The organism is Streptomyces glomeratus (genome assembly GCF_021462825.1).
GTDB classification, from domain to species: Bacteria; Actinomycetota; Actinomycetes; order Streptomycetales; family Streptomycetaceae; genus Streptomyces; species Streptomyces glomeratus.
Genome location: NZ_JAKEEB010000037.1, coordinates 1 through 57,671, shown reverse-complemented (window position 1 = coordinate 57,671; position 57,671 = coordinate 1). Strand labels below are relative to the sequence as shown.

50 protein-coding genes and 1 pseudogene are annotated in these 57,671 nt (G+C 70.6%); 16 read left to right on the top strand and 35 right to left on the bottom strand.

Annotated features, from left to right (window positions below; translation table 11 throughout):
• Window positions 1-53 precede the first annotated feature (53 nt).
• Complete coding sequence (locus LZ604_RS29900) at window positions 54-743, top strand: gamma-glutamyl-gamma-aminobutyrate hydrolase family protein (protein WP_234518929.1); 690 nt, start codon at window positions 54-56, stop codon at window positions 741-743.
• A gap of 55 nt (window positions 744-798) precedes the next feature.
• On the opposite strand, the gene LZ604_RS29895 is transcribed toward LZ604_RS29900, so the two are convergent.
• Window positions 799-1,722: a LysR family transcriptional regulator gene (locus LZ604_RS29895; RefSeq protein WP_234518927.1), complete on the bottom strand. Its 924-nt coding sequence runs from the start codon at window positions 1,720-1,722 to the stop codon at window positions 799-801.
• Window positions 1,723-1,792: 70 nt separating this feature from the next.
• On the opposite strand from LZ604_RS29895, the gene LZ604_RS29890 reads away from it, so the two are divergent.
• Window positions 1,793-2,956, top strand: a complete 1,164-nt coding sequence (locus LZ604_RS29890) for a TDT family transporter (RefSeq protein ID WP_234518926.1) — start codon at window positions 1,793-1,795, stop codon at window positions 2,954-2,956.
• On the opposite strand, the gene LZ604_RS29885 is transcribed toward LZ604_RS29890, so the two are convergent.
• Window positions 2,883-3,602 (bottom strand): helical backbone metal receptor, encoded by a 720-nt coding sequence (locus LZ604_RS29885; protein WP_234518925.1) that lies wholly within the window; start codon window positions 3,600-3,602, stop codon window positions 2,883-2,885. The two genes, LZ604_RS29890 and LZ604_RS29885, sit on opposite strands and share 74 nt — an antisense overlap.
• A gap of 45 nt (window positions 3,603-3,647) precedes the next feature.
• A complete protein-coding gene (locus LZ604_RS29880) occupies window positions 3,648-4,226 on the bottom strand; it encodes a helix-turn-helix domain-containing protein (RefSeq protein WP_234518924.1) in 579 nt (192 codons plus the stop codon).
• A gap of 509 nt (window positions 4,227-4,735) precedes the next feature.
• On the opposite strand from LZ604_RS29880, the gene LZ604_RS29875 reads away from it, so the two are divergent.
• Together LZ604_RS29875 and LZ604_RS29870 are read left to right on the top strand one after the other, a co-directional pair.
• The gene (locus tag LZ604_RS29875) at window positions 4,736-5,665 is read left to right on the top strand and encodes a 5'-3' exonuclease (protein WP_234518943.1); all 930 of its coding nucleotides are present in this window, start codon (window positions 4,736-4,738) and stop codon (window positions 5,663-5,665) included.
• A 108-nt stretch (window positions 5,666-5,773) separates the two neighbouring features.
• Window positions 5,774-6,616, top strand: a complete 843-nt coding sequence (locus tag LZ604_RS29870) for a siderophore-interacting protein (protein WP_234518923.1) — start codon at window positions 5,774-5,776, stop codon at window positions 6,614-6,616.
• Window positions 6,617-6,714: 98 nt separating this feature from the next.
• Here the strand turns inward: LZ604_RS29870 and LZ604_RS29865 are convergent, their stop codons facing one another.
• The 3 genes from LZ604_RS29865 to LZ604_RS29855 all read right to left on the bottom strand — a co-directional run bounded on the left by LZ604_RS29865 (window position 6,715) and on the right by LZ604_RS29855 (window position 9,363).
• Entirely contained in the window at window positions 6,715-7,491 is a 777-nt protein-coding gene (locus LZ604_RS29865; RefSeq protein ID WP_234518922.1) for an ABC transporter permease, read from the bottom strand.
• Window positions 7,488-8,501 carry an ATP-binding cassette domain-containing protein gene (locus LZ604_RS29860; RefSeq protein WP_234518920.1) on the bottom strand — a complete coding sequence of 338 codons (1,014 nt, stop codon included), beginning with the start codon at window positions 8,499-8,501 and terminating at the stop codon, window positions 7,488-7,490. Before LZ604_RS29860 ends, LZ604_RS29865 begins: the two co-directional genes overlap by 4 nt.
• A 211-nt stretch (window positions 8,502-8,712) precedes the next feature.
• The gene (locus LZ604_RS29855) at window positions 8,713-9,363 is read right to left on the bottom strand and encodes a PadR family transcriptional regulator (RefSeq protein WP_234518918.1); all 651 of its coding nucleotides are present in this window, start codon (window positions 9,361-9,363) and stop codon (window positions 8,713-8,715) included.
• A 227-nt stretch (window positions 9,364-9,590) separates the two neighbouring features.
• Here LZ604_RS29855 and LZ604_RS29850 point away from each other — a divergent pair, with 227 nt between their 5' ends.
• A complete protein-coding gene (locus tag LZ604_RS29850; protein WP_234518917.1) occupies window positions 9,591-10,532 on the top strand; it encodes an RluA family pseudouridine synthase in 942 nt (313 codons plus the stop codon).
• Between the two features lie 3 nt (window positions 10,533-10,535).
• Here the strand turns inward: LZ604_RS29850 and LZ604_RS29845 are convergent, their stop codons facing one another.
• From LZ604_RS29845 to LZ604_RS29770, 16 genes are all read right to left on the bottom strand, one after another.
• Window positions 10,536-12,068 (bottom strand): cytochrome P450, encoded by a 1,533-nt coding sequence (locus LZ604_RS29845; protein ID WP_372482227.1) that lies wholly within the window; start codon window positions 12,066-12,068, stop codon window positions 10,536-10,538.
• A gap of 71 nt (window positions 12,069-12,139) precedes the next feature.
• On the bottom strand, window positions 12,140-12,760 hold the full coding sequence (locus tag LZ604_RS29840) for a GTP-binding protein (RefSeq protein WP_234518916.1): 621 nt from the start codon (window positions 12,758-12,760) through the stop codon (window positions 12,140-12,142).
• Entirely contained in the window at window positions 12,741-13,157 is a 417-nt protein-coding gene (locus tag LZ604_RS29835; RefSeq protein ID WP_234518915.1) for a DUF742 domain-containing protein, read from the bottom strand. The genes LZ604_RS29840 and LZ604_RS29835 overlap by 20 nt, the downstream gene beginning before the upstream one ends.
• On the bottom strand, window positions 13,154-13,561 hold the full coding sequence (locus tag LZ604_RS29830) for a roadblock/LC7 domain-containing protein (RefSeq protein WP_234518914.1): 408 nt from the start codon (window positions 13,559-13,561) through the stop codon (window positions 13,154-13,156). The genes LZ604_RS29835 and LZ604_RS29830 overlap by 4 nt, the downstream gene beginning before the upstream one ends.
• Entirely contained in the window at window positions 13,558-15,180 is a 1,623-nt protein-coding gene (locus LZ604_RS29825) for an ATP-binding protein (RefSeq protein WP_234518913.1), read from the bottom strand. Before LZ604_RS29825 ends, LZ604_RS29830 begins: the two co-directional genes overlap by 4 nt.
• Window positions 15,181-15,794: 614 nt before the next feature.
• On the bottom strand, window positions 15,795-18,647 hold the full coding sequence (locus LZ604_RS29820; protein ID WP_234518912.1) for a DEAD/DEAH box helicase: 2,853 nt from the start codon (window positions 18,645-18,647) through the stop codon (window positions 15,795-15,797).
• 86 nt (window positions 18,648-18,733) lie between these two features.
• Window positions 18,734-19,684, bottom strand: coding sequence for a twin-arginine translocase subunit TatC (gene tatC, locus LZ604_RS29815; RefSeq protein WP_234518911.1), 951 nt, complete (start codon window positions 19,682-19,684; stop codon window positions 18,734-18,736).
• A 48-nt stretch (window positions 19,685-19,732) separates the two neighbouring features.
• Window positions 19,733-20,014 carry a Sec-independent protein translocase subunit TatA gene (gene tatA / locus LZ604_RS29810; protein WP_234518910.1) on the bottom strand — a complete coding sequence of 94 codons (282 nt, stop codon included), beginning with the start codon at window positions 20,012-20,014 and terminating at the stop codon, window positions 19,733-19,735.
• A gap of 232 nt (window positions 20,015-20,246) precedes the next feature.
• Entirely contained in the window at window positions 20,247-20,441 is a 195-nt protein-coding gene (locus tag LZ604_RS29805) for a hypothetical protein (RefSeq protein WP_234518909.1), read from the bottom strand.
• A 10-nt stretch (window positions 20,442-20,451) separates the two neighbouring features.
• Entirely contained in the window at window positions 20,452-20,778 is a 327-nt protein-coding gene (locus tag LZ604_RS29800; RefSeq protein WP_234518907.1) for a CpXC domain-containing protein, read from the bottom strand.
• Window positions 20,779-20,789: 11 nt separating this feature from the next.
• Entirely contained in the window at window positions 20,790-21,818 is a 1,029-nt protein-coding gene (locus LZ604_RS29795; protein ID WP_234518906.1) for a helix-turn-helix transcriptional regulator, read from the bottom strand.
• Between the two features lie 17 nt (window positions 21,819-21,835).
• Window positions 21,836-22,789 carry a helix-turn-helix transcriptional regulator gene (locus LZ604_RS29790; RefSeq protein WP_234518904.1) on the bottom strand — a complete coding sequence of 318 codons (954 nt, stop codon included), beginning with the start codon at window positions 22,787-22,789 and terminating at the stop codon, window positions 21,836-21,838.
• A gap of 201 nt (window positions 22,790-22,990) precedes the next feature.
• Window positions 22,991-23,362, bottom strand: coding sequence for an FKBP-type peptidyl-prolyl cis-trans isomerase (locus LZ604_RS29785; protein ID WP_234518903.1), 372 nt, complete (start codon window positions 23,360-23,362; stop codon window positions 22,991-22,993).
• 71 nt (window positions 23,363-23,433) lie between these two features.
• Window positions 23,434-24,438: an FKBP-type peptidyl-prolyl cis-trans isomerase gene (locus tag LZ604_RS29780; protein ID WP_234518902.1), complete on the bottom strand. Its 1,005-nt coding sequence runs from the start codon at window positions 24,436-24,438 to the stop codon at window positions 23,434-23,436.
• A 129-nt stretch (window positions 24,439-24,567) separates the two neighbouring features.
• Window positions 24,568-25,929 carry a Pup--protein ligase gene (gene pafA, locus LZ604_RS29775; protein WP_019754142.1) on the bottom strand — a complete coding sequence of 454 codons (1,362 nt, stop codon included), beginning with the start codon at window positions 25,927-25,929 and terminating at the stop codon, window positions 24,568-24,570.
• A 9-nt stretch (window positions 25,930-25,938) separates the two neighbouring features.
• Window positions 25,939-27,198, bottom strand: a complete 1,260-nt coding sequence (locus LZ604_RS29770; RefSeq protein WP_234518941.1) for an MFS transporter — start codon at window positions 27,196-27,198, stop codon at window positions 25,939-25,941.
• A gap of 128 nt (window positions 27,199-27,326) precedes the next feature.
• Here LZ604_RS29770 and LZ604_RS29765 point away from each other — a divergent pair, with 128 nt between their 5' ends.
• Window positions 27,327-28,340 (top strand): LacI family DNA-binding transcriptional regulator, encoded by a 1,014-nt coding sequence (locus tag LZ604_RS29765; RefSeq protein WP_234518901.1) that lies wholly within the window; start codon window positions 27,327-27,329, stop codon window positions 28,338-28,340.
• 143 nt (window positions 28,341-28,483) lie between these two features.
• Here LZ604_RS29765 and prcA read toward each other — a convergent pair whose 3' ends face one another.
• From prcA to arc, 6 genes are all read right to left on the bottom strand, one after another.
• Window positions 28,484-29,242, bottom strand: a complete 759-nt coding sequence (gene prcA, locus LZ604_RS29760) for a proteasome subunit alpha (RefSeq protein WP_234518900.1) — start codon at window positions 29,240-29,242, stop codon at window positions 28,484-28,486.
• 61 nt (window positions 29,243-29,303) lie between these two features.
• Window positions 29,304-30,149, bottom strand: a complete 846-nt coding sequence (gene prcB, locus LZ604_RS29755; protein WP_234518899.1) for a proteasome subunit beta — start codon at window positions 30,147-30,149, stop codon at window positions 29,304-29,306.
• Window positions 30,101-30,547 carry an endonuclease domain-containing protein gene (locus tag LZ604_RS35850; RefSeq protein WP_308283685.1) on the bottom strand — a complete coding sequence of 149 codons (447 nt, stop codon included), beginning with the start codon at window positions 30,545-30,547 and terminating at the stop codon, window positions 30,101-30,103. The genes prcB and LZ604_RS35850 overlap by 49 nt, the downstream gene beginning before the upstream one ends.
• Window positions 30,548-30,611: 64 nt before the next feature.
• Complete coding sequence (locus tag LZ604_RS29745; protein ID WP_234518940.1) at window positions 30,612-30,830, bottom strand: ubiquitin-like protein Pup; 219 nt, start codon at window positions 30,828-30,830, stop codon at window positions 30,612-30,614.
• Window positions 30,831-31,010: 180 nt separating this feature from the next.
• Window positions 31,011-32,522 (bottom strand): depupylase/deamidase Dop, encoded by a 1,512-nt coding sequence (gene dop / locus LZ604_RS29740; protein WP_344411833.1) that lies wholly within the window; start codon window positions 32,520-32,522, stop codon window positions 31,011-31,013.
• Between the two features lie 233 nt (window positions 32,523-32,755).
• Entirely contained in the window at window positions 32,756-34,522 is a 1,767-nt protein-coding gene (gene arc, locus LZ604_RS29735) for a proteasome ATPase (RefSeq protein ID WP_234518897.1), read from the bottom strand.
• Window positions 34,523-34,768: 246 nt separating this feature from the next.
• Here arc and LZ604_RS29730 point away from each other — a divergent pair, with 246 nt between their 5' ends.
• On the top strand, window positions 34,769-35,071 hold the full coding sequence (locus tag LZ604_RS29730) for a ferredoxin (RefSeq protein ID WP_234518896.1): 303 nt from the start codon (window positions 34,769-34,771) through the stop codon (window positions 35,069-35,071).
• A gap of 115 nt (window positions 35,072-35,186) precedes the next feature.
• On the opposite strand, the gene LZ604_RS29725 is transcribed toward LZ604_RS29730, so the two are convergent.
• From LZ604_RS29725 to LZ604_RS29715, 3 genes are all read right to left on the bottom strand, one after another.
• The gene (locus LZ604_RS29725; protein WP_234518895.1) at window positions 35,187-35,762 is read right to left on the bottom strand and encodes a hypothetical protein; all 576 of its coding nucleotides are present in this window, start codon (window positions 35,760-35,762) and stop codon (window positions 35,187-35,189) included.
• 212 nt (window positions 35,763-35,974) lie between these two features.
• Entirely contained in the window at window positions 35,975-36,880 is a 906-nt protein-coding gene (locus tag LZ604_RS29720; RefSeq protein ID WP_234518893.1) for a tRNA (adenine-N1)-methyltransferase, read from the bottom strand.
• Between the two features lie 56 nt (window positions 36,881-36,936).
• Window positions 36,937-38,451 carry a site-2 protease family protein gene (locus LZ604_RS29715; protein ID WP_234518891.1) on the bottom strand — a complete coding sequence of 505 codons (1,515 nt, stop codon included), beginning with the start codon at window positions 38,449-38,451 and terminating at the stop codon, window positions 36,937-36,939.
• A gap of 209 nt (window positions 38,452-38,660) precedes the next feature.
• Here LZ604_RS29715 and LZ604_RS29710 point away from each other — a divergent pair, with 209 nt between their 5' ends.
• Both LZ604_RS29710 and LZ604_RS29705 read left to right on the top strand, forming a co-directional pair.
• Complete coding sequence (locus tag LZ604_RS29710; protein WP_234518889.1) at window positions 38,661-39,605, top strand: RecB family exonuclease; 945 nt, start codon at window positions 38,661-38,663, stop codon at window positions 39,603-39,605.
• A 14-nt stretch (window positions 39,606-39,619) separates the two neighbouring features.
• Window positions 39,620-40,291 carry a response regulator gene (locus LZ604_RS29705; RefSeq protein WP_234518887.1) on the top strand — a complete coding sequence of 224 codons (672 nt, stop codon included), beginning with the start codon at window positions 39,620-39,622 and terminating at the stop codon, window positions 40,289-40,291.
• Window positions 40,292-40,334: 43 nt separating this feature from the next.
• Here LZ604_RS29705 and LZ604_RS29700 read toward each other — a convergent pair whose 3' ends face one another.
• The 4 genes from LZ604_RS29700 to metH form a co-directional block, all read right to left on the bottom strand.
• A complete protein-coding gene (locus LZ604_RS29700; RefSeq protein WP_234518938.1) occupies window positions 40,335-41,918 on the bottom strand; it encodes an ABC transporter substrate-binding protein in 1,584 nt (527 codons plus the stop codon).
• Window positions 41,919-42,053: 135 nt separating this feature from the next.
• Window positions 42,054-43,658: an ABC transporter substrate-binding protein gene (locus LZ604_RS29695; protein WP_234518885.1), complete on the bottom strand. Its 1,605-nt coding sequence runs from the start codon at window positions 43,656-43,658 to the stop codon at window positions 42,054-42,056.
• A 419-nt stretch (window positions 43,659-44,077) separates the two neighbouring features.
• Window positions 44,078-44,779, bottom strand: a complete 702-nt coding sequence (locus tag LZ604_RS29690; protein ID WP_234518883.1) for an HAD family hydrolase — start codon at window positions 44,777-44,779, stop codon at window positions 44,078-44,080.
• A 454-nt stretch (window positions 44,780-45,233) separates the two neighbouring features.
• Window positions 45,234-48,755, bottom strand: a complete 3,522-nt coding sequence (gene metH / locus LZ604_RS29685) for a methionine synthase (RefSeq protein ID WP_234518881.1) — start codon at window positions 48,753-48,755, stop codon at window positions 45,234-45,236.
• A gap of 267 nt (window positions 48,756-49,022) precedes the next feature.
• Here metH and LZ604_RS29680 point away from each other — a divergent pair, with 267 nt between their 5' ends.
• From LZ604_RS29680 to LZ604_RS29650, 7 genes and pseudogenes are all read left to right on the top strand, one after another.
• Window positions 49,023-49,787, top strand: coding sequence for an IclR family transcriptional regulator (locus LZ604_RS29680; RefSeq protein ID WP_234518880.1), 765 nt, complete (start codon window positions 49,023-49,025; stop codon window positions 49,785-49,787).
• Between the two features lie 503 nt (window positions 49,788-50,290).
• Window positions 50,291-51,079: an MIP/aquaporin family protein gene (locus LZ604_RS29675; RefSeq protein WP_234518879.1), complete on the top strand. Its 789-nt coding sequence runs from the start codon at window positions 50,291-50,293 to the stop codon at window positions 51,077-51,079.
• Window positions 51,080-51,169: 90 nt separating this feature from the next.
• A complete protein-coding gene (glpK, locus tag LZ604_RS29670) occupies window positions 51,170-52,708 on the top strand; it encodes a glycerol kinase GlpK (protein ID WP_234518878.1) in 1,539 nt (512 codons plus the stop codon).
• A gap of 6 nt (window positions 52,709-52,714) precedes the next feature.
• The gene (locus LZ604_RS29665; RefSeq protein WP_234518877.1) at window positions 52,715-54,322 is read left to right on the top strand and encodes a glycerol-3-phosphate dehydrogenase/oxidase; all 1,608 of its coding nucleotides are present in this window, start codon (window positions 52,715-52,717) and stop codon (window positions 54,320-54,322) included.
• A 236-nt stretch (window positions 54,323-54,558) separates the two neighbouring features.
• Entirely contained in the window at window positions 54,559-55,335 is a 777-nt protein-coding gene (locus LZ604_RS29660) for a nucleoside phosphorylase (protein ID WP_234518876.1), read from the top strand.
• Between the two features lie 92 nt (window positions 55,336-55,427).
• Window positions 55,428-56,358: pseudogene (locus LZ604_RS29655) on the top strand (amidohydrolase family protein); the annotation flags it as partial.
• 226 nt (window positions 56,359-56,584) lie between these two features.
• A complete protein-coding gene (locus LZ604_RS29650) occupies window positions 56,585-57,556 on the top strand; it encodes a PAC2 family protein (RefSeq protein ID WP_234518875.1) in 972 nt (323 codons plus the stop codon).
• Window positions 57,557-57,671: the final 115 nt, after the last annotated feature.

Sequence of the window (57,671 nt, the reverse complement as noted above, 5' to 3'; positions counted from 1 at the left end):
GCAGTTCTTCGTAAAGGTATGAATTCACTCCATTGAATCCCGGGGAGGCCCATGTGACCGGACGACCGCTGATCGGTGTGAGCACGTATCTGGAGGCCGGCACCCGCTGGGGCCTATGGGAGCTGGACGCGGCGCTGCTGCCGGCGGGCTATCCGGCGCTCGTGCAGCGGGCCGGCGGACTGGCCGCCATGCTGCCGCCGGACGATCCTGCGCACGCGGCGGCCACGGTGGCCCGGCTGGACGGTGTGGTGATCTCGGGCGGCCCGGACGTCGACCCGTCGCGCTACGGCGCCGAGCGCCACCCGCGCACCGGTTCGCCGCGGCCCGAGCGCGACGCCTGGGAACTGGCCCTGATCGGGGCGGCACTGGCCTCCGGCACCCCCCTGCTCGGTATCTGCCGCGGGATGCAGCTGCTGAACGTGGCCCTGGGCGGCACGCTCGTGCAGCACATCGAGGGGCATGTCGAGCGGGTGGGGGTGTTCGGACGGCACACCGTCAAGCCGGTGCCGGGCACACGGTACGCCGAGGTGGCGCCGGAGTCGGCGTCCGTGCCGACCCACCACCATCAGGCGGTGGACCGGCTCGGCGATGGGCTGGTGGTGTCGGCGTACGCCGAGGACGGCACCATCGAGGCGGTGGAGCGGCCGGGGGCCGAGTGGGTGCTGGGCGTCCAGTGGCATCCGGAGATGGGCGAGGACCTGCGGGTGATGGGGGCGCTGGTGCGGGCCGCGTCGGCCGCGTGACCGCGCCGGGGCCGCCACCCCGCATCAGCCACGTGTCAGCCCCGCATCAGCCTCCTCAGCCCCGCGTCAGCCCCAGCAGGTCCCGTCCCGGACCCGTCGGCCGGTGCCCCGTGCGCCACACGGCCCGCAGTGCCCGGTCCAGCCGTACGCCCTCCACCGGGACGCTCACCAGGCGGCGGGCCGAGAGTTCCTCGCCGACGGCGAGCTCGCTCAGCACCGCCGGGCCCGCGCCGCTGACGGCGGACGCCTTGACCGCCGTCGTGGAGGACAGTTCCAGCAGGGGGCGGGCCAGGCCGCCCAGGGCCGCCTGGAGGACCTGGCGGGTGCCCGAGCCCTCCTCCCGCAGGATCAGCGGGGTCGAGGCCAGTTCCCCGGCGGACAGCGGCGCGCGGCGGCGCGCCCACGGGTGCCCCGGTGCCGTCACCACGATGAGCCGGTCATGGGCGACGACCGCCTCGTCCAGGCCCGCCGGCACGGCGAGGCCCTCCACGAAACCCAGGTCCGCCTCGTCCGCGAGCAGGCGCCCGGCGACCGCCGCCGAGTTCCCGGCCAGCAGCGACACCGCCGTGTCCGGCCGCTGCGCCCGCAGCGCGATCAGCCAGCCGGGCAGCAGATACTCCGCGATCGTCATGCTCGCGGCCACGCGCAGCCGTGAGTCCCGCCTGCCCCGCAGCGCCTGTGCCCCCGCGTCGAACGCCTCCGCGGCCTCCACGATCCGCCGCGCCCAGTCGGTGACCAGTGCCCCCGCGTCGGTCAGCCGTGAGCCGCGCGGCGAGCGGTCCACCAGCGCCACGCCCAACTGCCGCTCCATCGACCGGATCCGGCTGCTGGCCGCGGGCTGGGTGATCCCCAGCTCACGTGCCGCGCGCCCGAGGCTCCCCAGCCGGGCGACGGCGAGCAGCAGTTCCAGCGCGCCCAGGTCCGGCACCCGGTGCGCCAGACCGGCCACCGGGGCCGCTGTTTCCTCGCCCTTGCTCATAAGCACAGCTTATGTCCTCATAGGGACGTGGTCCCTGGTCGCCAGCGTGGCCACGCGGGACCGTGCAGACATGGTCACCGCAGCCCAGCCCCTCGTGCTTCCCGGCGTCCCCCGGCGGCGGGCCGCCGCCGTCCGGCACCTCGGCCCGAACTGGTACGCCTCCGTCATGGGCACCGCGATCGTGGCGACGGCCGGTGCCGGTCTGCCCGGTGCCGGGCACGTGCCGGGACTGCGCGCCGCCTGTGCGGCGGTATGGGCGTTCTCCCTGACCCTGCTCGTGGTCCTGCTGTACGCCCGCACCCTGCACTGGATCCACCATCGCGACCGGGCCCGCGCCCAGCTCCTCGACCCCGCCGCGGCCCCCTTCCACGGCTGCTTCGCCATGGCCCTGCTCGCCGTGGGCGGCGGTGCCGTGGTGGTGGGCCGGGACTGGACCGGCCCGGGCCCCGCCGTCGCCCTGGACGCCGTCCTGTTCACGGCAGGCAGCGTCGCGGGCCTGGTCATCGCCGTGGCGGTGCCGTACCTGATGGTGGCCCGGCAGCACATCGAGCCGGACCAGGCCGGCCCCGTCTGGCTGCTGCCCCTGGTCGCCCCCATGGTCTCCGCGGCCCAGGGGCCGCCACTGGTCGCGCATCTGCCCGCCGGACAGGGCCGGGAGACCCTGCTGCTGGGCTGCCTGGCGATGGCCGGGCTGAGCCTGCTGGCCACGCTTGTGATGCTGCCGCTCATCCTCGCCCGGCTCGTCGTCCGGGGCCCGCTGCCGCTCGCCTCGACGCCGACCCTCTTCCTGGTGCTCGGTCCGCTCGGCCAGTCCGTCACCGCCGCCGGCGCGCTCGCGGCCGCCGCGCCGGGGGTCGTGCCGTCGCCGTACGCCGGTGGCTTCGGCGTCCTCGCCCTGCTGTACGGCGTTCCTGTGCTGGGCTTCGCCCTGCTGTGGCTGGCCCTCGCCGGCGCGCTGGTGGTGCGCGCGCTGCGGCGGGGCATGGGATTCACCATGACGTGGTGGGCGTTCACGTTCCCGGTCGGCACCTGTGTCACCGGGGCGGAGGCGCTGGCCCGGCGCACCGGGCTCGCCGTCCTCGACGCGCTCGCCACCGGACTGTATGTGCTGCTCGTCGCCGCCTGGGCCGTCGCCGCGGTCCGTACGGCCCGGGGCGTCCTCAGCGGCGAGCTGCTCGCAGCGCCTCGGCGACGACCCGCGGTGCCTCGGTCAGGGACGGGCCGTACCAGGTGAGGTGACGCCCGCTGACCAGCGCGCACGGCGTCCCCGTGAACGCCTCCGGGCCGTCCTCGGCGGTGAACCGGTACGGCTCGTCGGGCAGCACCACCAGCCCGCGGGCCGCGGCGCGCAGGTCCTCCAGAGGGATCCGCGGATAGCGCTCGGGGTGCGCCGCGTACACGTTGTCCACGCCGAGCCGGGCCAGGACGTCCCCGGCGAAGGTGTCGCGGCCCAGCACCATCCAGGGCCGTCGCCACACGGGCACCACGGCGGTCGTCCGGGCCTCGGGCAACGGCAGCCGCGCCCATGCGGCGCGGGCCTCCTCCAGCCAGCCCGGCAGGACGGGCGCCCCGCACGCGGCCACCACCCGCTCCAGTTCACGGAACGCCCCCGGCACGTCCCGCACCTCGGTGACGAGGACCTCCAGACCCGCCTCCCGCAGGGCGGCGAGGTCGGGCTCCCGGTTCTCCTCCTCGTTGGCGAGCACCAGGTCGGGGGCGAGCCGGACGATCTGCTCGACCTTCGGGTTCTTGGTGCCGCCGATCCGGACGACGTCCAGTTCCGCGGGGCGACTGCACCAGTCGGTCGCGCCGACCAGTGCGCCCGGCACGGAGGCGGCCACCGCCTCGGTCAGCGACGGCACGAGCGAGACGACACGCATCACGGCCTCCTCGGGCCTGCGGGCGGCGACGGGGTGTCCGGCACGTCAGCGGCGTCGGCGCGACGGGTCCTCGACCGCCTCGACATGGTCCGAGACCGCGACGACGATCACCCGGGTGTCCGGCACGGTCGCCCGCCAGCGGTGGCGCACTCCCCCGCTCAGGTACAGGGTGTCGCCGCGTCCGAGCCGGTGCGCCCGGCCCTCCGCCTCCACCTCGACGCCACCCTCGACGACGTACATCAACTCGTCGTTGCGGTGCTGGAATTCGCGGCCCTCGTCGTGGTCCCCTATGAACTCCATCGCGTGCAGCTGGTGGTGGCCGCGCACCAGCGGGCGCACCAGCGCCCGGCCCGGCTCCAGAACCTCGTCGTCGGCCCGCAGGACGTCCACGCTGCACGCCGGGTCGGCCGCCGCGAGCAGTTCGACGGCCGTGGTGCCGAGCGCGTCGGCGATCCGTTCCAGGGAGGGACGGCTGGGTCGCGCCCGCTCGTTCTCGACCTGGCTCAGGAAGGGGACCGACAGGCCGCTGCGCTGGGCCACGACGGCGAGGGTGAGCTCCAGCGCCCGGCGTCGCCGCCGGACGGCAGCGCCCACCCGAAGGGGCTGCTCTTTGTGGTCGCCCATCGCCTCGGCTCCCTCCCTCGCTCGTCGGTCCGCCTGCCCCGCCCGGCGGATGTGCCGCCGCTGCCCGGTGGTGCGTCGGTGTACTGCTTCTGTGAGTTCTGTCTGCACCCTACGCATGTTCGGCAAACCGTTTCATGCGCCCGTCACATCGGTGTCCTATACAAGAGTGGTGAGCGTCCTGGTTCGCGCCACCGGACGAGCCATTCCGCCACCCCGCGCACACCGCCCCCACACCGGGCGAAAGAGCTGATCAGAGGCGGCGCAGGCGCCCCAGCAGCCCCTGCGTCCCGGGGCGGGGGCGGGGCGCACGGCCGGAACCCGGAGACCAACGCGGGCGGTCCGGCCGGTCGGGGGGCCGTGAGGGGCCGCCGCCGGCGCCGTGGACCCGATCGGGTTGTCCGGATCTTTCCCGTACGCCTGTACGGACCGTCTCGTACGCCAGTACGTGGAGCGAACGTCTCGACGGCCCCGCAGGAGCCTTCGGGCCCCTGTCGGTGCCGTACGGCATGATGCGGAAGGTGACCCGACGCCTGATGCTTCTCGACACCGCCTCGCTCTATTTCCGCGCCTATTTCGGCGTCCCGGAGTCCGTGAAGGCCCCGGACGGCACGCCGGTGAACGCCGTGCGCGGTCTGCTCGACTTCATCGACCGGCTGGTCCGGGACCACCGCCCGGACGACCTGGTCGCCTGTATGGACGCGGACTGGCGCCCGCACTGGCGGGTCGAGCTGATCCCCTCCTACAAGGCGCACCGGGTGGCCGAGGAGCACGCGGGGGGCCCGGACGAGGAGATGGTGCCGGACACCCTCTCCCCGCAGGTTCCGGTCATCGAGGAGGTGCTGGACGCGCTGGGCATCGCACGCGTCGGCGTGGCGGGGTACGAGGCGGACGACGTGATCGGCACGTTCACGGCCCGCGCGAAGGGCCCGGTGGACATCGTGACGGGCGACCGCGATCTGTACCAGCTGGTCGACGACGCGCGCGGGGTGCGCGTGCTGTATCCGCTCAAGGGCGTCGGCACGCTCCAGCACACCGACGAGGCGGTGCTGCGCGAGAAGTACGGCGTCGACGGCCCCGGTTACGCGGATCTGGCGCTGCTGCGCGGCGACCCGAGCGACGGGCTGCCGGGCGTCTCCGGTATCGGCGAGAAGACCGCGGCGAAGCTGCTCGCGGAGTTCGGGGACCTGGCGGGAATCATGGCCGCGGTGGACGACCCGGCGTCCCGGCTCAGTCCGGCCCAGCGCAAGCGGCTCGACGAGGCACGGCCGTACCTGGCGGTCGCACCGAGGGTCGTACGGGTCGCCGGGGACGTCCCCCTGCCGCAGGTCGACACCGCCCTGCCGCGAACGCCGCGCCATCCCGGGGCGCTGGACGGACTGGCGGCCCGCTGGGGCCTGGGAGGCTCATTGCAGCGACTGCTGACCACGCTCGGCGCCTGACGTTGCCCGACACACCTCCGGCCCGGCCATCGACTCTTCACGGAAGAGGTGTTAACTGACAGGAGGTGCTAACTTAGGTAAGCCTAAGCAAGGGATGGGGAGAGTGTCATGGCAGAGCGCCCGGCAGGCAGGGCACGCAAGGCCCACTCCGCACAGGTCGTCCGCACGGAGCGGCTGACCCCGCACATGCAGCGGGTGGTGCTGGGCGGCGAGGGTCTCGCGGAGTTCGCGACGGGCAGTTGCACGGACCACTATGTGAAGCTGCTGTTCCCGGCCGACGGCGTCACCTACCCCGAACCCTTCGACATGCAGCGCATCCGCGAGGAGTACCCGCGCGAGCAGTGGCCCGTGACGCGGACGTACACGGTACGCGCCTGGGACCCCGAACGCCGGGAACTGACCCTGGACTTCGTCATCCACGGCGACGAGGGCCTCGCCGGGCCCTGGGCGCTGCGCGTACAGCCGGGCGAGACCGTGCGGTTCGTGGGCCCCGGCGGCGCCTACGCCCCGGACGCCGGCGCCGACTGGCATCTGCTCGCCGGGGACGAGAGCGCGCTGCCGGCGATCGCGGCCGCCCTGGAGGCACTGCCCGAGGGCGCCGAGACGTACGCCTTCGTGGAGGTGGGGGGCCCCGAGGACGAGTTGAAGATCGACTCCGATGTGCACGTCGTCTGGCTGCACCGCGGTGACCGCCCGGTCGGCGAGGCGCTGGTCGAGGCCGTGCGGGCCCTGGAATTCCCCGAGGGCCGGGTGCACGCGTTCGTTCACGGCGAGGCCGGTTGTGTGAAGCAGCTGCGCCGGCTGCTGCGCGTCGAGTACCGGATCCCGCGCGAGGACCTCTCGATCTCCGGCTACTGGCGCCTCGGTCACAACGAGGACGGCTGGCAGGCCTCCAAGCGGGAGTGGAACGCGCGCATCGAGGCGGAGCAGGAGGGCGCGTCCGCCGCGTGAGAACGGCGGGAGGACGGACAGGGGCGGCACCGGCGCGGTGCCGCCCCTTCACCGTGTGGTGTTCGCACCGACCGCGGTGCTCACACCGGGCGTGGTGCTCACACCGACCGCTGGTAGGACCGGAACGTCCGGATGGACAGCCAGACCGCGGCGACCGCCAGTCCCAGCAGTGCCCCGCCGCGGCCGAGCACATCCCCCCAGTCCGGATGCGCGGACATCGCCGAACGGCCCGCGACCATCGCCCAGTCGAGCGGGTTGAAGTCGGCGATGTGCCGCATCCACGAGGGCGTCTGCGACGGTGCCATGAAGGCGGAGGACAGGAAGGTCAGCGGGAGCAGCAGAAAGGTGTTGATCCCGATGATCGACTCCCTCTCGCGCACCAGCATGCCGAGCGCGTTGGACAGCGCCCCGAAGACGGTGCCCAGCAGCACCGAGGCGACGACGAGCACGGTGACGCCGCCGATGCCGCCCGGGTAGTCCGCGCCGCCCAGCAGACCGAGCAGCACGATGACCACGGACTGAAGCGCGGTGACCAGGCCGTTGTTGACGACGTTCCCGTTCATCAGCGCGGCCCGGCTGACCGGCGTGGTCAGAAAGCGGTTGAGGGTGCCCCGCTGGATCTCCTCGAGGGTTCCCATGCCCGCCCACATGTTGGAGCTGAGGGCGCTCATCACCACCACACCCGGGACGAGGTAGTCCAGGTACGAGGTGGTGCCGAAGCCGCCGAGTTCGACGACCTTCCTGAACAGGCTGCCGAAGAGGAACAGCCAGATCACCGGCTGGATCAGGGTGATGACCGCGTACGCCGGCTGCCGGGCGAAGACGACCAGCTGACGCCTCGTCATGTACCAGGTGTCGAGGAGCGTGGCGCTCATCGGGCACCTCCCGCGAGGACGAGGGCGTCGGCGCCGGGGGCTTCGGCCTCGGAGTAACGGCGGCCCGCGTAACGGAGGTAGACGTCGTCGAGCGAGGGGCGGGCGACGGTCGCGGAGGCCACACCGGCCCCGGCGCGCTCCAGCGCTCCGAGCAGCGCCGGCACGCAGGCCGCTCCGTCGTCGGCGCGCACGCTGACGCGGCGCCCGTCGAACAGAACCTCGTGCACGCCCGGAACCGTCCCGAGGGCACCCTGCAGCAGCGCCCTCCCGCTGTCACCGAGCGTCTCGCGCAGCTCCACGTGGACGGCGTCGCCGCGCAGTTCGCCCTTCAGGCCGTCGGGGGTGCCCTCGACCACGACCCGGCCGCGGTCGACGATCGCGATGCGGTCGGCGAGCCGGTCGGCCTCCTCCAGATAGTGCGTGGTCAGCAGGATGGTCAGTCCCTCGTGCCCGGCGAGGCGGGCGATCTCGTCCCACATCGCGGTGCGCGCCTCGGGGTCCAGACCGGTGGTGGGTTCGTCGAGGAAGAGCACGTCGGGGCGGTGGACGAGGCCGAGGGCCAGGTCGAGGCGCCGCCGCATACCGCCGGAGTACCCCTTGACCTGGCGCCGGGCGGCCTCGGTGAGGGCGAAGCGTTCCAGGAGCTCGTCCACGCGTGCGGTGAGCGTCCGGCCCCTCACCCCGTAGAGACGGCCCTGGAGTTCGAGGTTCTCGCGGCCCGTGGCGACGGGGTCGGCCCCCGAGTTCTGTGCGACCACCCCGATCGCCCGGCGCACCCGGTCCGGATGGCGCAGCACGTCGTGCCCGGCGACGGTGGCCGAGCCCGAGTCGGCCCGGGCCAGGGTGGTGAGGATCTTGACGGTGGTGGACTTGCCGGCGCCGTTCGGGCCGAGGAGCCCGAAGACGGTGCCGGGCTCCACGGTGACGTCCAGGCCGTTCAACGCCGTGACGTCGCCGGGATAGGTCTTGACGAGCTGACGCGCCTGCACTGCGGGCGCACGGGTGTTCATGGCGGCTGCACTCCTCGGTGAGCTCGATGAGCGAAGGGATCGGGATCCGCTTGCGCGGAGGGACGACCGATCCGCGTGAGGAGTGCCGGGCTATCCTGGGTGTGCCGCACCTCGATCGCCCGGATGTGCCTCACGGCGGATTCGGCTCGGGGTTCGAGACCCCGGCGGGGCTGCTGCAACAGCCCGGCCGGGGTCTTCGCCGCTACGGCGGCTACGGTCCGTTCACGTCGCCGCCCTCCAGCTTCCGGTACTCCTCGGGGACCTCTCCCGTCTCCTGGAAGGTCCGCCACTGCCGCAGGCCGGGAAACGTGCCGGCCGTCAGCTCCGCGAGAATGCCGCGTACCCACGCGGCCTCCGCCTGGACCATGTGGAGCTCGTACTCGGACTCGATCACGAAGAGCCGGGGCAGGGTCTCCTGGAGCTTCTCCAGGGCGCCCCGCAGGCTCGCGGCCTGTACGTCCAGGCTGCCCAGCCGCTCCACGAGGAGGCGGGTCACCTCGTCGGGATGGAGCACGCCCATCAGCGAGAGCGCCGCCCCGAAGATGGGGAACTCCCGCGCCGGGACGGCGAGCAGGTCCGACAGCCACTCGGCGGCCTCGACCCGTCCGGCGTCCGTGATGCCGTAGAGCGTGCGCTCGGGGCGGTTCCCCTGGCGCTGCACCTCGGCGACCTCCACGAATCCGTGCTTCTGGAGGTTCTGGACGACGGTGTACAGCGAGCCGTAGTTGATCTTGAGACTGGAGTCCTTGCCGCGACGGCGCAGGGTCTGGGCGATCTCGTACGGATGCATCGGCCGCTCGATGAGCAGCACCATGACCGCGAGCGCGAGCGGATTGCCGAGCCTTCGCCGCTTGGCCGCCATACCTTGTCACCTCGCTTCCGCATGTCCTCGCTCACGAATATCCGTGGCCGAACATATCGCGAGTCGTCGGGCTAGGCAATAGACACGACATATCGCGAAGGGTGAGACTTCCGCAAGGGCGCGATGACGGGCGACCCTGCCTCGCTGCGCGCGGCGCTTGCGCCCCGGCCGGCGGCCACCGGTACTTCCGCGTCGCCCGCCCCCGGCACCTCGTACGCTTGTCCGTGATGCGACGCAAGACCCGGATCCCGCCCTCTCCCCTGCCCCAGCGCGAGGGGGTCGACGCGGTACGGGTGCGGCTGCCGTTCGGACAGGGCTGGATCACCGTGCGGGACCACCTCGTGGCGCGGCTCGCGGCCGGGGACGGAGTGATCGACGGGATGCTGGACTCGGGGCTGATCGTCGGGGCCGACGGGCGGCCGGTCACGCGCGACGCGGCGTATGTGCCGGGAATGTACGTGTGGTTCCACCGGGAGCTGCCCGAGGAGCATCCGGTGCCGTTCCCGGTAGAGGTGGTGTATCGCGACGAGCGCATCGTCGTCGCCGACAAGCCGCACTTCCTCGCCACCACCCCGCGCGGCAGTCATGTCGCCGAGACCGCCCTCGCCCGGCTCCGGCGCGACCTCGAGATCCCGGCCCTGACCGCCGCGCACCGGCTGGACCTGCTCACCGCCGGCCTGGTTCTGTTCACCGTGCGGCCCGAGGACCGGGGCACCTACCAGTCGCTGTTCCGCGACCGACGGGTCACCAAGGAGTACGAGGCCGTCGCCCCGTACGACCCCGAGGTGGCCCTGCCGCGCACCGTGCGCAGCCGGATCGTGAAGGAACGGGGGGTCCTCGCGGCCCGTGAGGTGCCCGGCGAGCCCAACGCGATCAGCCGGATCGAACTGCTGGAACACCGCGCAGGCCATGGCCGTTACCGGCTGCTCCCCGCCACCGGGCAGACCCATCAGCTGCGGGTGCACATGGCCGCGTCGGGGCTGCCGATCCTCGGTGATCCGCTGTACCCCGTGGTGACCGGCCCCCGGCCGGCCGGCGACTTCCGGCGCCCGCTCCAACTGCTGGCGCGGGCCCTGGAGTTCACCGATCCGGTCACGGGGGACGCACACCGCTTCGTCAGCGGACGGGTGCTCGAGGCATGGTCGGCGCAGGAGACCTGGGCCGGGTAGCGCTCAGTCCCCGCGCCACCAGCGCAGCACCCGCCGCCACAGGCCGGGCCGGCGCTGCGGCGCCGCGGCCGGTGGGACCGGCAGCGTCCGCGCGGCCCCTTCCGGCGCCACCGACCAGGCGGCCACCGTGTCCGGCGTGAAGGGCCGGTCGTCCACCGGCTCCGTGCTCTGCCGCCCGGTGGTCGTGATCAGCCAGCCGGGGCGCTGCGCCGGCAACGGGCGCAGGGCGGGCCGTTGCCTCACGTCCTGCGGCGGCCTCGGCTCGAACCGCACCGGCAGCTCCACCAGGTGCCGTGACGCGATGGACGCCGTCCAGCGCAACTCGTCCTCCGCGCAGTCGAGCTGGATGTCCGGCAGTCGCGTCAGCAGCGCGTCGATGCCCGTGTCGGCGATGGCGCGGCCGATGTCCTGGCCCGGGCACTCGTGCGGGCCGCCGCCGAAGGCGAGGTGGGAGCGGTTGCCCTGCATACCGGCGGAGAGGTCGGGCCGCACCCGCGGGTCGACGTTGCCCGGCGCGATGCCGAACAGCAGTCCGTCGCCCTTGCGGATGCGCTGGCCGCCCAGCTCGGTGTCCTGTTTGGCGAAGTAGCCGAGGATGCTGCTGAACGGCGGCTCGTCCCACAGCGACTGCTCGACCGCCTCGGGCACCGTCATCTGCCCGCCGTTGAGCTGGGCCCTGAAGCGCGGGTCGGTGAGGATCACGCGCAGCACGTTGGCGATGAGGTTGGCCGTGGCCTCGTAGGCGGCGATCAGGACCAGCCGCAGATGCTCCCTGATCTCGTCGTCCGTCAGCCGTGCCGGGTGGTTGACGAGGTGGGTGGTGAAGTCGTCCTCGGGCTGGGTGCGGCGGCGGGCGGTGAGCCGGGTCAGGGCGTCCACGATGTACTGGTTGCTGGCGATCGCGGTCTCGGTGCCCTTGAGCATGTCGCGGGCGGCGTGCACGATCCGGTCGTTGTACTCGTCGGCCATGCCGAGGACCTCGCACATCACCGCCATCGGCAGGTGGTCGGCGAACCGGCCCACCAGATCGGCCCGGCCCTCCTCGCAGAAACGGTTGACGAGGGCCTGCGTCGTGCGGTTGATGTACCGGCGCAGTCCCCGGTAGTCGATGGTCGACATGGCGCCGGTGACCGCGCCGCGCAGCCGCAGGTGCTCGTCGCCTTCGGCGTAGGAGCAGATCGGCTGCCAGGCGAAGTGCGGGGTCAGCGGGTGGTCCGGCTTGATCCGGCCGGAGTTCAGCGGGGTCCAGGTGCGGCTGTCCCGGGTGAACTGCGAGGGAGAGCGCACCATGTGCAGGTTCTCGCTGTGGCCGAGCACCACCCACATCGGCACGTCGTCGTGGATCAGCACCGGGGCCACGGCGCCGTGCTCGGCACGGAGTTCCTCGTACAGGGCTCCCAGGTCCTCCGCCTCGGGACCGTAGAGCCGGCGCACTCCGCCGGGGCCGAGGCCGTGGGCCGGGCAGCCGGGCGGCGGAACGGGCGCGTCGGCGGCGGTGAGGTCCATGTCGGTCAGGGAGTGGGATTCAGGCGTCACGATGGTCGCTCCGAAACGTCGGGGGATCCGGTGTCTGGGGTGGGGTCGGGTATCGCCGGGGCGTGCCCCGGTCAGGCGGGCACGTGTTGCACCGCCAGGGAGTGCAGGAAGCGCATCAACGTCATCAGGACCTCACGACTGGAGGCCCGGCGCCGTGCGTCGCACTCGATGATCGGGATCTCCTCGGGCAGATCGAGTGCTCCGCGCAGCTCCGCGGTGGGGTAACGGGGCGCGTCGGGGAAGGAGTTGACGGCGACCACGAAGGGCACGCCCCGCTCCTCCAGACGGCCGATGACATCGAAGCTGACCTCGAGCCGACGGGTGTCGAGCAGCACCACGGCACCCAGCGCGCCCTCGAACAGGCCGTTCCACAGGAACCAGAACCGTTCCTGGCCAGGGGTGCCGAACAGGTAGAGCACCAGCTGCTCGGTGATGCTGATCCGGCCGAAGTCCATGGCCACGGTGGTGGCCGTCTTGGTGTCGGAGCCGTAGTTGTCGTCGACTCCGATGCCTGCCTGGGTCATGGTCTCCTCGGTCGTCAGCGGCCTGATCTCGCTGACGGACCCGACCATGGTGGTCTTGCCGACCCCGAAGCCGCCCACGATCACGATCTTCACCGCGGCCTGTGTGGTGTGCGGCAGGTGGTCCTCGGCCCGTGGACCGGGGACGGTGTCAGAGCTTTTGAAGTCCATGCATCACCGCTTCGAGGAGGGATCGGTCGGGCACCGCCTGGCGGACGATCGGGGCGCGTGCCTGGACCAGTTCGGCCGTCAGCAGGTCGGTGAGCAGGACCGTCACCACGCCGAACGGCAGACTGAGATAGGCCGAGATCTCGGCCACGGACAGGGGTGCGCGGCACAGCCGCAGCAGCGCCGACTGCTCCGGCGTGGCGGTGGGCGGGGGGTCGGCGCTCGTCACGATCAGGGTGACGAGGTCGATGGGGGCGCGCTCGCCCCCGGCGGCCGCTCCGGTGAGGATGTACAACCGCTCGGGGTTCTTCTGCTCGCCCTCCTTGGGGCCGCCTGCCGCGACGGGCTCCGGCGGGGGCTGTTCCCTGGACTGACGCCGTCGGCGTTGCGGAGGAGTCATACGGTCTGCCCGTTGCGCCGCGGCGGGCTCGTCAGATGGGAGCCGATGCGGAGGACGAGGTCGCGCATGCGGTTGCTCATCAGTCCCGCCTCGGCGACCGTGTCGGCGAGAACCGCCAGGTAGGCGTTGGGGCCGGCCGCCATCATGTAGAAGTAGCCGCCGTCGATCTCGATGATGACCATGCGCATCCTGCCGTCGCTGTCCGGGATCTCGGACGCGACCGCTCCGGCCAGGCTCTGCAGCCCGGCGCAGGCCGCTGCGATGCGGTCGGCCGCGTCCGGGTCACCGCCGTAGCGGGCGATGCGCAGACCGTCGGCGGACAGCACCACGACCTGGTGGATGCCCGGGACGCCGTCGGCGAGTTCCTTCAGCAACCAGTCGAAATTGCCTCGCTGCTGGATCACTTGTGGTCCCCCTCGTCGTCGGCCTGGGCACGGGCCGGCTCGTCGTTGCTGGTGAATGCGCGCGGCTCGTCGGCCGGGGGCCCGGCGGAGAACGCGTTCGGGTCCGGGGCGGTCTTGAGCCCGTTCATGAACGCCTCGACCCACAGGCCGGGAGCGGGCTCCTCCTTCTCCGGTTCGGGCTCCGGCCCCCAGGGGGCGTGCGTCGCGGCCTGGACTGCCTGGGCGGCGGCCTCCGCGGCGGCGGCCTCCGCCATGCGCCGGCTGAGCGGGGTCTTGACCCGGCTGCGGCGCTGCGGCAGACCGTTCGGGGTCCACTCGGTCACCACCGGGACGTCGTCCTCGGCGGCGAACTGCTCCGGGACGCGCGGCCCGGTGGTCGGACGGCGCCTCTTCTGCACGCGGTCGGGCCCCTTGACCCCGTCGTTGTCCAGGGTCGGCACGGAGGTGGCGCCGATGCCGTGGGCGAACCCGGGGGCGGGGTCGGTGGTCAGCATGTCGTTCGGGATGACGAGGATCGCGCGGACGCCGCCGTACGCCGACTGCCGCAGCGAGACATGCATGTTGAACATCGTCGACAGGCGCCCTACGACGGCGAGGCCGAGGCGCGGCGCCTCACCGATCTCCTGGACGTCCACTCCGGCCTGGGCCTCGGCGAGCATCCGCTCGACCTTGGCGCGGTTCTCCTCGCTCAGGCTGATCCCGCCGTCCTCGATCTCGACCGCGATGCCGGTCTGCACCTCGGTGGCGGTGACGTGGACCTTGGTCTGGGGCGGGGAGTAGCGCGTGGCGTTGTCGAGCAGCTCGGCCGCGGCGTGGATGATCGGCTCGACGGAGGTGCCCTTGATGTTGACCTTGGCGATGGAGTGCAGCTCGATGCGGGTGTACTCCAGGATGCGGGACATCGCTCCGCGCAGCACGCTGTAGAGCGGTACCGGCTGGGGCCACTGGCGGCCGGGCCGGCCGCCGCCGATGACGGCGATGGAGTCGGCGAGGCGGCCGATCAGCGCGGTGCCGTGGTCGATGCGCAGCAGGTCGTCGAAGACCTCGGGGTTGCGGCCGTGGTCCTCCTCCATCTCCCTCAGTTCCTTGGCCTGCTGGTGGACGAGGGCCTGGACGCGGCGGGCGATGTTGACGAAGGCACGCAGCGCGGAGTCGCGCCGCGCGATCTCGCGGTCGACGATCTGGAGCACGGTGCGCAGCAACTGGCGCTGGGGCTGGGGCAGTCCGCGGAAGTGGGGGTTCTCGTCGACGATCGTGCGGATGACCTCCGCGGGAGAGATTCCGTCCCGGACCGTGTCGAGGGCCCTGGGCACGATCTCGGTGCGGAAGAACTCGAGGTCGTCGTCCTGGGAGGTGATGCGCTGTTCGAGGTAGGCGGCCCGCTGTGTGAAGTCGGCGCGCAGCGAACGCAGTGCGCGGTCCCGGCGGGCCGCCAGGACCGAGACGGCGGTCACGAGGAGCGTGGCGACGGCGCCGAACCAGCCGACGGCGGATTTGGCGGGGGCCGTCACCAGGACGACGGCGCTCCCGGTGGCCGCGGCCATCAGTATGGCGGGCAGCAACAGCGCGGGTGCGTAGGGAAGTTCACGGCCACCGGGAGGCGATGGAACACTCACCATGTATGCCCTCTGAGACGAATCGGCTGGATCGGGTGCTTACTCGGCAAAAGCGGGGGTAGATACCGGAAACGAATCCGGCATCGAGGGATCTTCGATATATTGGGGAACAAGCGCACGATTACGCCTCAACTCGGTGCGCCGCGGGCGAGCTTAGTCCGACCGGATCATCGCCATGTCATATTCAGCAAGCACCTGAAATGCCCATGGGGGCAGGAGTACGCTCGACTCCTTTTGCACAGGGAGGCTCTGTTCGCACACGGTGCGTCACAGGGAACAGGCGTCGGGGACGAGTCACCCGTGCGGGTGGGATTCCCCCTTCACGGATGACGTGAGCGCCTCTTGGGGCCGAGGGGGTGGAGGGCCCGATCCGGCCATCGCCGGTGCTCGAGCCGACTGCCCTCGCGGACGCGAGGACATCAGGGCGTACGGAAGCCGGCGAGCGCACCCGAACCGCTGACCGGTCCGGCCGCCTGGGCGGCCGGAGCGGCGCGGCCGCGCGCCGACCCGGGGCCGTCCCGGCCGTCCCGCGAAGACGGTCCGGGACCCGGTCACGACCGGCGGGAGCGGTGGGCAGCCCACCGACGACGGTAGGTCAGCCCACCGACGACGGTAGGTCAGCCCACCGACGAGTAGGCGACCACGCCGCGCAGCAGGCCGTCCACCGCCTTGCGCGCGTTCTTCACCACGGTGGAGCCCTCCACGGGAGCCGCCGCCGCGATCTGGCCGAGAACGTCGATGACCTGTTTGGTCCAGCGGACGAAGTCACCGGCCGGCATCTCGGCCTCGCGCAGGACCTCGTCGAGGCTCTTGCCGCCGGCCCACATGTAGGCGGCCCAGGCGAAACCGAGGTCGGGCTCGCGCTGGCCCACGCCCTCGGTCTGGGTGATGCGGAACTCCTCCTCGAGGGCGTCGAGCCTGCCCCAGATCCGCACCATCTCGCCGAGCGCGGCCTTCGCCTTGCCCGACGGCAGCTTCGGTGCCATCGCGTCGTCCCCCACCCGGGCCTCGTACACCAACGCCGAGACGCACGCGGCCAGTTCGGCCGGGGCGAGCCCCTCCCAGACGCCCTCGCGCAGGCATTCGCTGGCCAGCAGGTCCAGCTCGCCGTACAGCCGCGCGAGGCGCTTTCCGTGTTCGGTCACCTCGTCGCCGCGCAGGTAGTCCAGCTCGGTGAGCAGGGCGACGATGCGGTCGAAGGTGCGGGCGATCGTGTTCGTCCGGCCTTCGATACGGCGCTCCAGCTGGGAGGTGTCGCGCATCAGGCGGTGGTAGCGCTCCGCCCAGCGGGCGTGGTCCTCGCGGTCGCTGCACCCGTGGCAGGGGTGGGCGCGCAGGGCCGTGCGCAGCCGGGCGATCTCGCGGTCGTCGGCGGCGGCGGAGCGCGTCTTGCGGTGCCGCTCCGGCGGGATGTGCCCGGCCTTGGTGCGCAGGGCGGAGGCGAGATCGCGACGGGACTGCGGCGAGCGGGGGTTGAACGACTTCGGGATACGCATCCGCTCCAGCGCCTCCACGGGCACCGGGAAGTCTATCGATGCCAGCCGCTTGACCTGCCGCTCGGCGGTGAGGACCAGCGGGCGCGGGCCGTCGTGGTACTCCAGGCCGCGGTGGCCGCCCGCGCGGCCGGCGGGCAGCCCGGGGTCCAGCACCAGGGCCAGGCCCGCGTACTTCCCGGTCGGCACGTGGATGACGTCACCGGGCTTGAGCCTCTCCAGGGCGACGGCGGCCTCGGCGCGGCGCTGGGCCGCGCCCTGACGGGCCAACTCCGTCTCACGATCCTTGAGTTCGCGGCGCAGCCGCGCATACTCCTCGAAGTCGCCGAGGTGGCAGGTCATGGCCTCCCGGTAGCCGGTCAGCCCTTCCTCGTTGCGCTGCACCTGGCGTGAGATGCCGACGACCGACTTGTCGGCCTGGAACTGCGCGAAGGACGTCTCCAGCAGTTCGCGGGACCGGTGCCGGCCGAACTGCTCGACCAGGTTCACGGCCATGTTGTACGACGGCTTGAAGCTGGAGCGCAGCGGATACGTCCGTGTGCCCGCCAGGCCGGCGAGGTGCTCGGGGCTCATACCGCGCTGCCACAGCACGACCGCGTGGCCCTCGATGTCGATCCCACGACGGCCGGCGCGCCCGGTGAGCTGCGTGTACTCACCGGGGGTGATGTCGGCGTGCTGCTCGCCGTTCCACTTGACGAGCTTCTCCAGCACCACGGAGCGGGCGGGCATGTTGATGCCGAGCGCGAGGGTCTCGGTGGCGAACACCGCCTTCACCAGGCCCCGGACGAACAGCTCCTCGACGACCTCCTTGAACGTCGGCAGCATGCCCGCGTGGTGGGCGGCGATACCGCGCTCCAGGCCCTCCAGCCATTCGTAGTAGCCGAGCACATGCAGGTCCTCGGGAGGGATGGAGGCGGTGCGCTCCTCGACGAGCGCTCGCACCTGTTCCCGCTCCTCCTCGTCGTTGAGCCTGAGGCCCGCGTACAGGCACTGCTCGACGGCGGCCTCGCAGGCGGCCCGGCTGAAGATGAACGTGATCGCGGGCAGCAGGCCCTCGGCGTCGAGGCGCTCGATCACCTCGGGCCGGCTCGGCGTCCACACCCGGGAGCGCTGTCTGCGCTCCCGCTCGCGGTCGGCCTCGCGCATGGCGCGGCCCCGCCGGCGGTCCTGGTAGGACGGCCGGGTGGCCTCCATCCTGGCCAGGCGCGTGAGGTCGGGGTTGACGGCCTTCTTGTGGCCCTCGCCCTCCTCGAACAGGTCGTACATCCGGCGGCCCGCCAGCACATGCTGGAACAGCGGTACGGGCCGGTGCTCGGCGACGATCACCTCGGTGTCACCGCGGACGGTGTCGAGCCAGTCGCCGAACTCCTCGGCGTTGGAGACGGTCGCCGACAGGGACACCAGCGTCACCGACTCGGGCAGGTGGATGATCACTTCCTCCCAGACGGCACCGCGGAAGCGGTCGGAGAGGTAGTGCACCTCGTCCATCACCACATAGCCGAGGCCGAGCAGGGTCCGGGAGCCCGCGTACAGCATGTTCCGCAGGACCTCGGTGGTCATCACGACGATCGGGGCGTCGGAGTTGACGCTGTTGTCGCCGGTGAGGAGGCCGACCTTCTCCGTGCCGTAACGACGGCACAGGTCGGAGTACTTCTGGTTCGACAGCGCCTTGATGGGCGTCGTGTAGAAGCACTTCCTGCCCTGCTGCAGGGCGAGGTGGACGGCGAACTCGCCGACGATCGTCTTGCCGGAGCCGGTGGGCGCGGCCACCAGCACACCCTTCCCCGCCTCGAGTGCCTGGCAGGCCTCGATCTGGAAGGGGTCGAGGCCGAAGTCGTACATCTCGCGGAAGGAGGCGAGCGCGGTGGCCTGCTCGGCAGCGCGCCTGCGTGCTGCCGCGTACCGCTCGGCCGGTGAGAGGTCCTCTGTCATCGTGCTTTCGAGCGTACCGGGCGCCGCTGACAACACGACGATCATTATCCGGATCTCCCACGGCAGCGGGCCCCACCGCCGAAGCGGTGGGGCCCACCGGGTCGTTCACCTCACGGAGTGCGTCCGCCGGCTCACGTCACGTCGTCGTAGCCGTTCACCCCGTCACGGTCCGCGCCGCCCCGCTCCGGCAGGGCGCGGGAGGCGGGCACCGGCTCGGCCTCGCCGATGTCCGTGGGGGTGAGGTCCAGCTCCGAGGCCTCGTCGTCGCCCGGGCCCTGCGCCTCGCGCAGGCGCTTGCGCCGGTCGTTCAGCAGCGCGAAGCCCGTGGCCATGAAGTAGAGCAGGACGATCGGCGCCGCGAGGGACAGCATGGAGATCGGGTCGACGGTCGGCGTGGCGAAGGCCGCGAAGACGGTGACACCCATGATCATGCCCCGCCACCAGCCGAGCATCCGGCGACCGGTGACGAGCCCGGTGAGGTTGAGCATGACCAGCAGCAGCGGCAGCTCGAAGGAGAGACCGAAGACGATCACCATGCGGGTGACGAGGTCCAGCAGATCGTCCAGCGGAAGCAGGTTGACCGCGCCCACGGGCGTGAAGTCGATCAGGACGCTGGCCGCGGCGGGCAGCACGTGGTACGAGAACCAGGCGCCGGCCATGAACAGCGGGAAGCCTGCCGCGACGAAGGCGATCGAGTACCGCTTCTCGTGCTTGTGCAGTCCGGGCGCGATGAAAGCCCAGAGCTGGTACAGCCACACCGGGCTGGCGATGACGACACCCGCCGTCAGCGCGACCTTGATCATCAGTGTGAAGGGACCCAGCAGGCCCTCCACGGTGATGTTGCCGCAGGCACCCTTGCTCTGGTTGGCCAGCTCGGTGAATGTCTTCGAACATCCCACCGAGTGCTGGATCGGCTCGGTGAGGAAGTTGATGATGTCCCGGTAGTACATCGCCGCGAGGATCGCGCCGACGATGATGGCCAGGACCGACTTCCCGAGCCGGTTGCGCAGCTCACGAAGGTGCTCCACCAGGGGCATCCGCCCCTCGGGATCCTTCTCCTTCTTGCGGGCAGACTTGAGCAACCCACATCCTCATCTCGTGCAGTGGCCCGGGAGTCCCCGGACCTTGCGTCAGCGCTGGGTCGTGTCCGTCGGCTCGTTGACCGGGCGGGAGCTGGTCACATCGCCGGGCGCGGCCTGGATCGTGCGCTGAGCCGGGGACTGCTCGTCGTTCGGCGGGCCGGCCGGGGCGGACGGCTTGCCGTCCTCCTTCATCGCCTTGGCCTCGCTCTTCAGGATGCGCGCGGACTTGCCGAGGGAGCGCGCCATGTCCGGAAGCTTCTTCGCGCCGAACAGCAGGATGATGACGACGAGGATGAGAATGATCTCGGGAGCTCCGAGCCTTCCGAACATAAGTCTTTACCTTCTCACCGAGGCGGCATGGGTGGGGGTGCTGTCCGATCAGTCGGACATGCGTCCGACTTCCGTCAGCGATCGTAACGCTCAGGGGTGAACGCGGGGCAATCCCTGTGCATACTCCCGGTCTGCGGACCGCGCCTCGTTCCGGGCCGCGATCAGCAGAGTACCTGCCCGCGGTGACACCTAGACAGGTCGAAGCGGCTCATTGCGCCCCCATTGGGAGGTCTCATACCTGCTCCACAGCCTGCGCGGCACTCAGCGCCGCCCGCTCCAGGTCCTCCGCCGCGCGGTTGATACGGCGTGCGGAATCCGCGACCTGCCGCCCGAGGCGCTGCGCCTCCAGGAAGACCCGGACCGCGAGCACACCCAGAACGGCAAGCCCCAGGAATCCCAGGGCGATCGCCAGCATCGGCCAGAACATGAACCCGAGCCTAGAGGGTCGAGTGCAGCCGCAGCGTCCGCACCCCGCCCCCGGTGAGGAGTTCGACGATGCGCTCCCCCGCCGGCTTGCGCACGGACGCGCCGCACTCGGGGCAGGTGAAGGAGTAGAACGTCGTCCTGCTGCTGGCCCCGATCGCCAGTCGCAGAGCGCTCGCACCCAGTTCGAAACGGGCCCGGCAGTCCGGGCAGCCGGCTCTGAAGACCACGTCGGCCACCCGCCGCATGCCGGCGAACGCCGTTCGCACCGACATCTCCGCCACCGCGGGCGCCTGCGGCGCACCGGCCGAGGCACCCGACTGCTCCGACGCACCAGACATCGCCGACGTGCTCACAGCCCCTGCTCCTGCCTGTCGTACAGCCCGTCCTGAACTCCGTCCGGCCCGTCGTACGCCGCGAGCGCCTCGCGGGCCGCCCGGCGGGCGCTCTCCGCGAGGTCCTGCGGCGACACGATCCGGCCGTCGCGCCCGAGCCGCAGCGCCAGCCGTCGCAGCGACGCCGGGTCCGGGGTCCGCAAGGTGATACGCAGCCCGCCGTCCGGCAGCTCGTCCGCGCTGTCGTGCGGGTAGTACTCGGCGACCCAGCGCCCGGCCGGGCCGACCTCGACGACCACCTCGGGGTCCTCGGCGGCGGGCTGGACGAGCCCCTCCGACAGATCCCGCAGCTCGACCTCCGGCGGCGCCGACGGCTCGTCCAGGATCCTGATCTCGGCGACCCGGTCGAGCCGGAAGGTGCGGCGCGCCTCCGAGCGGCGGCACCACGCCTCGACATAGGTGTGCCCGACGCTGACCAGTCGGATCGGATCGATCTCACGCTCGGTGACCTCGTCACGGGCCGGCGAGTAGTAGCGGATCCACAGCCGGCGGCGCTCGGAGATCGCACGGTCGACGTCCGCGAAGACACCGCCCTCCGACTCGAACGTCACCGACAGGCGCGAGCTCGCGCCCGCGACCTCACCGGCGGCGGTCTCCACCTTGGCGGTGGCACGCAGCAGCGCCTGCCGGTCGCTCTCGCGCAGTCCCGGCAGGGTGGCCACGGCCCGCGCGGCCACCAGCAGCGCGGTCGCCTCGTCGGCCGCCAGGCGCAGGGGCTCGGCGGCGTCCGCGCCGAGGGCGGCCGGGTTGTGCCACCAGATGCGCTCGCCGTCGGTGTCGATGTCGAGCAGGTCGCCCCCGCGGAAGCTGGTGCCGCACATGGGCAGCACATCGAGGTCCGAGACCAGCTCGTCCTCGGTGATCCCGAAGGCCCGGGCGACGTCCTCGATGCGCGCACCGGGGCGCTCCCGCAGATACGTCACCAGGGAGAGCATCCGCCGGGTCTGGTCGATGGCGTTGGCAGGTCTGGCCGGCTTGGCTGCCACTGTGCTCCGTCTCCCCCTCAGCCCTTGGCCACGGCACGCAGCCGGTCCACCACATCGGCCCGCAGCTCGGCGGGCTCCAGGACGACGACGTCGGGCCCGAACTCGACCAGCCAGGCGTCCAGGCCGTGCCCGTACGGAATCTCCAACTCGTCCCAGCCCTCGCCGAGTTCCCGTACGGCGGTGGCCTTCGCCCGAAGGGGGTACCCCGCGCCCGTACGCAGCCGGATCCGGGCCGAGCGGTCCGCGCTCTCCCCCGCCCAGCTCGCGACGGTCTCCCGGACGGTCACCACGTCCGGCACCCGTGCGGTGAAGCCGCCGCCGCGGCTGCGCACCTTGCCGGTGATCCGGGACAGCCGGAAGACCCGCTCCGCGCCCCGGTCGCGGTCCCAGCCGGCCAGGTACCAGTGGCCGCGCCAGCACTCCAGCGCCCAGGGCTCGACATGCCGAGGCTCGGGGCGGGCGGCGGTGGCCTTGCGGTAGTCGAAGACCACGGGGCGGCGGTCGCGGCAGGCCAGCATCAGCGGCTCGAACGCCGCCTCGTGCACGGGGATGCGGGGCTCCAGGGCGCCATGGGCCTCGTACGGGTCGACGTCCTCGGGCAGGCCTGCGGCGCGCAGCTTCTGCAGGGCACCGCTCGCCGCACCGGCGAGCCGGGCCTGCTGCCACACCTTCGCGGCGAGACCGAGCGCGGCGGCCTCCTCGGCGTCGAGGGTGATGGGCGGGAGGCGGTTGCTGTCGCGGCGGGCGAGATAGCCGATCTCACCATCCAGGTTCTCCACGGTCTCGATGACCAGGCCCAGCTCGCGCAGATCGTCCTTGTCGCGCTCGAACATGCGGTTGAAGGAGTCGTCCGACCCCGCTTCGAGATAGGCCTCGATGGACTCGCGCAGCTCGCGCTTGCTGAGCGGCCGCCGCGTCCCCAGCAGACACAGCGCCAGGTTCATCAGCCGCTCGGCCTTGGCAATGGCCATCGACGCCCTTCGCCTCCCTATGGTGCTTACGACCGACGACCGTACCGCTCGCACGGGGCAGGGCAAAAGCCGAGCGCCCATGCCCGCACGGGCATGGGCGCAAGATGATCGCTTCCGACCGCATACGGCGCCCCACCACACCACTCCCGGCCGTCCCGGGCACCTGGGCCCTCCGGGCGGGGTGGGCGATCAGGGTCCGGGTCAGACCGAGACCAGGTCGCAGACGAAGATCAGCGTCTCGCCGGGCTTGATACGGGCACCGGCACCGCGGTCGCCGTAGGCCAGGTGCGGAGGAATGATCAGCTGGCGGCGGCCGCCGACCTTCATGCCCTGCACACCCTGGTCCCAGCCCTTGATGACCTGGCCGACACCGAGCTGGAAGTTCAGCGGGGCGCCCCGGTTCCAGGACGCGTCGAACTCCTCGCCGGTGGAGAAAGCCACGCCCACGTAGTGGACGGAGACGGTGTCGCCGGCCTTGGCCTCCGGGCCGTCGCCCTCCCAGATGTCCTGGATCTCGAGGTCGGCCGGGGGCTCGCCGCCCGGGAAGTCGATCTCGGGCTTCTCGATGCTCACGTCAAAAGCTCCTGCTTGTTCGGGTTGAGGCCATTGCGGCAAGAACGACACTCTCACATCGCCGCGAGGGTTTACATCTTCGCCAGGATGTCCACCGAGAAGACCAGCGTGGAGTCCTTCTTGATGCCGCTGCCCTGGGGCGGGTTGTCGCCGTATCCCAGCTTCGGCGGTACGACGACGAGCACCCGGCTGCCCACCTTCTTGCCGGTGAGCCCCTGCGCCCAGCCCTTGACGACCTGCTGCAAGGAGAAGGAGGTCAGCTGCCCACGGCCGTAGGTGGAGTCGAACTCCTTGCCGGTGTCCCAGAGCACACCCTTGTACTGCACCAGCACGGTGCTGTCCGCCGCGACCGCTTCGCCGCTCCCCTCGATCACGTAGTCCGCGACCAGCCCCGTCGGGGGCTTCACCTTGGGGACCTCGATGGACGGTGCCGAGCCGTCGGTGTTGGTGCCGACCTTCGGCAGTTTTGCGTCGTTCTGCGGGACGATCTTGCCCTTGGCCGAGCTCTTCGAGTTGAACGTGTTCTTGATGTCCACCACGAACACCAGCGTGTCGGTGCCCTTGATGCCCGCCTCCGAATTGCCCTGCGAGCCATAGCCCCAGGTCGGAGGCACGGCCATCAGCACCCGGCTGCCCACCTTGCGGCCCGGGAGCGCATACCGCCAGCCGTCGATGATGCCGCCCTGGGCGAGCTGGATGACCAGCGGCGTCCTACGGTCGTACGAATTGTCGAAGATCTTCGCCGTGTCCCAGATCTGGCCCAGGTAGTGCGCCTGGATGTAGTCGTTCTCCGCGACCGTCGGGCCGCTGCCCGCGATCACCGTCTTGACCGCCAGATCCTTGGACGGGGTGCCGGGGCCCTTGGCCACGGTCGGCTTCTCGCCGAACCTGGTCCCGGCAGTGATCGCCGGCAGCGGCCCTTCGACGATCTTCGGCGCCGGGGCGGCGGACGGAGCCGAGGCCGAGGGGGACGGACTGGTGCCGGTCTTGCCCTTGCCTGACTTGTTGTCACCGCATCCGGCGAGCGTGACCAGTCCGGCGGGCAGGGCGGCTAGGAGCAACGAGCGTCGGCGCACGATGGGGCCTCGTATCGGTCGATCTTGATGGTTGGCGTGCGCGCAACTCTACGGCGTGCGAAGGGCGCCGTACGGCAAACGTACGACGCCCCGCGTTGCGTTCCGGCTCTCGACGGCCGAACGCGTCGCTCACATTCCCGCGATCAGCTTCTCCACCCGGTCGTCCACCGAGCGGAACGGGTCCTTGCACAACACGGTGCGCTGCGCCTGGTCGTTCAGCTTGAGGTGCACCCAGTCGACCGTGAAATCACGGCGCTGTTCCTGCGCCCGCCGGATGAAGTCGCCGCGCAGCCGGGCCCGAGTGGTCTGCGGCGGGACCGACTTGCCCTCGAAGATCTTCAAGTCGTTGCAGATCCGGGCGGCTTGCCCCTTCTTCTCCAGCAGGTAGTACAGGCCGCGACGACGGTGGATGTCGTGATAGGCGAGGTCTATCTGGGCGACCCGCGGATGCGACATCGTCATGTTGTGCTTCGCCCGGTACCGCTCGATGAGCTTGTACTTCATCACCCAGTCGATTTCGGTACCGATCCGGTCCAGATCCTCCGACTCGATCGCGTCGAGCGTACGGCCCCACAGCTCCAGAACCTGCTCGACCGTGCCCGTACGAATACCGCGGCGTTCGCAGAAGTCCACGGCCTTCTCGTAGTACTCCCGCTGGACCTCCAGGGCGGACGCCTCACGGCCGCTCGCCAGGCGCACCTTGCGGCGGCCCGTGATGTCATGGCTGACCTCGCGGATCGCCCGGATCGGATTCTCCAGGGTGAGGTCGCGCATCACCGTGCCCGCCTCGATCATGCGCAGCACCAGGTCCGTCGCGCCGACCTTCAGCAGCATCGTCGTCTCGGACATGTTCGAGTCGCCGACGATCACGTGCAGACGACGGTAGCGCTCGGCGTCGGCGTGCGGCTCGTCCCGCGTGTTGATGATCGGCCTGGAACGTGTGGTCGCCGAGCTGACGCCCTCCCAGATGTGCTCGGCGCGCTGGCTCACGCAGTACACCGCGCCCCGCGGCGTCTGCAGCACCTTGCCGGCGCCGCACAGCAGCTGCCGCGTCACCAGGAAGGGGATCAGGATGTCCGCGAGCCGGGAGAACTCCCCGTGCCGCGCCACCAGGTAGTTCTCATGGCAACCATAGGAGTTGCCCGCCGAGTCCGTGTTGTTCTTGAAGAGGTAGACGTCGCCCGCGATTCCCTCCTCGTGCAGGCGGCGTTCGGCGTCGACCAGCAGTCCCTCGAGAATGCGCTCGCCGGCCTTGTCGTGGGTGACCAGTTCGATCACATTGTCACATTCGGGTGTTGCGTATTCCGGATGTGAGCCCACGTCGAGATAGAGACGGGCGCCGTTGCGCAGAAAGACATTGCTGCTCCGGCCCCATGACACGACACGGCGGAAGAGGTACCGCGCCACCTCGTCAGGCGACAGGCGGCGCTGTCCCCTGAACGTGCACGTGACGCCGTACTCGTTCTCCAGCCCGAAAATGCGGCGGTCCATGAGTGAACATTACGCCCGATCCTCCGAGCTGAAACGGGGTTCGACGGCACGGTTCGGATCATTTTCCGATGAAGACGCAACCACCGCACCCTCCGGGGGAGCTGCGAGGACCCGCCCGGAGGCCAGCAGGACCAGCAACGACACCGCCCCCGCCGCACCCGGCACCGCGAAGCCCCACAGGGCACCACCCGCCTGCACCACCGGCCCGGCCACGCCCGTGCCGACCGACGCACCCACCGTGAACGTCGTCACCAGCCACGAGAACGCCTCCGTGACCGTGCCCCTCGGCGCATGCCGGTCCACGATGATGAACGCGCAGGCGATGCACGGCGCGAGAAAGACCCCCGCCAGCGCCGTCAGCAGGACCATCGCCACCGCACCGGGCACCAGCGTCAGCGGCAGGTAACACACCGCCAGAAGCCCCACCAGCACACGCAGGCGCAGCTCCGGCGCGCCGCGCCACCGCCGCGCCCCGTACACCGTGCCGCCCACGAGCGCGCCGAGCCCCAGCCCCGCCATCAGCCACCCGTACACCGCGTCCCCGCCGTGACCGTCGGCATACGACACCGCCGCCACCGTGATGGAACCGAGGGCGATCCCCACGAACAGAAACGCGCCGAGCAGCGCCAGCAGCCCCGGCGAGCGCAGGGCACCGAGCCAGTGCGCAGCACGCGGCGCCGACCGCCACGCGCGCGACGGCGGCGAGACCACCACCGACAGCGCACCCAGCACCCCCACGGCGCTGAGCACGACGAGCGCGACCCGGGCCGACCACACCGACGCACACAGCGTCACCAGCAACGGGCCGACGGTGAACATCACCTCCTGGGCCACCGCATCCATCGCGTACGCCGTGTGCACCTGCTCCTCCCGGCGCAGCACCACCGGCCACAGGGCCCGCAGACCGCCCTCCAGAGGCGGTGTGAACAGCCCTGCGACCGCCATCGAGGCATAGGCCACCACCGGCGGCTCCACGCCCGTCAGGGCGAACACGGTCATGGCGAGGGCCGAGACCAGCGCCGCGGGCAGCTGGATGCGCGGCTGGCCGTGCAGGTCGACCAGCCGGCCCAGCAGCGGCTGCCCCGCGGCGTTCGCCACCCCGTAGACCGCGGCGAGCGCGCCCGCGAGGCTGTAGGTACCGCCCTGGGCGCGTACGAAGAGCACCACCGCGATCGCCGCGGTGGCGTTCGGCAGCCGGCCCACGAGCGTCCCGACGAGCAGTCGCGCCGCGTGCTTCGCCCTCAGGATCTCCAGATAACCCGCGGCCATCCCGCGCCCTCTCGCCGTCGCACTCACGTTTTACGTATAACGTCGTCTGCCATACGTACCATGTGCGCTGTCCACGAGTCCAGACAGCCCAGACAGCCCGGACGAAGATGAAAGAGCAGGCCCCCACGGTGGCACCAGGTAACGCGCGACCCACCAGCCGCGATGTCGCCCAGGCCGCCGGAGTCTCCCAGGCCGCCGTCTCCCTGGTCCTCGGCGACAAATGGCGCGGACGCGTCTCGGCGGCCACCGCCGAACGCGTACGCCAGGCCGCCCGCGAACTCGGCTATCGGCCCAACCTCGCCGCACGCAACCTCCGTCTCGGCCGGACCCGCACCGTCCTCCTCGTCGTCCCCGCCCTGACCACCGAGTTCTTCGCCGGCGTCTACACCGGCGCCGCCCGCGTCGCCGCCCGGCACGGTTTCGGCGTCGTCCTCTACCCCTCCCCCGAAGGCATCGGCCCCGCCAGAGACCCCTTCCACTCCGCCCAGGCGGCCCTCGACGGTGTGATCGCCTCCTCCATGGCCGCCGACGCGCTCACCGCCATCCACGGCGACCAGCTCCCCCTCGTCATGCTCGACAGCGACCCCCACGGCAGCCTCGGCGCCGCGACCGTCAACCTCGACATCGCCGACGGCGTACGCCAAGTGGCCGACCACCTTCTCGCCCTCGGCCACCGCCGCTTCCTCCATCTCGCCGCGGACGTCCCCTCATGGACCTTCCGCATACGGGAACGGGAACTCGCCGCACGCCTCGCCGAAACCCCCGGCACCACCCTGCGCACCACCCGCGCACCCATCTCCATCGAGGACGCCCTCACCGCCGCCGAAACCGCCCTCGCCGCACCCGGCCCCCGCCCCACCGCCCTGGTCTGCGACGACGACAAACTCGCCGCCGGCGCCTACAAGGCCGCCCGCCGCCTCGGCCTGCGCATCCCCGACGACCTCTCCGTCACCGGCCTCGACGACCTCGCCCTCGCCACCGCCCTCGACCCCGAGCTCACCACCGTCCGCCTCGACGCGGAACTCTTCGGCGAACGAGGCATGCAAGCCCTCCTCGCCGTCCTGGAGGGCCACCCGCCGGAGCAGGGCGACATCCCCGTCCAACTCGTCGTACGGGGCTCCACGGCGCCCCCCGGCGCCTGACACGTCACCACCGGCCTCCCGCCCCCCACACACAACGCCGCGTGCCCCCCACACACAACGCCGCGTGCCCCGGCCCGAAAAGGCCGGGGCACGCGGCAATGCACCCGAACGACGTCACGCACCTCGCGGAGCGCGACGCGCCGTCACTCCTCGTCCTCACCCTCCGCGGACTCGGCCTCCGCCTCCGCGGCGGTCGACGCACCGTCCGCCTGAAGCAACCGCGACAGCTGACGGCCCACGATCCGCCTGAACTTCCGCTGCTGCGGACGCGTACGGTCCAGCACCGCGACCTCCAGGCGCTCCGCGGGAATCTCCCGCTCACTGCCGTTCGTGTCCCGGGACAGCGCCTGCACCGCCAGCTTCAGCGCCTCCGCCAGGGTCATCCCGTCCCGATGGCGCTGATCGAGAAAACTGCTGATCTGCTCCGCATTGCCGCCCACCGCCACCGAGCCGTGCTCGTCCACGATCGACCCGTCATGCGGCAGACGGTAGATCTGGTCGCCCTCCGGGGTCTCCCCCACCTCGGCGACCACCAGCTCCACCTCGTACGGCTTCTCCGCCGCACTCGAGAAGATCGTGCCCAGCGTCTGGGCGTACACGTTCGCCAGACCGCGCGCGGTCACATCGTCCCGGTCGTAGGTGTAACCCCGCAGATCGGCATAGCGGACGCCGCCGATGCGGAGATTCTCGTACTCGTTGTACTTGCCGGCCGCCGCGAAACCGATCCGGTCGTAGATCTCACTGAACTTGTGCAGTGCACGGGACGGGTTCTCACCGACGAACACGATGCCGTCGGCGTACTGCATCACGACCAGACTGCGGCCGCGCGCGATGCCCTTGCGGGCGTACTCCGCCCGGTCGGCCATGGCCTGCTGGGGGGAGACATAGAACGGCGTCGACACCGGTTATCCGTCCCTTTCTGTCGAAGTCACTCGATCACCTTGATAACAGCCGGGACCGGCGTCAGAGCAGGGCGGCCTTCGGACCGTCCGGCTGCTCGAGCCGACGCTGCAGGATCGCCCGGGCGATCTCACCCGCCTCGTCCTCGGTCAGCCGGCGGAAACCGTCCTCGGTGATCACGGTGACGACCGGATAGATCCGGCGGGCGACATCGGGACCACCGGTCGCCGAGTCGTCGTCTGCCGCGTCATACAGGGCCTGGACCACCAGGGTCGTGGCCTGCTCCTCGGTCAGATCCTCACGGAAGAGCTTCTTCAGGGCCCCCCGCGCGAAGATCGAGCCGGAGCCCGTGGCCGCGTAGCCGTGCTCCTCGGAGCGGCCGCCCGTCACGTCGTACGAGAAGATACGGCCCTTGTCCCGGTCCACGTCGTAGCCGGCGAAGAGCGGGACCACGGCCAGGCCCTGCATCGCCATGCCGAGGTTGGAACGGATCATGGTCGACAGGCGGTTGGCCTTGCCCTCCAGGGACAGCTGCGCACCCTCGACCTTCTCGAAGTGCTCCAGCTCCAGCTGGAACAGCTTCACCATCTCCACGGCGAGACCGGCCGTGCCGGCGATCCCCACCGCGGAGTACTCGTCCGCCGGGAAGACCTTTTCGATGTCCCGCTGGGCGATCACATTCCCCATGGTCGCGCGACGGTCACCCGCGAGCACGACGCCCCCCGGGAACGTCGTGGCCACGATCGTCGTGCCGTGCGGGGCGGCGATCACACCCTGGGTCGGCGGCAGCTGGCGCTTGCCGGGCAGCAGCTCGGGCTGGTGCTCGGCGAGGAAGTCCATGAAGGACGACGAGCCAGGCGTCAGGAAGGCGGCCGGTAGACGCCCGGTGCTACGAGGGTTGGCTTCCACGCGTTTCCTTCCAGGTAGTCGGCAGCTCGGTATATCGCTTCGGGGGCGTCCCCCAACAGGCCGAGGCCGGAATTGCAGTTGAAGCACAGTACGCCACGGACCCTACCCGTCTCATGACAGTGATCAACCTGGGTCGCCGGCGTCACCGGACGGACACGGCAGGCACCTCCCCGGGAGGCGATCGGCTGGTCATGTTCGGCTTCGGTGAGGCCGTGCTCTTGTGGCCTTGCGGCACAGCTCCAGGCAGCGGAACCGTCCTGCCCATGGGTCCGCCGACGCCTGAGATCCGATTCAGCCCCGCATGCACGGCAGTGGTGCCGCAAGCCGTCGGGAGCGGCCCTCCCGACGGCGAAGGCTGCGTGCGGCTTGAACTCGCCGCACCGCCCGCAGCGCTTCACCTCCGGCCTGTTCGCCAACCCTGACCCTCGCCACACACACCTTCGAATCGAAGGGAAAAGCAGTCTACTGCCCGCCCTTTTGCACGAAGGAGCGCACGAAGTCCTCAGCGTTTTCCTCGAGGACGTCGTCGATTTCGTCCAGGACGGAGTCCACGTCGTCGCTCAGCTTCTCGTGCCGTTCCTTGAGGTCGCCCTGGGCCTGCGCGTCCTGCGCCTGCTCCTCGGTCTCCTCGGTGGAGCGCGTGGCCTTCTGCTGTCCGCCGCCGGTGTCCTTGGTCGCCATAACCCTCACCCCGCTCAGTTCGCCCGACATGGTCGGCATTCCTGCCGATCGGTGATGATCAGACCCTACAAGCCCGGTCTGACATCGGCCCCGTAGTTGCTCCAACGTACGGGGACCGCCTCGATGATTCCCGGGCACCGGGTCTTACTACCCTGCCCGGTGGAGCCGCCCGGTACCCGTTCAGCCGCCCGAGAGCACCCTGACCAGGTCTTCCGCCGTACGGCAGCGATCCAGGAGCTCCTTGACGTGATTACGCGTTCCGCGAAGCGGTTCGAGGGTTGGGACGCGCTGCAGGGAGTCCCGGCCCGGGAGGTCGAAGATCACCGAGTCCCAGGACGCCGCCGCCACGTCATCGGCGTACTGCTCGAGGCAGCGGCCGCGGAAGTAGGCACGCGTGTCCTCTGGCGGCTTGGTGCGGGCCCTCTCGACCTCGGACTCGTCCAGGAGCCTCTTCATGCGGCCACGGGCCGCCAGGCGGTTGTAGAGGCCCTTCTCGGCCCGCACGTCGGCGTACTGGAGGTCCACCAGGTGGAGCCGGGCGGCGTCCCAGTCGAGGCCGTCGCGGCGCCGGTACCCCTCCATGAGCTCCCGTTTGGCGACCCAGTCCAGTTCGCAGGCCAGGCTCATGGGGTCCCGCTCCAGGCGGTTCAGCGTGTCCTCCCAGCGGGCCAGCACGTCTTTGGTCTGGTCGTCGGCATCGGCGCCGAAGCGCTCCTCGACGTATTTGCGCGACAGCTCGTAGTACTCCATCTGGAGCTGCACGGCGGTGAGCGTGCGGCCGCTGCGGAGGGTGACGAGGCGCTTCAGACCGGGGTCGTGGGAGACCTGGTGGAGGGTGCGTACGGGCTGGTCGACGGCGAGGTCGACGGCGATGAAGCCGTCCTCGATCATCGACAGGACCAGGGCGGTCGTGCCCAGCTTGAGGTAGGTCGAGATCTCCGACAGGTTCGCGTCCCCGATGATCACGTGGAGGCGGCGGTATTTCTCCGCGTCCGCGTGGGGTTCGTCCCGTGTGTTGATGATGGGCCGTTTGAGTGTCGTCTCGAGGCCGACCTCGACTTCGAAGTAGTCGGCGCGCTGGCTGAGCTGGAAGCCGTGTTCGTGACCGTCCTGGCCGATGCCGACGCGTCCGGCGCCGGCGAAGACCTGGCGCGAGACGAAGAAGGGCGTGAGGTGGCGCACGATGTCCGAGAAGGGGGTTTCCCGCTTCATCAGGTAGTTCTCGTGCGTGCCGTAGGAGGCGCCCTTGTTGTCGGTGTTGTTCTTGTAGAGGTGGATCGGCTGGGCTCCGGGAAGCTGGGCGGCCCGTTCCGCGGCTTCCGCCATGATCCGTTCGCCGGCCTTGTCCCAGAGGACGGCGTCCCGGGGGTTGGTCACCTCGGGGGCGCTGTATTCGGGGTGTGCGTGGTCGACGTACAGTCGCGCGCCGTTGGTGAGGATCACGTTGGCCAGACCGATGTCCTCGTCGGTGAGCTGGCTGGCGTCGGCGGCCTCGCGGGCGAGGTCGAAGCCTCGCGCGTCCCGCAGCGGGTTCTCCTCCTCGAAGTCCCAGCGGGCCCGGCGGGCCCGGTGCATCGCCGCCGCGTAGGCGTTGACGATCTGGGATGAGGTGAGCATGGCATTGGCGTTGGGGTGGCCGGGGACGGAGATGCCGTACTCCGTCTCGATGCCCATTACTCGCCGTACGGTCATGCGGCCCTCCTTGCCAGGCGGCGCCCTCGGTCGGGGGCGGCGCTCAAGTACCGCTGGTGCTCCGGTGCGCGTGCGGTGCCCGTCCCCGCACGGCGCGACGCGGCGGTACGAAAGAGCCTAGAACGCCTTTGCGCTGGTGGGGAGATCATTTGCGTCATTGCCTTGCTCCGGCCGTGTCCGGAAATGCGTCGGCTGCGGGTACCCGATGAGGGCACCCGCAGCCGCCCTGCGCTTTACAGGTACTGACCGGTGTTTGCCACCGTGTCGATGGAGCGTCCGGTGTCTGCGCCTTGCTTTCCGGTGATCAGGGTGCGGATGTAGACGATCCGCTCGCCCTTCTTTCCGGAGATCCGTGCCCAGTCGTCGGGGTTGGTGGTGTTGGGCAGGTCCTCGTTCTCCTTGAACTCGTCCACACACGCCTGGAGGAGGTGGGAGACCCTGAGGCCCTTCTGGTTGTGTTCGAGGAAGTCCTTGATCGCCATTTTCTTGGCGCGGCCGACAATATTTTCGATCATGGCGCCGGAGTTGAAGTCCTTGAAGTACAGGACCTCCTTGTCGCCGTTTGCGTAGGTGACCTCGAGGAAGCGGTTCTCGTCGGACTCGGCGTACATCTGTTCCACGGCGGTCTGGATCATGCCCTGGACGGTGGCGCCCTTGTCGCCTCCGTGCTCGCTGACGTCGTCGGCGTGCAGGGGGAGGCTCTCGGTGAGGTACTTCCCGAAGATGTCCTTGGCCGCTTCGGCGTCCGGGCGTTCGATCTTGATCTTCACGTCGAGGCGGCCGGGGCGCAGGATCGCGGGGTCGATCATGTCCTCGCGGTTGGATGCGCCGATGACGACCACGTTCTGCAGTCCTTCGACGCCGTCGATCTCGGCGAGCAGCTGGGGGACGATGGTGTTCTCCACGTCCGAGCTGACGCCGGAGCCGCGGGTGCGGAAGAGGGACTCCATCTCGTCGAAGAAGACGATGACGGGGGTGCCCTCGCCGGCCTTCTCCCGGGCTCGCTGGAAGACGAGGCGGATCTGCCGCTCGGTCTCGCCGACGTACTTGTTCAGGAGCTCGGGGCCCTTGATGTTGAGGAAGAAGCTCTTGCCCGCGGCCTGGCCGGTCACCTCGGCGACCTTCTTGGCCAGGGAGTTGGCCACGGCTTTGGCGATGAGGGTCTTTCCGCATCCGGGGGGCCCGTACAGCAGGACGCCCTTGGGCGGCCGCAGTTCGTGCTCCTTGAAGAGATCGGGGTAGAGGTAGGGGAGCTCGACCGCGTCACGGATGGCCTCGATCTGGCCAGCGAGGCCGCCGATCTGCTCATAGCCGATGTCGGGGACCTCTTCGAGGACGAGTTCCTCGACTTCGCTCTTCGGCACGACTTCGTAGACATAGCCGGAGCGGGGTTCGAGCAGGAGGGCGTCGCCGGGGCGGATGGTGACGTCCAGCAGCGGCTCGGCGAGCCGTACCACCCGTTCCTCGTCGGTGTGCCCGAGCACCAGGGCGCGCTCGCCGTCCTCGAGGACTTCCTTGAGGGTGACGATGTCCCCGACGCGCTCGAACTCCATGGCCTCGACCACGTTGAGCGCTTCGTTGAGCATCAGTTCCTGGCCGCGGCGGAGCTCGTCGAGTTCCACACTGGGGCTGACGTTCACCCGGAGCTTGCGGCCCCCGGTGAAGATGTCGGCGGTGCCGTCCTCGTTCGCCTGCAGGAAGACACCGAAGCCGGCCGGCGGCTGGGCGAGCCGGTCGACTTCCTCCTTGAGGGCCACGATCTGGTCGCGGGCCTCACGGAGCGTGTTGGCGAGCCGCTCGTTCTGTGCGGACACGCCGGCCAGGTTGGTCTGCAACTCGACGATCCGCTCTTCGAGAATCCTCGTGTGTCGCGGAGAGTCGGCGAGCTTGCGTCGCAGGACGGCGATCTCCTGCTCAAGGTAGGCGATCTGCCCGGCCGGGTCCTCGGACCCTCGTCCCGGGCGGATGCCGCGGTTAATGTCGTCGTCGTGGGCTGCCACGGTCCTCACCTCCTCCAAGGGGAGCTGGACGCTTCCAGACCCTACCTGGGTGGGTGTCGATTGAAACCCCTAGATCACAAAGACTGTCGGGGTGTGTCCGATCTTCACCCTTGCGCTCTCCCTCACGCCAGGGGAATACCCACCGAACATGATTGGGAAGCCGCCGAAGGTAGGCTCGGGGTGTTCAACACCCGTCAGGGCTCGCCGGATTCCCGGGGCGGCTCTGCGCAGGAAACGGCAGGAGAGATGACCGTGCAGCAGGCCGGAGTCGACGGCGAGGCGCTGGAGGTCTGGATCGACCAGGATCTGTGTACCGGTGACGGCATCTGTGCCCAGTACGCGCCCGAGGTGTTCGAGCTGGACATCGACGGCCTGGCCTATGTGAAGGGGCCGGACGACGAGCTTCTGCAGGCCCCGGGGGCCACAACCCCCGTGCCGCTGCCGCTTCTCACGGATGTGGTGGACTCGGCGCGGGAGTGTCCCGGTGAGTGCATCCATGTGCGCCGGGTTTCGGACAGGGTGGAGGTCTTCGGCCCGGACGCCGAGTGATCGTACGACCACAGACTGTCATTCATGTCTGTTTTCTCACACCGCGTTCGCCCGGTCGACGTCCGGGTGCCCCCGGGCGGCCATGGGCCGCGGGTCCGGGAAGCGGTGACGCGGGTCACACGGACCGGGGGGCGGAGGCGGTGGAGCGGATGAACGCGCCGCCCTTCCACTGCCATTCGGCGGAGTCCTTCACGTCGGGGCAGCAACTCGGTACGTCGGGCGAGGAGTAGCCGAGCAGGGTCGCGGCGACGGCGGCGCCGTGGACGGCGAAGCCGGTGACCGTGAGGCGGTCCTTGGGGTCGACGAGGGTGGCGACGACCCGGGGTTCGGTGCGGTCGGCGCCCTGGGTCAGGACGTAGACGCCGTCGGGCGGGGTGCCCATGCTCGCGTCGCAGTGGACGACGGCCACGGTCTCGGGGCGGCCGTCGCCGTCGAGGTCGCCGGTGGCTTTCTTCTCGACGAGGAGTCGGGTGGGGCCGCAGTCGAGGGGGAAGCGGGCCTTGGCGGGGTCGGGGGGCACGACCGCGGCCGGGGCTGCCTTGGTGCGGGCCTGGGGCTGGGCCGCGGTCGCGGAGCCGGGCTGCAACAGGGAGGTCAGGGCGACCACGCCGGAGACTGCGGCCGCGGTGGCGACCCAGTGGATGGGTCGGGTGGTGGTGTGCGCGAGTTCCGGAACGGCGGGGTGCTGCACGAGAGAAGTGTCTCCTGTGAGGGCTGTGCCGGTGGGTGCCCCGCATCGTGCCACACGTCACAGTGCGGCGGAACGGCGGGGCGCACTTCTGGTGGTGGGTCAAGTTCCGGATAGCGCGGAGGCATCAACGCAAGAGCGCCGTGGCCGAGTTCCGCGGGAGGTGCGGGAACTCGACCACGGCGCTCTTGCGTTGCCTGTGGTGCGCGGCCGTCTCAGCGGCCGGCGGCGCCTGCGTCGGCGTTGGGGCCGGCGTAGTCCTCGCCGTAGGCGCCCTTGGCGGGGCGGCGGCGGCGCATGGGCGGCTCGACGCCGTCGGCGAGGCGCCGGGCGGTGAGGAGGAAGCCGGTGTGACCGATCATCCGGTGGTCGGGGCGGACGGCCAGGCCCTCGATGTGCCAGTTGCGGATCATCGTCTCCCAGGCGGTCGGCTCGTTGAAGCAGCCGATCTCGCGGATGGACTCGACGGTGCGCGCGAGCTGGGTGGTGGTGGCCACGTAGCAGCACAGGATGCCGCCGGGGACGAGCGCCTTGGAGACGGCCTCCAGGCACTCCCAGGGGGCGAGCATGTCCAGGATGACTCGGTCGACGTCGGTGTCGCTCAGGTTGTCCTGGAGGTCGCCGACGGTGAGCTGCCAGGCGGGGTGGGGGCCGCCGAAGTAGCGTTCGACGTTGGCCTGTGCGATCTCGGCGAAGTCGGCGCGGCGCTCGTAGCTGTGGAGCATGCCCTGGTCGCCGATGGCGCGCAGCAGGAAGCTGCTGAGCGAGCCGGAGCCGACGCCGGCCTCCACGACGCGAGCGCCGGGGAAGATGTCGGCGAAGGCGAGGATCTGCCCCGCGTCCTTGGGGTAGACGACGGCCGCCCCGCGGGGCATGGACAGGACGTAGTCGGGGAGCAGGGGGCGCAGCGCGAGGTAGGCGACGTTCCCGGTGGTGCGGACAACGCTGCCCTCGGGAGCGCCGATCAGTTCGTCGTGCGGGAAGGAACCCTTGTGGGTGTGGAAGTTCTTCCCCGCTTCGAGCGTGAACGTGTAGTGGCGGCCCTTGGGATCGGTCAGCTGTACCTGGTCCCCGACCTTGAAGGGCCCGCGACGGCGGGCGGCACCGGTCGGTTCGGACATGTGACCAGCCTACCGGTCCCGGCAGGGGCCGCCGACCACGCCGAGGGGCCGGGACTTCAGCTCGGGCGGGCCATGGCCTTCACGAAGGCGCGCTCGACGTCCGCGGCGGACAGGACGCCGTAGATCTCGCCGTTCTCCTCGACGACGAGATATTCGGTCGCGGGGTTGGCGCGCAGGGCTTCGAGGAGGTCTTCGCCCGCGAGTTCCGCGGAGACGCGCATGCCGTCGGTGAGCTCCTGGGCGAGTTCGCTGGCGTAGACCCAGGGGCGGCGGTGATCGGGTACGCCGGCGATGGCGGACTCACGCACGAGCGAGAGGGGCCGTCCCTGGCCGTCGACGACGACGAGGGCTCGGGCGCCGGCGGCGTTGGCGCGGCGCAGGGCCTCGGACAGGGAAGTGTTGGTCTCCACCGGGACCGCGCGGCGGGTGAGAGTACGGGCCCGCAGCTCGGGAAGGTGTTCGCGCAGGCGGGCCGCGCGGAGGCTGTTGCCGGCGCCGGTCCAGATGATGGCGGCGAGGATGGCGGCGAGCAGGGCGTCGGTGACCGTGTCCATGCCGACGTTGTCCTCGGCGGTGGTGCCGAGGGCGCCGGACTGGGTGAGCAGCGGCAGGCCGATCAGGACCGAGATGGCGAGGGCGCGGCCGACCCAGGCGGCTGCGACGGTGCCGCTCATCGGCCTGCCGGTGATCTTCCAGACGACGGCGCGCAGCATGCGGCCGCCGTCGAGGGGAAGGCCGGGGAGCAGGTTGAAGGCGGCCACGATGAGGTTGGAGATCATCAGGCCGGCCAGCAGGACGCCGGGGACGGTGCCGGGCTGGACGGTCTGCACGGCGAGGTAGAAGATCCCGGCGAGGGCGAGGGACAGCAGGGGGCCCACGAACGCCAGGACGAACTCCCGGCCCGGGGTCTCGGCCTCTTTCTCGATCTCGGAAACGCCGCCGAAGAACTGGAGCTGGATGCGGCGCACCGGCAGTTTGAAGCGGAGGGCCGCGACGGTGTGGGCGAGTTCGTGGACGAGGACCGAGGCGTAGAAGGCGACGGCGAAGAAGAGGGAGACGAGGTAGCGGGCGGCGCCGAGCTGGGGCAGCACGCGGTCGAGCTGACCGCCGAACACCCAGGTGATCAGGGCGGCGACGAGGAACCAGCTGGGGGCGACGTAGACGGGGACACCGAAGGGCCGCCCCATGAGGATGCCGCCGCCGGGTTCCCTGGAGCGCTGCGGGGGGCGGCCCCTGCCGAAGCCTCCCGCGTGGGCGTGGCTGCGGGCGGAGGAGGCGTCGGCGGGGTGTCCTGCGGAAGCGGGCTCGGTGTCGTCCCCGTCGGCTTGGGCCGGCCGGGCGGTGCCGTCGTCCGTGGGAGTCGGCGGTTCGCCGCCCACCGGGGTCTGTGCGGGCTGCGCGTCCGGCACCGCGTCCGCCGTCTCCTCGGACGAGGTCGGCCCGGTCGACGGGCGGCCGCGGTCCTTCTCGGGGTCTGCGGCGTCGGCGGGCCGTGCCGTGGGGGGTGCCTCGCGGTCGGTCGCCCCGCCGTTGCCGGGGCGCGGCCGTCCGCTCCCGCCGCTCTCGTCCACGATGTCCCCTCGATCGAAGCGTCTCCCCGGCCCGGTTGTGCCGGGTGGGAGGGTCTGGGTCGATGGTATTCGGCCGTCGGGCCGTGTTCCGCCCCGGCACCCCCTCTGTTTTCCCGGCCGTGGCGGGCACCGCTCGGGTCGGCGCCCGGTGCGGCCCGGCCGGGGCGCGGCTGTGTCACTGTCAGTGGCGGGCCGTATGGTCTGTGGGCATGGATACCAGCACCGACGGCTCCGCCCGGCCATCCGCCGTGGCCGCCGCGCCTCCGGAGTCCCTGTCGCCGTCGCGCGCCGGTGACTTCATGCAGTGTCCGCTTCTGTACCGCTTCCGGGTGATCGACAAACTGCCGGAGAAGCCGAGCGAGGCGGCGACCCGGGGCACGCTGGTGCATGCGGTGCTGGAGCGGCTGTTCGACGCGCCGGCGGTCGAGCGGACCGCGCCGCGGGCCAAGTCCCTCGTCCCGGGGCAGTGGGACCGGCTGCGGGAGGCCAGGCCCGAGGTCGAGGAGCTGTTCGCGGACGATCCTGGCGGTGAGCGGCTGGCGCGCTGGCTGGGCGAGGCCGAGCAGCTCGTCGAGCGCTGGTTCACTCTGGAGGACCCGACCCGCCTGGAGCCCGCCGAGCGGGAGCTGTTTCTCGAGGCCGAGCTGGAGTCCGGGCTGAAGCTGCGCGGGATCATCGACCGCGTCGATGTCGCGCCCACGGGCGAGGTGCGGATCGTCGACTACAAGACCGGCAAGGCGCCCCGGCCCGAGTACGCCGAGGGCGCGCTGTTCCAGATGAAGTTCTACGCCCTGGTGGTGTGGCGGCTGAAGAAGGTCGTCCCCCGGCGGTTGCAGCTGGTCTATCTCGGCAGTGGCGACGTGGTGACCTACGACCCGGTGCCCGCCGATCTGGAGCGTGTCGAGCGCAAACTGCTCGCGCTGTGGGAGGCGATCCGGCTGGCGACCCGCACGGGCGACTGGCGGCCGCGCCCGACCAAGCTGTGCGGCTGGTGCGACCATCAGGCCGTGTGCCCGGAGTTCGGCGGCACTCCCCCGCCCTATCCGCTGCCGGTGCGCGCTGACGGTGGGGCCGCTGCCGGGCAGGCGCCGTCGGCGGTGGTCAGGGCGCCCGAAGCGGCTGGCGACGAGCAGGGCAGAATGGGGCCGGACTAGCGAAGGAGACTTACGTGGCCATCCGCGTCCTACTGGTCGACGACCAGCCGCTGCTGCGCACGGGCTTCCGGATGATCCTTGAGGCCGAGCCGGACATCGCGGTCGTCGGCGAGGCCGGAGACGGCCTCCAGGCGCTCGACCAGGTGCGTGCGCTGCAGCCCGATGTGGTGCTGATGGACATCCGCATGCCGCGGATGGACGGGGTGGAGGCGACCCGGCAGATCACCGGGCCCGGGCGGGACGGCCCGGCGAAGGTGCTGGTGCTGACCACCTTCGATCTGGACGAGTACGTGGTGGAGGCGTTGCGCGCCGGTGCCAGCGGGTTCCTCCTCAAGGACGCCCCCGCCGACGAGCTGGTGCAGGCGATCCGTGTGGTCGCGGCGGGCGAGGCCATGCTCGCTCCGAGCATCACGCGCCGCCTCCTGGACAAGTACGCGGGACATCTGCCGTCCGGGGACGAGCCGGTTCCGGACACGCTGCACACCCTCACCGAGCGCGAGGTGGAGGTGCTGAAGCTGGTGGCGCGGGGCCTGTCCAACGCGGAGATCGCCGCCGACCTGTTCGTCAGCGAGACCACGGTGAAGACGCACGTCGGTCATGTGCTCACGAAGCTGGGGCTGCGGGACCGGGTGCAGGCCGCGGTGTACGCGTACGAGAGCGGGCTGGTGCGCCCGGGCGCGCAGTAGCCGCGGCCCCGGCCGCCCGGGGCCCGCGTTCGCACGGTGTCGCTCAGCCCTTGCTGATCTCCCAGAACCGGAAGACGGTCGAGGCGTCGAGGCAGTACTCGAGGCCGTAGACGTCGTCGCGCGCGACGGCGTACTGCTTGGCCTGCCAGACGGGGATGACGGGGACGTCCTCGGCGACGATGTCCTGGAGCCGGCTGTAGTCGGCGTCGGTCGCCGAACGGTCGCTCTCGGCGGCCGTCTTGGGGATCAGGTCGCCGGTGATCGTGCTGTTGGCGTAGTGGTTGTCCAGCACGTTGCCCTTGCCGAAGAACGGGGCGGTGAAGTTGTCGGGGTCCGGGTAGTCGGGCACCCAGCCCTTGACGTACACGCCGTACTTTCCGGCTGCGATGTCCTTCTCGTACTGGCCGAAGGGGACGGACTTGACGGTCGCCTCGAACAGCCCGCTCTCGGTGAGCTGCCGGGCGATGGTCTTCAGCTCCTCGTCGGTGGCGGGTCCGTAGCGAGAGGGGGTCGACCACAGCGTCAGCGGTACCTTGCCGGTGATGCCCGCGGCGCGCAGTGCGGCCGCGGCCCGTGCCTTCGAAGGGCGGGCGCCGTAGGCGTCGAAGAACGAGGTCTGGTGTCCGGTGATACCGGCGGGGATGATCGAGTAGAGCGGGGTCGCGGTGTCGTTGTAGACCTTGCTGACGAGGGCCTCGCGGTCCAGGAGGTAGGCGATGGCCTTACGGACGCCGAGCTTGCCGGCCATCGGGTCGTTCATGTTGAAGACCAGGTGCTGGACCTCGGCGCTGGAGCCTTCGACGACCTCGATTCCCCTGCCGGTGGAGGTGTCGTTGTCGATGTCGGCGATGTCGGAGGCGGCGAGACCGCGGTAGGCGAGGTCGACCTCCCGGTTCAGCAGGGCCTTCTTGAGGGCGGACTGGTCGCCGTGGAAGAACCGTATGGTGACACCGGAGTTGCGGGGCTTGACGCCGCCCCGGTAGGCGCCGTTGACGGAGAAGACGGCCTTGTCCTTGCCGAAGGAGTCCAGCTTGTAGGGGCCGGAGCCCACCGCCTGGCCGTCCTTTCGCAGGGCGTCGGCGGGGTAGACCTTGTGGTCCACGATCGCCCCGGCGCCGGAGGCTATCTTGCTGGGGAAGGTCGCGTCGGCGTACTTCAGCCGGAAGACGACCGTTTTCTCGTCCGGGGCCGCCACCGAGCCGAGCATGGGGAACATGATGGCGGGACCGGCGGAGTCGTTGATCTTCAGCATGCGGTCGAAGGAGAACTTGACGTCCTTCGAGGTGAGCGGGTCACCGTTGCTGAACTTCAGTCCGTCCTTGAGCGTGCACGAATAGACCCTGGTCTCCGTGTCGGTGAACGAGCACTGCCGGGCGGCCTCCGGCTCGGGTTCGGTGCCGCCCTTGGGAAAGCTCAGCAGGGACTGGAAGACGTTGTTGAACAGCAGCCAGGATCCGGGGTCGTAGCCGGAGGCCGGGTCGGTGGCCAGGACGTCGTCGGACATTCCCATCACGACGGGTGAGCCCGTGCCCGAGGAGTCGTCGGTCTCGGAGCCGCATCCGGCGAGCAGGCCGGCGGCCAGACCCGTGGTCACGATCAGCACCGGCAACTGGTTGCGCATGTTCACGTGCATGTGCCTTGTCTTCGGTTCTTGTTGGCCGGCTCGGATGGGCCGGACCGTGCAGGAGCCTCCGGATGGTATCGCGGACATGGCAATGGCCCCCGGGCCGGGCGGCCCGGGGGTTCGCTGGGGCGGGTGGGGTCAGTCGCTCACACCCCGGCCGAGCTCCCACAGCTGGAGCGTGGAGGAGGAGTTCATCGCGTACTCGCTGCCCGTGATGTCGTCCCGGGTGGCGACGTACTGCTTGCCCTGCCACAGCGGGAGGATCGGCACATCGTCGGCGACGATGTCCTGGATGTCGCTGAGGCTCTTCGACGCGGTGAGACGGTCGGCCTCACGCCGGGACTGCGGGATCAGGGTGTTGCGGATCTCGGTGTTGTCGTACGGCGAGCCGAGGGTGTTGTCCTTGTCGAGGAACGGCGCGAGGTAGTTGTCGGCGTCCGGGAAGTCCGGGAACCAGCCCATCCCGTAGACGTCGTACTGGCCCTTCTTCTCGGCCGGGCGGAACTTGTCCCAGGTGGCGCCCTGGATGCTGACGTCGAACAGGCCGCTGGCGTTGAGCTGCTGCTTGAGCACCCCGAACTCCTGGGCGGTGGCCGAGCCGTAGTGGTCGGTCGTGTAGTGCAGCGTCAGCTTCACCGGGGTGGTGATGTTCGCCTTGTTCAGCAGCGTGCGGGCCTTGGCCACGTTCGGGTCGCTGTACTTGTTGAAGAACGCGTTGGTGTGGCCGGTGATGGTGGCCGGGACCAGCGAGTACAGGGCCTGGGCCTCGCTGCCGTACACCTTGGAGACGAGGGCGCTGCGGTCGACGACCTGGGCCATGGCCTGGCGGACGGCCTTGCTCTTGACCGAGGAGGCATCGGTGTTGAAGCCGAGGTAGCGGATCTCGAGGCCCGGCATCTCCACGAGGTTGACCTTGCCCGTGGTGTCGTTCTGGAGCTTGCGGATCTGCTCCGGGGACATCTGGCGGGTCATGACGTCGATGTCGCCCTTGTCGAGGGCGGTGCCCATGCTGTCGGCGTCCTTGAAGGGCTCCAGAACCACCTTGTCGTTCTTGGGCGTCAGCAGGCCCTTGTAGTCGGGGTTCTTGGTGAAGGTGGCCTTGACCAGCTCGTTGTTCTGGACCTCGGCCTGCATCGTGTACGGGCCCGAGCCGTCGATCTGGAAGCCGTCGCGGAGCTTGTTCTTCTCGTAGTCCTTGGGGTCGACGATGCCGGCGACCGGCGTCGACAGCTTGAACGGGAAGGTGGCGTCCGCGGTCTTCAGGTGGAAGACGACTTCGTTGTCGCCCTGCGTCTCGACGGTGTCGATGGTGGACAGCAGTGCGAAGACGCCGCTGTCGGCCTTGATCGAGAGGGCGCGGTCGATGGAGAACTTCACGGCGGCCGCGTTGACCGGGTCGCCGTTGGAGAACTTCAGGCCGCTGCGCAGCTTGCAGGCGTAGCGCTCGTTGCCGGTGTCGGTGAAGCCGCAGCTCTCGGCGGCCTCGGGCTCGGGCTCGCCGTCACCGCGAGGCTGGACCATCAGGGTCTGCACGGTCTGGCGCAGGATGTTCCAGCTGCCGACGTCGTACGCGTACGCCGGGTCGACGGGCGCGGGCGCGTCGTTGGAGGCGGTGAACCGGTCGGTGGTTCCGACGACGATGGCGTCACCGCTCTTGCCCCCACTGTCGGACCCGCCGCAGGCAGCGAGGACGGGGGTGAGCAGACCGACGACGGCCGGCAGCACCAAAGTCTTGCGGTTCATGCTCGAGTTTCTCCAGGGCTGTTGGATCCGTGTATCCGTCAAGCATGGGTGGTGCGACGGATCACGGGGATGTGGCGATGTGCTCGCGACGAGATTAGACCGCGCCTACAGGAAGGCTCACCGCCACCGGAGTTGAGTTCCCATCACGCTGCGAAACCGGTTGCGGACGGACCGAAAAAGCGCGCAGGGAAGGATTCGTGCAGCGTTCCACCAATCGGGACACAAGGGCACGCCTGGACCCCCCGAAGAGGGGGGTTCAGCACACTTCGCATTCACTGTCGACCCCCGAACGCGTGACGAACGTCACACTCTCAAGTGCACTGAGAGACATCTGAATTCGGCCGGGAGGCCGGTATTTATTTATTCGTTTGAGCGGCCGACGGTATTTCTTCCATTCGTGAAGCACGCTCGGTGAACGCTCAACGCATTTCCGTCATCAAACGCCGGAGAAATGGCAGGTCGACCTCCTCGAGAGAGGTCACCACGGTGCGGCCGGGGGTGGGGGCGATGGGCGCGACGGACGGCACGGCGACCACCCGGCAGCCGGCCGCCTCGGCGGCCGCGACACCGGTGGCGGTGTCCTCGATGACCGCGCACCTGGCGGGGTCCGCGTCGAGGCCCGAGGCCGCCAGCAGGTAGGGGTCCGGGAACGGCTTGGTGCGCGGCACCTCGTCCCCGGCGACGGTGAGGGCGAAGTACTGGGGGCCGATCGAGGCCAGGACCCGGTCGATGATGCGCCGGTGTGAAGCGGAGACCAGGGCGGTGGGGATCTCGTGCGCCGCCAGTTCGGCCAGCAGCCGCGCGGCGCCGGGCATCAGGGGCAGTCTGTGGTCGATACGGTCCTCGAACCCGTTGTTGAGCAGCACGCTCAGTTCGTCGAGGGTGATGTCGGCGCCGGTGGCCTCGATCAGGAAGCCCGCGCTGCGCGTCATGGGACCGCCGACCACGACATGGCGCCAGGACTCGTCGAGGGTGTGACCGAGGGAGGCGAAGACCTCGACCTCGACGTCCCACCAGAATCCCTCGGTGTCCACCAGGGTGCCGTCCATGTCGAGAAGCACAGCCTGCAGGGCCGAGCCTTCGGCCGTACGGGTTCCGAGCGCGGGGACCGTTGTGGTCATCCGGCGTACCTCCTTCAAGGGACGACCAGGCCGGTTCCCGGAGGGGGAACCGGCCTGCGGTGGACCGACCAGTGTACGACGCGCACGGGGAAACCGCGTGGCGACGCGTGACACCTCACACCGACGCCCGCCCCACGGGACCGCGGGGTCGTGATCCCTGGGAGGGGCGCCCGGCGTCCCCGCGCGAAGGACTCCCGCCGCCTGGGGGCCCACCGGACGGGCACACTCGCCGAGCCGTCCCGGAGACGAACGCCCGCGGCGTCCACCATGACCGGCCTTCGGCGCGCCGCCCCCGCACGAACGTCGGCCCGGCGCGACGGGCGCCCGCGTCCCAGCTCCCGCCCGACGGACACCCGCGGCATGGCCCCCTTCCCCGCAACGGACGCCCGCCGCATCGGCCCCGCGCGGCGGACGCCGGTCCGTCGCTCCCTCGCTGTGGCCCCGGGCAGTGGGGTCAGCGGGCGTTGAAGTACTTCGCCTCCGGGTGGTGGATCACGATGGCGTCCGTGGACTGCTCCGGGTGGAGCTGGAACTCCTCGGAGAGGTGCACGCCGATCCGCTCCGGCTCGAGGAGCTGGGCGATCTTGGCGCGGTCCTCCAGATCGGGGCAGGCGCCGTAGCCGAGCGAGAAACGGGCGCCGCGGTACTTGAGGGCGAACATGTCCTCGATGTCGGACGGGTCCTCGCCGGCGAAGCCGAGTTCGGCGCGCACCCGCGCGTGCCAGTACTCCGCGAGCGCCTCCGCCAACTGCACGGACAGCCCGTGCAGTTCGAGGTAGTCGCGGTATGAGTTCGACTCGAAGAGGCGCCCGGTCTCCTCGCCGATCCGGGAGCCGACGGTGACGACCTGGAAGCCCACGACGTCCTGTTCGCCGGACTCCTCGGGGCGGAAGAAGTCGGCCAGGCACAGCCGGCGGCCCCGGCGCTGGCGCGGGAAGGTGAACCGGGTGCGCTCGTTGCCCGCCTCGTCGAGGACGATCAGGTCGTCGTCCTTGGACACGCACGGGAAGTAGCCGTAGACGACGGCCGCTTCAAGGAGGTTCTCCGTCTGGAGCCGGTCGAGCAGGCCGCGCAGCCGGGGCCGGCCCTCGGTCTCGACGAGCTCCTCGTACGTCGGCCCCTCACCCGTGCGGGCCTGCTTCAGGCCCCACTGGCCCTTGAAGAGCGCGCCCTCGTCCAGCCAGGAGGCGTAGTCCTTGAGCGGGATGCCCTTGATGACGCGGGTCCCCCAGAAGGGCGGGGTGGGCACCGGATTGTCGGTGGCGACGTCGGAGCGGACGTGCCCCTCCTCCGGCCGCTCCTCGATCTCGACGGTGGCGGCCCGCACCCGGCGCTGCCGCAGCTCGGGCAGCTTGGCCCCGGGAACACCCCGCTTGACCCCGATGAGCGCGTCCATCAGGCGCAGGCCCTCGAAGGCGTCGCGGGCGTAGCGGACCTCGCCCTCGTACAGCTCGTACAGGTCCTGTTCCACATACGCGCGGGTGAGTGCGGCGCCGCCGAGGATGACCGGGTAGGTGGCGGCAAGGCCCCGCTGGTTGAGCTCCTCCAGGTTCTCCTTCATGATCACCGTGGACTTGACCAGGAGCCCGGACATGCCGATGACGTCGGCCCGGTGTTCCTCGGCGGCCTCGAGGATCGCGGAGACCGGCTGCTTGATGCCGAGGTTGACGACGTTGTAGCCGTTGTTGGACAGGATGATGTCGACGAGGTTCTTGCCGATGTCGTGGACGTCGCCGCGCACGGTGGCGAGCACGATGGTGCCCTTGCCCGCCTCGTCGGTCTTCTCCATGTACGGCTCGAGGTAGGCGACGGCGGCCTTCATGACCTCGGCGGACTGGAGCACGAACGGCAGCTGCATCTGGCCGGAGCCGAACAGCTCACCGACGACCTTCATGCCGTCCAGAAGCGTCTCGTTGACGATGTCGAGGGCCGGGCGGGTCTCAAGGGCCTCGTCGAGGTCGGTTTCCAGGCCGTTCTTCTCGCCGTCGATGATGCGCCGCTTGAGACGTTCGTCCAGCGGCAGCGCGGCCAGTTCCTCGGCCCTGCCTGCCTTCAGGGACTTGGCGGTGGCGCCCTCGAACAGCGCCATCAGCTTCTGCAGCGGGTCGTAGTCCTCGGTGCGGCGGTCGTAGATCAGGTCGAGCGCGGTGGTGACCTGCTCCTCGTCGAAGCGTGCGATCGGCAGGATCTTCGAGGCGTGCACGATCGCGGAGTCCAGCCCGGCCTTGACGCACTCGTCGAGGAAGACGGAGTTGAGCAGGATGCGGGCGGCCGGGTTGAGACCGAAGGAGATGTTCGACAGGCCCAGCGTGGTCTGCACGTCGGGGTGGCGCCTCTTCAGCTCGCGGATCGCCTCGATGGTGGCGATGCCGTCCTTGCGGGACTCCTCCTGGCCGGTGCAGATGGTGAAGGTCAGGGTGTCGATGAGGATGTCCTCCTCCCGGATGCCCCAGTTGCCGGTCAGGTCGGCGATGAGCCGCTCGGCGATCTCCACCTTCTTCTCGGGGGTACGGGCCTGGCCCTCCTCGTCGATGGTCAGTGCGATGAGCGCGGCACCGTGCTCGCGCGCGAGCCGGGTCACCTTCGCGAACCGGGAATCGGGGCCGTCGCCGTCCTCGTAGTTGACGGAGTTGATGACGGCCCGGCCGCCCAGCTTCTCCAGGCCCGCCCTGATGACCTCGACCTCGGTGGAGTCGAGGACGATCGGCAGGGTGGAGGCGGTGGCGAAACGGCCGGCCAGCTCCTCCATGTCGGCGACGCCGTCCCGGCCCACGTAGTCGACGCACAGGTCGAGCATGTGGGCGCCCTCGCGGATCTGCTCGCGGGCCATCTCCACGCAGTCGTCCCAGCGGCCGTCGAGCATGGCCTCGCGGAACTTCTTGGAGCCGTTGGCGTTGGTGCGCTCGCCGATGGCCAGGTAGGAGGTGTCCTGGCGGAAGGGCACATTCTGGTAGAGGGAGGCGGCGCCCGCCTCGGGCCGCGGGCTGCGCTCGACCGGGGTGAGGCCGCGGACCCGCTCGACGACCTGGCGCAGATGCTCGGGGGTGGTGCCGCAGCAGCCGCCGACCAGGGAGAGCCCGTAGTCGCGGACGAAGTTCTCCTGGGCGTCGGCCAGGCCCTGGGGGCCGAGCGGGAAGTGCGCGCCGTCCTTGGTGAGGACCGGCAGTCCGGCGTTCGGCATGCACAGCAGCGGGATGCGGGAGTGGCGCGTGAGGTAGCGCAGGTGCTCGCTCATCTCCGCGGGGCCGGTCGAGCAGTTCAGGCCGATCATGTCGATGCCGAGCGGCTCCAGCGCGGTGAGCGCCGCGCCGATCTCGGAACCGAGCAGCATGGTGCCGGTGGTCTCGAAGGCCATCGAGCACAGCAGGGGCACCTCGATGCCGGTGGCCTCCATGGCGCGGCGGGCGCCCAGGACCGATGCCTTGGTCTGCAGCAGGTCCTGCGTGGTCTCGACGATCAGGGCGTCGGCGCCGCCGGCGAGCAGGCCCTCCGCATTGGCCTGGAAGCCGTCACGGATCGTGGTGTAGGCGACGTGCCCGAGGGTGGGCAGCTTGGTGCCGGGGCCGATGGAGCCCAGCACCCAGCGCCGGCGGCCGTCGTCGGCGGCGAACGTGTCGGCGACCTCGCGGGCGATCCGGGCGCCCGCCTCGGACAGCTCGTACACGCGGTCGGCGATCTCGTACTCGGCCATGGCCGCGTGGTTGGCCCCGAAGGTGTTGGTCTCGACGCAGTCGACGCCCACCGCGAAGTAGGCCTCGTGGACCGAGCGGACGATGTCCGGGCGGGTGAGGTTGAGGATCTCGTTGCAGCCTTCGAGGCCCTGGAAGTCCTCCAGCGTCGGGTCCTGGGCCTGGAGCATCGTGCCCATCGCGCCGTCGGCCACCACGACACGCGTGGCGAGGGCTTCCCGGAGGGCTTCGACTCGGGTCCGGGGGTCGGAGGCGGACGAAAGGGACGGGTTCGGCAACGAGGCCATGGAAGATGCTCCCTGGAGTGCGACGGCTGTCGGCTTTGCGCTTCCCATGGAAGACGCACGCGGCCAGGGTAGCCCCCGGCGCGCCGTACGGTCAGGGGCGTCCACGGGGCGGACGGGCGTGCCTCATATGACCCGCACGGGGATTTCTGCGGAACGGATGGCGACGACCCATTAGCGGGAGGTCGGCATCGACCGGTAGTGTTCGGCATTGCCGAACGGCGGTATACGACGGTCGGCGGACGGTCGAAGGACGGAGGCAGCACGGCGATGGCACGGAACATCCAGTCGCTCGAACGGGCGGCCGCGATGCTGCGGCTGCTCGCGGGCGGCGAGCGACGGCTCGGCCTGTCGGACATCGCCTCGTCACTGGGTCTCGCCAAGGGCACGGCCCACGGCATACTCCGCACACTCCAGCAGGAGGGGTTCGTCGAGCAGGACGCGGCATCCGGCCGCTACCAGCTGGGGGCCGAACTGCTGCGTCTAGGGACCACGTATCTCGACGTGCACGAGCTGAGGGCGCGCGCCCTGGTGTGGACGGACGACCTGGCCCGGGCCAGCGGGGAGAGCGTCTATCTGGGTGTGCTGCACCAGCAAGGCGTACTGATCGTGCACCACGTCTTCCGTCCCGACGACAGCCGGCAGGTCCTGGAGATCGGGGCCATGCAGCCACTGCACTCCACGGCGCTCGGCAAGGTGCTGTCGGCGTACGACCCGGTGGCGCACAGCGAGGCGCTGGAGAACGACCGTAAGGCGTTCACCGACCGGACGGTGTGCGATCTGGACGATTTCGAGCACCTGCTGGACCTGATCAGGGCCCGGGGGTACGCGGCGGACGTCGAGGAGACATGGACCGGGGTGGCTTCGGTGGCCGCGCCCATCCACGACCGGCGGCGGATGCCGGTGGGCGCGGTGGGCGTCACCGGCGCCGTGGAACGGGTGTGCCGTGACGGCGAGCTGCGCCCGGAGCTCATCGCGGCGGTCCGCGACTGCGCCCGCGCGGTGTCGCGGGATCTGGGCGCCGGGCGGTTCTGAGCCCTCCGCCCCCTCGAAGCGAGGACCTGGGGCCGGTGCACGACGTACCGGCCTTTTCGCACGCCCGCGGGAGGCTCCGGCGGGCGCATGACGTCCAGGCCCCCCGGCCCCAGGCCCCCCGCCTGGCCGGAATACGCCTCCTCCAGCGCCCCGCCGGGTGACACAGCGTGACGATCCGGTCCGCCAGGCCCCTCCGCACGCCGTCTCCGCCACCCGGGGCGGCCTCGAAACGTGCCTGTTCGCGCGTGATGCGCGCCCACTCCAAGATCGATAACTCTGAGCGATCAATAACGATCCTGCATTCGACAACGGGACTCTTGACGATCCAGCGAACCGGAAGCGAGACTCCCGTCCATCGGTCGGCATTGTCGAACACCTTGCGGCAATACGCGTTAGAGTGTGACAACGCCACGGGCCGACATCGCTCTCACCCCCGAGGGCGCGAACCACCGGAGGGACCCGGGGTTCGCCTTCCCCCTGGACGAAGGACAAAGGAGTCGCGGGTGTCCAGCTCCGACATCTTCATCGGCGAGACCATCGGTACCGCCATACTCATCCTGCTCGGTGGCGGCGTGTGCGCCGCTGTCACACTGAAGGCCTCCAAGGCCCGGAACGCCGGCTGGCTGGCCATCACCTTCGGGTGGGGCTTCGCCGTTCTGACGGCGGTCTACACCTCGGCACCGCTCTCCGGTGCCCACCTGAACCCTGCCGTGACGCTCGCGCTCGCCATCAAGGACGGCGACTGGAGCCATGTCCCGGTCTACTGGGGCGGCCAGCTGCTCGGCGCCATGATCGGTGCCACCCTGGTCTGGGTCGCCTACTACGGCCAGTTCCACGCCCACCTGACCGACAGAGAGATCGTCGGCGGTCCGGGGGCGCAGGACACCAAGGCCGTGGAGGCACAGGAGGCCCAGGCCGGCCCCGTGCTCGGCGTCTTCTCCACCGGTCCCGAGATCCGGAACGCGGTGCTGAACCTGGCCACGGAGATCATCGGCACGATCGTGCTGGTGCTCGCGGTCCTCACGCAGGGCCTCAACGACAAGGGCAACGGCCTGGGCACCCTGGGCGCCCTGATCACCGCGTTCGTGGTCGTCGGGATCGGCCTCTCCCTGGGCGGCCCGACCGGTTACGCGATCAACCCGGCCCGTGACCTCGGTCCGCGCATCGTGCACGCCCTCCTCCCCCTCCCCAACAAGGGTGGCTCCGACTGGGGCTACGCCTGGGTTCCGGTCGTCGGTCCGCTGGTCGGCGCCGCGATCGCCGCGGGCATATACAACGTCGCCTTCGCCTGAGACCACTGAGCTTCCCCCCCGGACATCTCGCCCTCTCAGCACAGCGCCGTATAGACCGCCCCTCTATATCCACGGAATCTGGAGCACACCGTGACCGACGCACACACCGCCGGCCCGTTCATCGCCGCCATCGACCAGGGCACGACCTCTTCGCGCTGCATCGTCTTCGACCGGGACGGCCGTATCGTCTCCGTCGACCAGAAGGAGCACGAGCAGATCTTCCCGAAGCCGGGCTGGGTCGAGCACAACGCCACCGAGATCTGGACCAACGTCCAGGAAGTCGTCGCCGGAGCCATCGAGAAGGCCGGCATCACCCGTGACGACATCAAGGCCATCGGCATCACCAACCAGCGCGAGACCACCGTGCTGTGGGACAAGAACACCGGTGAGCCCGTCCACAACGCGATCGTCTGGCAGGACACCCGCACCGACGCGCTCTGCAAGGAGCTCGGCCGCAACGTCGGCCAGGACCGCTTCCGCCGTGAGACCGGCCTTCCGCTGGCCTCGTACTTCGCCGGCCCCAAGGCCCGCTGGCTGCTCGACAACGTCGAGGGTCTGCGGGAGCGCGCCGAGGCCGGGGACATCCTCTTCGGCACCATGGACACCTGGGTCATCTGGAACCTGACAGGCGGTGTCGACGGCGGCCACCACGTCACCGACGTCACCAACGCCTCCCGCACCATGCTGATGAACCTGCACACCTTGGAGTGGGACGAGAAGATCGCCGAGTCCATCGGCGTGCCGCTCGCGATGCTGCCGGAGATCCGCTCCTCCGCCGAGGTCTACGGCGAGATCAGCGGCGGGCGCCTCGGCGAGCTGCTCGGCGGCATCCCGGTGGCCTCCGCGCTCGGCGACCAGCAGGCGGCCCTGTTCGGCCAGACCTGCTTCTCCGAGGGCGAGGCCAAGTCCACCTACGGCACCGGCACCTTCATGCTGATGAACACCGGTGAGAAGATCATCAACTCCTACTCGGGCCTGCTGACCACCGTCGGCTACCGGATCGGCGACCAGGAGCCGGTCTACGCCCTGGAGGGTTCGATCGCCGTCACCGGCTCCCTGGTGCAGTGGATGCGCGACCAGATGGGCCTGATCTCCACCGCCGCCGAGATCGAGACTCTCGCGCTGTCGGTCGAGGACAACGGCGGCGCCTACTTCGTACCGGCCTTCTCCGGTCTGTTCGCCCCGTACTGGCGCTCCGACGCCCGCGGTGTGATCGCCGGTCTGACCCGGTACGTCACCAAGGCGCACCTCGCGCGCGCCGTCCTGGAGGCCACCGCCTGGCAGACCCGCGAGATCACCGACGCCATGACGAAGGACTCCGGCGTCGAGCTCGCGGCCCTCAAGGTCGACGGCGGCATGACCTCCAACAACCTGCTGATGCAGACGCTCTCGGACGTCCTGGACGCACCGGTGGTGCGCCCGATGGTCGCCGAGACCACCTGCCTCGGCGCCGCCTACGCCGCCGGTCTCGCCGTCGGCTTCTGGACCAGCACCGACGACCTGCGCGCCAACTGGCGCCGGGCCGCCGAGTGGACGCCCCACATGGACGCGGAGACCCGCGACCGTGAGTACAAGAACTGGCTCAAGGCCGTCGAGCGGACCATGGGCTGGATCGAAGACGAGGAGTAATTCGCAATGACCACCCTGCAGAGTGTCCCGGCTCTGGGGACCCACCCGGCCTACGGCTCCCACGCGAGCCGCACCGAGACCCGGGAGCAGCTGTCCAAGGCGACGTACGACCTCCTGGTGATCGGTGGCGGGATCCTGGGCATCTCCACGGCCTGGCATGCCGCGCAGTCGGGCCTGCGGGTGGCGCTGGTGGACGCCGGCGACTTCGCCGGCGCCACCTCCTCCGCCTCCTCCAAGCTGCTCCACGGCGGACTGCGCTACCTGCAGACCGGCGCGGTGAAGCTGGTGGCGGAGAACCACTTCGAGCGCCGTGCGGTCTCCCGTCAGGTGGCCCCCCACCTGGCGAACCCGCTCACGTTCTACCTCCCCGTGTACAAGGGCGGGCCGCACGGCGCGGCGAAGCTCGGGGCGGGCGTCTTCGCCTACTCCGCGCTGTCGGCGTTCGGTGACGGCGTGGGCCACCTGCTGTCGCCGGCCAAGGCGCAGCAGGACGTGCCGGAGCTGCGCACCGAGAACCTCAAGGCCGTGGCCGTGTACGGCGACGACCAGATGAACGACGCCCGCATGGCGCTGATGACGGTCCGCGCGGCCGTCGAGGCGGGGGCCGTCGTGCTGAACCATGCGGAGGTCACCGGCCTGCGCTTCACCCGCGGCCGGGTCACCGGTGCCGAGCTGAGGGACCGGCTGTCCGGGGACGAGTTCGGTGTCGAGGCGCGGCTGGTGCTGAACGCGACCGGCCCCTGGGTCGACCACCTGCGCCGGATGGAGGACCCGAACGCGGCGCCCTCCATACGCCTGTCCAAGGGTGTGCACCTGGTCCTCAAGCGCACCTCCCCCTGGAAGGCGGCGCTCGCGACGCCGATCGACAAGTACCGCATCACCTTCGCCCTCCCCTGGGAGGACATGCTGCTGCTCGGCACCACGGACGAGGAGTACGAGGGCGATCCGGCCGAGGTCGGGGTGAACGAGAAGGACATCGCCCAGATCCTCGACGAGGCGGCCTTCTCCGTCCGCGACCAGCAGCTGCGGCGCGAGCTGATCACCTACGCCTTCGCCGGTCTGCGGGTGCTGCCCGGCGGCCCCGGCGACACGGCCAAGGCCAAGCGCGAGACCGTCGTCACCGAGGGCAAGGGCGGCATGCTGTCCGTCGCGGGCGGCAAGTGGACCACCTTCCGGCACATCGGCCGTACGGTCATGCAGAAGCTGGAGTCGCTGCCGGGCCGTCCGCTCGGCGACGACTTCGAGCCGATCTCCACGCTGCCGAAGAAGCTGCCGCTGCCGGGCATCGCCAACCCGCGCGCGGTCGCCCACCGGCTGGTCGTCGACGGTCCGGCGCCCGGTCCGCGCATGGCGCCGGACACCGCCAAGCACCTGGCGACCCACTACGGCTCGCTGGCGTTCGACATCGCGCGTCTCGCCAACGAGAACCCCGAGCTGGGCGAGCGTGTCCACCCGGACGCGCCGGAGATCTGGGCGCAGGTCGTCTACGCCCGGGACAACGAGTGGGCCGAGACGGCGGATGACGTGCTGCGCCGCCGCACCACCCTGACGATCCGCGGCCTGGCCACGGACGAGGTGCGCGGCAAGGTGCAGGACCTGCTCGACAAGAAGTAGGTCCCCCGCGACGAGGGGCGGCTTCCCGCACGAAGCCGCCCCTTTCGCGTTCCCGTACTCCTTCGGCCCGTCCGGCGCCGCCCACGGCCCGGGGAGCCGGTCGCCGGTACGGGGTCCGGCCGCGGGGGCCGTTGGAGACACCGGGCGGGCTTCTGCTGCGTACGGTGTCCGGTGGGTGCGCCATGGCCTTCGCCGCGCGCACGCCCCCGGCATCACCGACGCACAGGAGCCGCCCGATGACGCAGAACCCGACGACGCGGGATCTGTCGCCCGTCACCCGCATCCCGCGCACCGGGCTTCCCCCGTACGCCGTCCTCGTCGGCGACCCGGCCCGCGCGGCCACGGTCGCCGCGCTGCTGGAGGGCGCCGAGGAGGTCTCGTACCACCGCGAGTACCGGGTGTTCCGGGGGAGCTGGAAGGGACTGGGGGTGACCGTGGCCTCGCACGGGGTGGGGGCACCGGGGGCGATCCTGCTCTTCCAGGAGCTGGCGGACGCGGGGGTTCGCACGTTCCTACGGCTGGGCACGGCGGGCTCGATGAAACCGGGAATCGGCGACGGCGACCTGGTGATCGCCGAGGCCGCCGTGCGGGACGACGGCGTGACCCGGCAGTTGCTGCCGCCCGAGTACCCGGCCGTGTCGGCACCCGAGGCGGTCCTCGCCCTGCAGCGCGCGGCGCGGGAGGCGGGCGTGCCGCACCACCGGGGGATCGTGTGGACCCGTGCGGCCTTCCAGCCCGGGCTGATCCCGCTGAACGCGTACGACGGGGCGGGTCTCGCGGCGATCGAGATGGAGCTGTCCGCTCTGCTGGTGACCGCCTCGCTGCGCGGGCTCGTGGCGGGCGGCGTACTCGTGGTGGACGGGGCCAACGCCGACGAACTGGTCGACGAGAACGCCTCGTTCTCCACCGGCGGCTACAACCCGTACCGCGCGGTGGTGGCCCGGGGTGTGGAGCACGGGGCGGTCGTCTCCCTGCAGGCGCTGCGGCTGCTTTCCGAGGAGCGCAGGGCATGAGTGAGCGGATCCGGAGATCCTCGCCATGGGAGAGTCCGGAAAGCTGCGGGCGCGGTATGCGGCGGACGAGAACACCGACGCCGGAGCTGTCCGTGCTTCGCTGGGAGGCCGAGTTGCTGTCTCCGGTGAGCGTGGCGGCGGGCGTACGGGTCGCGGTCGCCGAGAGTGTGCGCGCCGGGGTGACCCCGGCACTCGACATGTACTTGTTCCACTAGGCGGCGGCGCGGGGGGCGGGGCGGCGGCTGCTGACCGGCCCGGTCTTCATGCACGTCCCGGACTGCCCCGACCGCAGGAGCCACGAGGGGCGCCTGTAATGGGCCCGCCGGGACCTGGCCGCCCGGACCACCCATGCGCCCGGTAAGCGGCACGTGGTGTTCGCGCACTGCGTGTACGCCCTCTCCCCCGGCCGGCTCTCCGAGATCGCCGCGCCGGCACGTGAGTTCGGGGCGCGGCTGCGTCTGCACGCCGCGGAGAGCGCGGCCGAGGCCGCTACCGCCGAAGCACGGCACGGCAGCCGTCCGGTCTCCAACCTCCAGCTGCGCTGCGGGATCGCGCCGGTGCCGCGGCTGCTGGGCGCGGAGTGGCCGTCGGGCTCGGCACGGACGGTACGGTCAGCTCCCCCACGCTCGATCTGCTCGGTGCGATGCGGCCGGCGGCCGGTGCACAAGGCGGACGGTGACCCGAGCGCGGTCGGCGCCGAACGGGCGGTGCGGATGGCGAGGGCCGAGGGTGCCCGCACGCTAGGGCTCGGAGAGCGGCTGGGGTCCCTGGAGGGGCGGCAAGCGGGCGGATCTGATGCTGCTGGACGTGGGGCGGCCGCATCTGTGTCCTCGTCACGATGTGTGGCCGACGCCGGCGTATGCGGCACAGTGTGCGGACGTACGGGAAACGGTCGTCGACGGGCGGATCCTGATGCGGAAGCGGGCACGGACGACCCTCGGCGGGGCGGCGGCCCGAGGGTGCCGGCAGGCGTTCGGTCTTGGAGCCGGCCGCGACGGTCGTGGCGGCGCCCCTGGCCGGTGAGCGGCAACAGGGGGCGGTCGCCGCCCAGTCGACAAGCCGGGATTTGAGCCGTCGGCAGGGGACCCCCTTCGGGGGACGGCACGCCCTGAGTGACGATCATGGGTGTTCCACGGCCCCGTACGGGGCAGTCATCCGTTCACTCCCCCGTGCAAGGGGGCTGCGGGCGTCCCCGCCGCACGCCGTAAGGTTGGGACGTACGTGAGGGAACGTCGGAAGGAGGCGCTGGGTGATCGAGCTCGAGGGGGTTCCCGAGCTGATCGACCCGGTCATGGTGGCCGCGTTCGAGGGCTGGAACGATGCCGGCGACGCCGCTTCCACCGCGGTCGCGCATCTGGACAGGGAATGGAAGGGCGAGGTGTTCGCGGCGCTGGACGCCGAGGACTACTACGACTTCCAGGTGAACCGCCCCACCGTGTTCATGGAGGCCGGGGTCCGCAAGATCACCTGGCCCACGACCCGGCTCTCGGTGGTCCGCGTCGGTGGCGAGAAGCCCCGCGACCTGGTCCTGGTCCGCGGCATCGAGCCGTCGATGCGCTGGCGCTCGTTCTGCAACGAGCTGCTGGGCTTCGCCCATGAGCTGGGTGTGGAGCTGGTGGTCATCCTGGGGGCCCTGCTCGGCGACACCCCGCACACGCGTCCGGTCCCCATCAGCGGGACCACATCCGACGCGGACCTGGCCCGCCGGATGGATCTGGAGGAGACCAAGTACGAGGGCCCCACGGGCATCGTGGGCGTGCTCCAGGAGGCCTGCACGCACGCGGGGGTCCCGGCCGTCTCGCTGTGGGCGGCGGTTCCGCACTATGTGTCCCAGCCGCCGAACCCGAAGGCCACCCTGGCCCTGCTCAACCGTCTGGAGGACCTGCTCGACCTGCGCATCCCGCTGGGCGAGCTGCCGGAGGACGCGCGTGCCTGGCAGCTCGGCGTGGACCAGCTGGCGGCGGAGGACAGCGAGGTCGCCGAGTACGTCCAGACGCTGGAGGAGGCCCGGGACACCGCAGAGTTGCCGGAGGCGTCGGGCGAGGCGATCGCCCGCGAGTTCGAGCGGTATCTGCGCCGACGGGACGTCAACCCGCCGGGCGGGCACGCCACGGCGGACGGCGGCGACGGCTCGTACCGGCGGGACACCCCTGGTGGCCGTCCGCGGCCGCCGAAGCCACCGCGGACGGGCGGCGACGACGAGGACTCCGCGGAGGACTGACGGGCGGTCGCCGGTCAAGTGACCCGGTGACGGTTCAGGACGGCCGGCCCCGACGGAGACGAGGAGCGGCGGCCCGCCCGGGGGGGCGCCCCCCCCCGCGCCCGGGGGGTATTTA

Coding starts and splice junctions, on each gene's coding strand:
- tatA (WP_234518910.1), bottom strand. CDS start 20,014: ATGTTCGGAAGGCTCGGAGCTCCCGAGATCATTCTCATCCTCGTCGTC.
- LZ604_RS29880 (WP_234518924.1), bottom strand. CDS start 4,226: ATGGGCGACCACAAAGAGCAGCCCCTTCGGGTGGGCGCTGCCGTCCGG.
- LZ604_RS29860 (WP_234518920.1), bottom strand. CDS start 8,501: ATGAACACCCGTGCGCCCGCAGTGCAGGCGCGTCAGCTCGTCAAGACC.
- LZ604_RS29720 (WP_234518893.1), bottom strand. CDS start 36,880: ATGTCCGAACCGACCGGTGCCGCCCGCCGTCGCGGGCCCTTCAAGGTC.
- LZ604_RS29870 (WP_234518923.1), top strand. CDS start 5,774: ATGGCAGAGCGCCCGGCAGGCAGGGCACGCAAGGCCCACTCCGCACAG.
- LZ604_RS29770 (WP_234518941.1), bottom strand. CDS start 27,198: ATGGCCGCGGGTTATCTGGAGATCCTGAGGGCGAAGCACGCGGCGCGA.
- LZ604_RS29805 (WP_234518909.1), bottom strand. CDS start 20,441: ATGTTCTGGCCGATGCTGGCGATCGCCCTGGGATTCCTGGGGCTTGCC.
- LZ604_RS29790 (WP_234518904.1), bottom strand. CDS start 22,789: ATGGCCATTGCCAAGGCCGAGCGGCTGATGAACCTGGCGCTGTGTCTG.
- LZ604_RS29730 (WP_234518896.1), top strand. CDS start 34,769: ATGACCGTGCAGCAGGCCGGAGTCGACGGCGAGGCGCTGGAGGTCTGG.
- LZ604_RS29745 (WP_234518940.1), bottom strand. CDS start 30,830: ATGGCGACCAAGGACACCGGCGGCGGACAGCAGAAGGCCACGCGCTCC.
- LZ604_RS29710 (WP_234518889.1), top strand. CDS start 38,661: ATGGATACCAGCACCGACGGCTCCGCCCGGCCATCCGCCGTGGCCGCC.
- pafA (WP_019754142.1), bottom strand. CDS start 25,929: ATGGACCGCCGCATTTTCGGGCTGGAGAACGAGTACGGCGTCACGTGC.
- LZ604_RS29690 (WP_234518883.1), bottom strand. CDS start 44,779: ATGACCACAACGGTCCCCGCGCTCGGAACCCGTACGGCCGAAGGCTCG.
- LZ604_RS29695 (WP_234518885.1), bottom strand. CDS start 43,658: ATGAACCGCAAGACTTTGGTGCTGCCGGCCGTCGTCGGTCTGCTCACC.
- LZ604_RS29865 (WP_234518922.1), bottom strand. CDS start 7,491: ATGAGCGCCACGCTCCTCGACACCTGGTACATGACGAGGCGTCAGCTG.
- LZ604_RS29840 (WP_234518916.1), bottom strand. CDS start 12,760: ATGGACTTCAAAAGCTCTGACACCGTCCCCGGTCCACGGGCCGAGGAC.
- LZ604_RS29855 (WP_234518918.1), bottom strand. CDS start 9,363: ATGGCGGCCAAGCGGCGAAGGCTCGGCAATCCGCTCGCGCTCGCGGTC.
- LZ604_RS29825 (WP_234518913.1), bottom strand. CDS start 15,180: ATGGTGAGTGTTCCATCGCCTCCCGGTGGCCGTGAACTTCCCTACGCA.
- LZ604_RS29680 (WP_234518880.1), top strand. CDS start 49,023: ATGGCACGGAACATCCAGTCGCTCGAACGGGCGGCCGCGATGCTGCGG.
- LZ604_RS29665 (WP_234518877.1), top strand. CDS start 52,715: ATGACCACCCTGCAGAGTGTCCCGGCTCTGGGGACCCACCCGGCCTAC.
- LZ604_RS29835 (WP_234518915.1), bottom strand. CDS start 13,157: ATGACTCCTCCGCAACGCCGACGGCGTCAGTCCAGGGAACAGCCCCCG.
- LZ604_RS29800 (WP_234518907.1), bottom strand. CDS start 20,778: ATGTCTGGTGCGTCGGAGCAGTCGGGTGCCTCGGCCGGTGCGCCGCAG.
- LZ604_RS29850 (WP_234518917.1), top strand. CDS start 9,591: ATGCGACGCAAGACCCGGATCCCGCCCTCTCCCCTGCCCCAGCGCGAG.
- dop (WP_344411833.1), bottom strand. CDS start 32,522: ATGACCGTACGGCGAGTAATGGGCATCGAGACGGAGTACGGCATCTCC.
- LZ604_RS29885 (WP_234518925.1), bottom strand. CDS start 3,602: ATGCGTGTCGTCTCGCTCGTGCCGTCGCTGACCGAGGCGGTGGCCGCC.
- LZ604_RS29890 (WP_234518926.1), top strand. CDS start 1,793: ATGGTCACCGCAGCCCAGCCCCTCGTGCTTCCCGGCGTCCCCCGGCGG.
- LZ604_RS29895 (WP_234518927.1), bottom strand. CDS start 1,722: ATGAGCAAGGGCGAGGAAACAGCGGCCCCGGTGGCCGGTCTGGCGCAC.
- metH (WP_234518881.1), bottom strand. CDS start 48,755: ATGGCCTCGTTGCCGAACCCGTCCCTTTCGTCCGCCTCCGACCCCCGG.
- LZ604_RS29820 (WP_234518912.1), bottom strand. CDS start 18,647: ATGATCGTCGTGTTGTCAGCGGCGCCCGGTACGCTCGAAAGCACGATG.
- LZ604_RS29875 (WP_234518943.1), top strand. CDS start 4,736: ATGCGGAAGGTGACCCGACGCCTGATGCTTCTCGACACCGCCTCGCTC.
- LZ604_RS29660 (WP_234518876.1), top strand. CDS start 54,559: ATGACGCAGAACCCGACGACGCGGGATCTGTCGCCCGTCACCCGCATC.